This is a genomic window from Streptomyces sp. NPDC059398 (assembly GCF_042751845.1).
Lineage (GTDB): Bacteria > Actinomycetota > Actinomycetes > Streptomycetales > Streptomycetaceae > Streptomyces.
Genome location: NZ_JBHYWP010000005.1, coordinates 68061 through 123150 on the forward strand (window position 1 = coordinate 68061; position 55090 = coordinate 123150).

Sequence of the window (55090 nt, forward strand, 5' to 3'; positions counted from 1 at the left end):
GCCCTACATCGCGCCGGGGGGGGCCGGGCGGCTGGCGCGGCCTGTGGGACCGGGGTTGGGCCGGGGACCGGGGGGGCGGGGGGGGGGGGGGGGGGGGGGGGGGGGGGGGGCCGAGGCCCAGACCGGCGCCCATCCGGAAGAGGGCTCTGCGGTTGATCGGGGTGGAGCTCGGCACGGACATCTCCTTGAGAGAAGGGAGGGAAGGCCGGGGGGGTGGCGGGGCTGCTCAGCCGATGGGGGCTGGTCAGCCGACGGCGCTGGTCGGCAGACGGAGGCCGCTCAGCCCTTGATGGCGCCGGTGAGCACGCCCTTGGTGAAGTAGCGCTGGACGAACGGATAGACGAGCAGGATCGGTACGACGGCGACGACCAGGACGCCCATCTGCACGGCCTCCTGCGGGGCGACGCTCTCGCCCGCCGCGGCGCCGCTCAGACTCTGGCCCTGCAGGACGAAGGTGCGCAGCACCATCGGCAGCGGCCACTTGTCCGAGTCCTGGAGGTAGAGCAGCGAGTTGAAGAAGGCGTTCCAGTACGCGACGGCGTAGAAGAGGCCGACGACCGCGATGACCGCCTTGGAGAGCGGCAGGACGACCTGGAGCAGGATGCGGAAGTCCCCGGCGCCGTCGACCCGCGCGGCGTCGTACAGCTCCTCGGGCAGGTTCATGAAGAAGGCCCGCAGCACGACCAGGTTGAAGGCGCTCATCAGGGTCGGGATGACGAGGGCGGCGTAGGTGTTGTAGAGGCCCAGCTGGTTGACCAGCAGGAAGTTCGGGATGATGCCGGCGTTGAAGAGCATCGTGAACAGGGCCGTCATGAGGATGAAACGGGAGCCTGTGACATTGCGGCGGGAGAGCCCGTACGCCATGCCGATGGTGGCGAGCAGGCTGGCCGCGGTACCGAAGACCGTGATGCCCACGCTCACCAGGAGCGCCCGGGTGACCACACCGCCGGTGAAGATGGTGCGGTACGCGTCGAGCGTGGGGTGGTCGGGCCACAGGACGAGGCCGGTGGACTTGATGATGTCGGTCTGCGAGGCGAAGCTCGTGCCGATCACGCCGAGCAGCGGATAGGCCACGGCGAGCACGACGAGGACCAGGACGACAGCCTTGCCGGTGAGGCCGATGCGGGTCGGCCGCTCCATCCACGGCGGGCGGCCGTCCGACGGCCTGATCACGGGCGCCGCCGCGAGCGGCGCCGCGGTGACGGGGGCTTTCGCCGGTGACTTCTCAGCTGTCCGCACCGCGGTACACCCCTTCATGGCCGAGACGGTGGGCGAACTTGTTCGCGCCCAGGACGAGTACGGTTCCCACGACTGCCTTCACCAGGCCGACAGCCGCCGAGATGCCCCACTGGTTGTCCTTGATGCCGTGGTAGTAGACGTAGGTGTCGAGCACCTCACCGGAGCCGGGGCCGACCGCGTCGCGCTGGAGCAGGATCTGCTCGAAGCCGACGGAGAGGATCTGGCCGAGGTTCAGGATCAGCAGCAGGATGATCACCGGGGCGATACCGGGGAGCGTGACGTGCCAGAGCCGGCGCCAGCGGTTGGCCCCGTCGATGGCCGCCGCCTCGTACTGCTGCTTGTCGATGCCGAGGAGGGCGGCGAGGATGATGATCGTCCCCCAGCCCGCGTCCTTCCAGATGGACTGGAGGGCGATCAGCCAGGGGAAGGCGTTGGGGTCGCTCATCATGTCGTAGCGCGGCAGCCCCAGGTCCCCGAGCAGATCGGGCAGGAGCCCGGCGCCGCCCAGGACCTGCTGGAAGATCGAGACGATGATCACCCAGCCGATGAAGTGCGGCAGATAGACCACGCTCTGGATGAACCGGCGGAGCTTGTCGCTGACGATGCTGTTGAGCAGCAGGGCGAGCGCGATCGGCACGGGGAAGAAGAAGACCAGCTGGACGAAGGCGATCTCCACCGTGTTGCCGGTGGCCGACCAGAAGGCCGGGTCGGCGAAGGCGCTGGAGAAGTTGGCGAAGCCCGTCCACGCGCTGTGCATATAGCCGAGGTACGGCTGGTAGTCCTGGAAGGCGACCATGTACCCGAGCAGCGGAATGTAGTGGAACACCACGAAGTACAGCAGTCCGGGCAGGGTCAGCAGCAGCATCACCTTGTCGCGCTTGATCCGCTGCCACAGGGACAGCCGGTGCTGGGCGACGGCGGGTGGGGAGGGTGCTGGGGACTTCCTGCGCCGCTTGTCCAGCGGCATCGGATGTGCTGTTTCAGCCATGGTGCGGTCCTGTTCGGCTGGGGTGGCGCAGAGCGAGCCTTCTGCCGCCGCAACGTAGTAAGCGGTTAACCCCACCGTCAAGAGATCCGGGGAAACGTCTGTGTTACTCGATGTTTCTGTCATCGGAGTCGCCCGGAAAGGTCCCCAAATACTGGCTTAAACAGGGCAGATGGCCGCACGGATCGCTTGACGTTTGATGTCTGGGCTCCCTAGCGTGCCGCCCATCAATAGAACGCGTTTACTGTCCGGAGGCAGGGTGCGAACCACCGACGAGGCACCGGCCCAGACCGGTACGGACGAGCCGGACCCGCCCCCGCGGCGCCCTCGCACCGTGCTGGCCATGGACCCCGGACTGATCGACGACATCTTCCCGCCACGGGTGCGGACCCGTCTTGAGGAGTCGGCCGATCTCCATCCGCCCTATGTCATCAGGGAGTTCGGCTCCCCCGAAGCCACCGCCGCGCTGGCGGGCGCCGAGGTGCTGCTCACCGGCTGGGGCTGTCCGCCCATCGACGCCGGGCTGCTGGAGCGGGCGCCGAAGCTGCGGGCCGTCATCCACGCCGCCGGCACCGTCAAGACCTTCCTCGCCCCGGAGGCGTACGAACGGGGCGTCGCCGTGTCGTCGGCGGCCGACGCCAACGCCGTACCGGTGGCGGAGTTCACCCTGGCGGCGATCATCATGGGCGCCAAGCGTGCCTTCCCGTTCGCCCGGCTCTTCCGCTACCGCCGCACCCACCGCACCGCCGCCGATCTCAACAGACAGCACTGGATCGGCACCCACGGCCTGACCATCGGTGTCATCGGCGCCTCCCGGATCGGCCGCCGGGTGATCGAACTGCTCCGGGTGCTCGACGCGGACATCCTCCTTTACGACCCGTACGTCGGCCCGGCCGAGGCCGAGTTGCTGGGCGCCGTCTCGACCGATCTCGACACGCTGATGGCCACCAGTGACGTGGTGACCGTGCACGCGCCCGACACCCCGGCGACCCGGCATCTGCTCGACGCACGGCGGATCGGGCTGATGCGCCCCGGCACACTGCTGGTCAACACGGCGCGCGGGCGCCTGGTCGACACCGAGGCGCTCACCGGCCATCTGGTCAGCGGCCGGCTCGACGCCGTACTCGATGTGACCGACCCCGAACCGCTGCCGCCGGGGCACCCGCTGTGGGACCTGCCGAACGTGTTCATCACCCCGCACATGGCGGGCGCCCAGGGCAACGAGGTCGGCAGGCTCGGGGCGCTCGCCGTGGACGAACTCTGCCGTTACGCGGACGGGCTGCCGTTCAACCACCCGGTCCGCCTGGCCGACTTGGAGCGGATCGCATGAACGTCCCCGTCTCGCAGGCCATAAGCTCAGCGGCACAGGACGACAACCAGGGGGTGGGACGGATGCGCCGCCAGACCTCGGCAGCCGACAGCCGACGACGCGCGACCGTCACGGACGTGGCACGGCTGGCGGGGGTCTCGACCGCGACCGTCTCCCGCGTGCTCAACCGCAACTACCCGGTGGCCGCCGCGACCCGGGAGCGGGTCGAGGAGGCGATGCGCGAGCTGGGCTACGTCGTCAACGCGCACGCCCGCGCGCTGGCCGGGGTGTCGGGACGCACGGTCGGCATCATCGTCAACGAGCTGATCGACCCGTTCTACGCCTATATCGCCCGCGGTGTGGAGCGTGAGGCAAGCCTCGGCGGACGGCTCTGCCTGGTCTGCTGCACCCAGGGCGACCCGACCCGTGAGCTGGCCTTCATCGAGCTGATGCACGAGCGGCGCGCCGACGCCGTGGTCGTCGTCGGCGGCAGCGTCGCCAACCGGTCGCACTCCGCCGAACTGGGCCGCAGGGCCCGCGACCTGGAGTCCGGCGGATCGAAGCTGGTGCTCTGCGGGCGGCCCTCGCTCGGCCAGGACTCGCGCGGCGCGGCCGTCGAGTACGACAACGAGGGCGGCGCCTTCGCCATCACCGACCATCTGCTGACCCAGGGCCACACCCGGATCCTCTACCTCGGCGGCCCGCCGGACCTCTCGACCACCCTCGACCGGCTCGCCGGGCACCGCCGCGCGCTGGAGCTGCGCGGGGTGCCCCGGGATCCCGCACTGGAGCAGCTGGGCTCGTTCAGCCGCGCCTTCGGGCGCCGGAGGCTGGCCGAACTCCTGCGGGACGGGCCGGACTTCACGGCGGTCTTCGCGGCGAACGACAATGTCGCGGCCGGGGCGGCCCAGGCGCTGGAGGAGGCCGGGGTCCGGGTACCGCAGGACATGTCACTCGCCGGATACGACGACATCCCGGTGGCGCAGGAGCTGCGGCCGAGGCTGACGACGGTGCACATCCCGCTGGAGGAGATGGGGCGTCAGGCCGTACGGCTCGCGGTGTCCGGCGGCGACGAGGACGAGTGGCGGGAGCCGGCCACCGGGACCGTACGGCTCGGCACCCATCTGGTGGTACGCGATTCCGTGGCCCCGCCGTCCGCGCGCTCCCGCCGGGTGTGACCGCTTGCTTACGGCCTGTCCGCAGTTGGCCATAGTAAAAGACAGTAACTTCCCCGATCCTCTTGCGGGTTGATAGCAACCGCTTACATGCTGACGCGCAGTTCGTACGCCACTCCACCACCTCTGCCCCTGGGAGTCCGGATGCGCCCTGCTCACCTGCCCCTCACCGCCTCCGCGGTCAGCCGCCGTTCCGCGCTCGCCGCGCTGGCGGGCGCCGGAGCCGTCACCCTGCTCGGCGCCGGCAGCGCATCGGCGGACGGCGCCGGCCGCACCGGCGGACGTCACCCGGCGTCCTCCCTGCTGATCGAGGCGTTCCCGGACGCGGAGACCGAGCGGCTGCGGCTCGACCGGTCGCTGCGGGCCAGCGAGTTCATCCCCACCGGCCACTACGCGGCACCCGGCGCCCGGGTCACGGTCGAGATCCGTGCCGGGCACGGCAGACTGCCGGTCCTGCACATCGGGACGTTCGACGACTACAACACCAACCCGGATCTCAAGGCGCCCCGGGTCTTCCCGCTGCGGGCCGGGCGCAACACCGTCTCCGATGTCTACGGCGGCCCCCTCTATCTGAGCTTCGCCGGTCATGGCGAGCGGGCGGCGGTCACCTTCGTCTCCGGTACGGCACGGATGGCCGGTTTCGAGCTGGGGCGCACCACCGAGGCGGAGTTCCAGCGGCAGCTGGACAACATCACCGATGTGCCGTGGGTGGAGCTGACCACCGGGCACACCATCCTGACGCTGACCCGCGAGGGCGCACTGCTCTACCGCGGTGAGGACCACGCGGCGCTGCTGCGGCTCTTCGACACCATCATCGACTCGCACAACAGGATCAGCGGCCTGGTGGGCCCGAAGCCGCTCAACCGCCCCAAGGCCGGCCGCTACCACTTCAACGAGGTGAGCGTCGTCCCGAAGGGCGTCGGCGCCTACGCCTGGCACGGGTTCAACGGCTTCCCCCGCGCCTATATGGACCGCCTCTGCACCGTCGAGGGGCTGCGCACCCGGGGCTGGGGGCTCTACCACGAGCTGGGCCACCTCAACCAGCAGGCGGCCTACCAGGCGGGCGGCCTCACCGAGGTCACCGTGAACATCTACTCGCTGGCCGCCCAGCGCACTCTCGGCCAGCCGTCCAACCTGCTCACCAAGGACGCGACGACCGGGCTCAACTGGTTCCAGTCGGCGGCGCCCAAGGTCGGCACGCCCGGTATCGCGTACGAGACGACGTTCGGCCCGTACGAGCAGCTGGTCCCGCTGCGCCAGCTGGAGCTGGCCTTCGGCGACGACTTCTGGCCGAGGCTGCACCAGTTGGTCCGCACCGAGCACCAGCACGACGCGCCGGTCGAGGACTACGACCACGATCCGGCGGTGGAGGCCAGGCAGTACCGGGCGCTGTCCACCTATGCCAGCCGGGTCTCGGGGTACGACCTGACGGACTTCTTCGTACGGAAGTGGGCCTTCCCCGTCGATGCCACCGGGATCGCCGAGATCGCCGCACTGCGGCTGCCAAGCCCGCCCGTCGACCCCAGCTCGCTGAGCGACTGACGCCCGCCGACTCACGACTCCGGAACCGAAGGGAACCGCCATGGATCAGCCGGATCAGGATCAGCCGGATCGGCCCCGTTCCGCCCTCAGCAGGAGATCGCTCCTGGCCGCGGGGGCCGCGTCGGTCGTCGTCCCGGCCGTCACCGGGGCCGCGGGCGCCGGGACGGCGCGGGCCGCGGACCGCACCACCGTCGCGCCCACCGGGGCCGGCGCAGCCGCCGGCACCAGTACGGCCGACGCCTACGAAAGCGCGCTCACCCGCGCCGAACAGCTCATCACCGGGGGCGCGTTCGACGCGTCCGACCCCGACTTCGCGGCAGCGCTGGCCACGCTGGACGCGTCGGCGGCCGACTTCTGGAAGCGGCTGGACCGCGGCGCCGGACGCACCGCCCTCTGGCCGGACTATGTGCCGGTGACCGAGCCGGGGATGTTCAGCCAGAGCTACACCCGGCTGCGGACCCTCGCCACCGCCTGGGCCACCCCGGGCGCGGCGCTGAGCGGGAGCGACGAGGTGGCGGACGCGCTGGTGTCCGCCCTGCGCTTCCTGCACGACACGGCCTACAACCCGGACCGGAAGGAGACCGGCAACTGGTGGTTCTGGGAGATCGGGGCGCCGCGCGCCCTGCTCGACTGCTGTGTGCTCCTCAGGGCGCGGATCCCCGCTGCCGACCTGGCGGCCCATCTGGCGAGCGTGGAGAGGTTCGCGCCGGACCCGGACCGCCGCACCAACTCCCCCACCCTCGCCGAGACCGGCGCCAACCGGGCCGACAAGTGCGTCATCGTGGCGCTGCACGGGCTGCTCGCCCAGGACCCGGACAAGGTGGCGCTGGCCCGCGACGGGCTCTCCGACGTACGCGACAAGGGACTCAACAGCCTTTTCCAGAACGTCACTTCGGGCGACGGCTTCTACCCGGACGGCTCGTTCATCCAGCACGACACGGTCGCGTACACCGGCTCGTACGGCACAGTGCTGCTGGCCGGGGCCGCGTATATGAGCGCGCTGCTCGCCGGTTCCCCCTGGGCGGTCAGCGATCCGCAGATCTCCGTGATGTACGAGGCGGTCACCGGGACCTTCTCGCCGGTGATCTTCGACGGGCTGATGATGGACGCCGTGCGCGGCCGGGCCATCTCCCGGGAACGGGCCACCGACCACAACGACGGAGCGGCGGCCGTCTCGGCCATTCTGCTCCTCGCGAGCGCCGCGCCCGCATCCGTCGCGGACGGCTGGCGGGCGACGGTCAAGGGCTGGATCGAGCGCAACCGCACCGACCCGTACCTCGGTCTCGTCGGAATTCCGCAGGTCGCCCTCGCCAAGAAGCTGCTGGCCGACCGGAGCGTCGCCGCCGCGGACCGGGAGACGGGTCACCATGTCTTCGCCGACATGGACCGGGTGGTGCACCGGCGGCCCACCTGGTCCCTGGCGCTCTCGCTCTCCTCGAAGCGGATCGCCGCGTACGAGGCGGGCAACGGCGAGAATCTGCACGGCTGGTACACCGGTGACGGGATGGCGTACCTCTACACCGGGGACGACCTGGGGCAGTTCGGCGACGGCTTCTGGCCGACCGTCGACCCCTACCGGCTGCCCGGCACCACCGTGGACACCCGGCGGCGCGCGGACCTCACCGGCGCCGCGGGGACCGAGCCCTATCTGCCGGGGAACACCGTCGCGGGCGGCGCGGTGCTCGACGGGCGGTACGGCGCCACCGCCATGGAGCTGGCGGCGCAGGGCAGCACCCTGAAGGCCCGGAAGTCCTGGTTCCTGGTGGACAACGCGGTGATCGCGCTCGGATCCGGTATCACCGCGAGCGACGGCCGCACCATCGAGACCGTCGTGGAGAACCGGAATCTGCACACGTCCGGCGACCGGCGGCTGACCGTCGACGGCCGTCGCCAGCCGTCCCGCCAGGGCTGGGGCGGTACGTTCCACGGGGCGCGCTGGGCCCATCTGGACGGGGTGGGCGGCTATGTGTTCCCATCGCCGCACACCTCGCTGCACGCGCTGCGCGAGGAGCGCACCGGGCGGTGGAGCGATCTGGACACGGGGGCGGACACCGCCGGTTCGGACACCCCGGTCACCCGCCGGTACGCCACGCTCTGGCTCGACCACGGGGTCTCCCCCACCGATGCCTCGTACGCCTACATCCTGCTGCCCGGCGCGTCCCCGGCCGCCACCGCGGTCCAGGCGCTCTCCCGGCCGGTGCGGATCGTGGCCAACGACTCCGCCGTGCACCTGGTGGAGGTGGCCAGGACCGGACTGACCGCCGCCACCTTCTGGCAGCCGGGGTCCGCCGCCGGGCTCACATCGAGCGGCCCGGCGTCGGTGCTGCTGCGCCGGCACGGCGACGGTGTCTCGGTCGCGGTCGCGGACCCCGGCCACGAGCAGCGGACGCTGACGCTCGAACTGCCCTTCCGGGTACGGGAGGTGGTCCGGGCCGACAGCACGGTGAGCGTCACCACCGGGCGCCACCCGGTCCTGACGGTCGACGTGACAGGCTCACGCGGCCACACCCACACCGCCGAACTCCGCTGACACCCGCCCCGTCCGAGGGGCCGGCGGGCCCGCCGCGGCCCGCCGGCCCCCTTCCCACAGCCCAGGAGCACCACCCCGATGACCCCGCCCTTCCTCCAGCTGCCCCCGACCGACCGGCTCCTCTCCTCGCGCACCGGCTGGACCCGCGTCCACTGGGAGGCGCTCGCCGACCGGCTGCTCGACGCGCTCGTGCCCTACGCGACCCCCGGTTTCGCGCAGTACCGTCTTCCGGGGCGCGGCAGTTGGTCGGGGGTGGTGTCGGACGGCCTCGAAGGCTTCGCCCGCTCCTTCCTGCTGGCCGCCTTCCGGATCGCGGGGGCGGGCGAGGCGGCGGACCCCCGGCTGGTGGAGCGGTACGCGCAGGGCCTGGCCACCGGCACCGATCCGGACTCGCGGGAGGCGTGGCCGAGGCTGACCGAGTGCTCCCAGCAGATGGTGGAGGCCGCCTCGGTGGCGGTGGCGCTGCACGAGACCCGCCCCTGGATCTGGGAGAAGCTGGACCCCCGGGTGCAGGAGCGGGTGGTGGACTGGTTCTCCGGCTTTGTCTCCAACCGCACCTGGGACAACAACTGGCGGCTCTTCCAGGTGGTGTCCGAGCAGTTCCTCGCCTCGGTGGGCGCCCCGTACAGCCAGTCCGACATCGACGGGGGGCTCGACCGGATCGAGGACTGGTACGTCGGCGACGGCTGGTACACGGACGGCGACGGGCAGAACTTCGACTACTACATCGGCTGGGCGCTCCATCTCTACCCGCTGCTCTGGTCCCGGATCGCCGGTGAGGATGCGGAGACCGGCCGGACCAAGGTCTACCGGGAGCGGCTCGGCCAGTTCCTCGACGGCTACCAGCACTTCTTCGGTACCGACGGCGCGCCCGTGCACCAGGGCCGCTCCCTCACCTACCGGTACGCGGCGCTCGCCCCGGTCTGGATGGGCGCGCTCGCCGACTGCACGCCGCTCTCCCCCGGCCGGACCCGCCGTCTCGCGTCGGGCACCATGCGGCACTTCGCGGAGCGCGGGGTGCCCGACGAGCGCGGGCTGCTCACCCTGGGCTGGTACGACACCTTCCTGCCCGCCACCCAGCCGTACTCCGGGCCGGCCTCCCCGTACTGGGCGTCCAAGGGCTTCCTGGGGCTGCTGCTCCCGGCCGACCACCCCACCTGGACCGCGCGCGAACAGGCCCTGCCCATCGAGGAGTCGGACCAGTACACCGCGCTGCCCGCACCCGGCTGGCTGCTGCACGCGACCCGGCACGACGGCATCGTCCGGCTCGTCAACCACGGCAGCGACCACAACCCGCCGCAGGGAGAGGCCGAGGACGATCCGCACTACGCCACCTTCGGCTACTCCACAGCGACCGCGCCCGAGTCGGCGCCGCACGCCCGGGAGCGGGCCGTGGACAACCATCTCGCGGTGATCGGCCCGGACGGTGTGCCGTCGCGGCGGCGGCGGATCAACCGGCTGTCCTGCGCGGGGCGGACCGCCTCCTCCTGGTACGAGGACGCCGGGGTCCGGGTCGAGACCACCAGCGTGCTGTACGGCCCCTGGGAGATCCGGGTGCACCGGGTGGACGCCGCGCAGGGCGTGACCGTACGCGAGGGGGGTCATCCGGTGGCTGACGGGGAGCGCCCCTGGTCGGACACCGGGCCCGGCTGGGCGCTGACCCGTACCGCGGACGGTCTGACCAGTGCCATGGTGGGGCTGTACGGCTGGGACGGGGCGGAGGCGGCGGTCGCGCGCGATGTGCAGGCCAACGCCTACGGCCCGCACTCCGCCACCCCGTGTCTGAGCCGCGCCGGGCACACCGGCGGCCGGAGCGTGCACGTCAGCCTGGTCGCGCTCTCGCGGGACGCGGTGCACCCCGCGGCGCTCCAGGAGTCGATCGCGGTCACGGTCACCGACGGCGCGGTCGAACTGTCCTTCCCGGACGGCACGACCGTGATCGCCTGACCGCCCGGAGCCTGACCGACCGGCCCTTGAACCCCCGGGCCGGGCGGACCGTGCCGCAGCCGACCGGGCCGGGGCAGACCGGGCCGGGGCAGACCGGGCCGGGACCGGTCAGATCCCGCCGTCCTCCCGGTGGTGGATCTGCGCGACCAGTTCGGCCGCCGCCGCCTTGATGGTCTCCAGACCGGCGAGCCCCCACTGCCTCGGCACGGTGTCCACGACGCACACCGCGCCGAGTGCGGTCTCCGTACGGTCGATCAGGGGCGCGCCCAGATACGAGCGGATGCCGATCTCGTCCACCACCGGATTCCCGGCGAACCGCGGGTAGTCGCAGACGTCCTCCAGAACGAGCGCCTTGCGCCGGGCGACGACATGCGGGCAGTAGCCGTGGTCGCGGGCCATGACACGGTTGATCCCGCAGGCCGCGGCCACCGCACTCAGATCGCTGCCCGAGTGCGTACCGGCCGGGGTGTGCAGTCCTGCGAAGAACTGCCGGTTCTCGTCGATGAAGTTGACCAGCGCGTAGGGCGCCCCGGTGGCCTCGGCGAGCCGCCGGGCGAACGCGTCGAAGACCGGGTCGGGGTGCTGCCCCAGGCCGAGTCTGCGCAGCCGCCGGGCCCGGACGGGCGCTTCCCGGTCGACGGGGGTCAGCAGCAGCCGCCCTGTCGGGTCGTACGTCATGGGTGGACTCCCTGGGTGGTGACCGGATCCGGGGCCGGGCCCGGCGCGGGTCCGGCATCCGGTGCGGTGTCGAGCAGATGTCCTACGAGGGTGACCAGGGTGCGGATCCCGGAACTGGCGATACGGGCGTCGCACAGCACCACCGGGATCTCCGCCCGGAGGTCGAGGGCCGCCCGTACCTCGTCCGCCTCGTAGCGGTAGGCGCCGTCGAACTCGTTGACCGCGACGACGAATCCGATGCCCCGCTGCTCGAAGAAGTCGATCGCGCCGAAGCACTCGGCGAGACGGCGGGTGTCGGCGAGCACCACGGCGCCGAGTGCGCCGGCGGAGAGTTCGTCCCACATGAACCAGAAGCGTTCCTGCCCGGGGGTGCCGAAGAGGTAGAGCACGTGCTGCGGGTCGAGGGTGATCCTGCCGAAGTCCATGGCGACGGTGGTCGTGGACTTGGACTCGACGCCTTCCAGGCTGTCCGTGTGCTCGCCCGCTTGGGTGAGCATCTCCTCCGTACTCAGCGGTGAGATCTCGCTGACCGCTCCCACGAAGGTCGTCTTGCCGACCCCGAAACCGCCCGCGACCAGGATCTTCAGCGCGGTGGGGAAGGGATCAGAGCCGTCGTCGTAGGCCATCGAGCACTGCCTCCAGCAAGGAAAGGTCGGTGGGGTCTTCGTCGGGGCGTGGCGCGCGTGTGGTGACCGCCCCGCTGTCCATCAGGTCCGAGAGCAGCACTTTGGCGATGACGACGGGCAGCCGCAGATGGGCCGCGATCTCCGCCACCGATGTGGGCCGCTCGCTCAGCCCGAGCGTCTGGGCGTGTTCCGGACCGAGATGGGCCGGGAGCGGTATCCCGGTCGCCATCACCTGGGAGAGCAGGTCGAGTTGGGCGGTGGGGCGGGTGCGGCCGTTGCTCACGGCGTACGGGCGGATCAGCCGGCCGGCCGCCTCGTCCAGCCAGGGGCTGTCCTGCTGGAACGGCACGTTCAGCGCCCCGTGGCGCTCGATGCGCCGACCCGGCTGCGGGCCGGTGTCACCAGATAGGGCCGCACGCTCTTGACCAGCATGGCCATCTCGTAACCGAGCACCGCCGCGTCGGTCTCGCGCCCTGCGAGTACGGCGAGACAGGTGCCGGAGCCCGCGGTGGAGACGAACAGCAGGGTGGAGTCGAGCTCGACCACCACCTGCCGGACCTCGCCGTTGTCCCCGAAGCGCACCCCGGCGCTGCGGCCGAGCGAGTAGAGACCGGAGGCCAGGGCCGCCATGTGGTCGGCGCTGTCGGCGTCCAGGCCGTGCACGGACTTCACCAGTCCGTCGGCGGAGAGCAGGACGGCGTTGCGGGTGAATGGGACGCGCTGGACCAGGCCGCTGAGCAGCCAGTCGAGATCGGACACGTGCGCGGTCGGCGCTTCACTCGCCATGGTGCATCTCCTCCTTGGAGAGGTCGTGGGAGAAGTTGTGGGGAAGGGCGTGGGGTAAGTCGTGCGGGAGCGGGCGGGATTCAGGCCCGGCTCCGGAGACGGTCCCGGTCCCGGGCTCAGGTGCGCTCCCGGGCCCGGCCTCGGGCGCGGCCTCGGCGAGGCTGAAGCCGCGCTGGAAGGCCGCCATCAGACCCGGGTCGTGGACGGCGGGGTGCTCCTCGTCCGTGCGCGGGGCGGGCCCTTCCTTGAGCTGCGGGACCAGGTGCTGCTGGCTGCGGCGGCGGGGCAGATCGGGCCGGTCCGCGGGCGACAGCAGCGGTACGGACCCGGTGTCGTACCGCGCGCCGCCCTCGAACGCCCCGGTATCCGGCGCCGCACCGTAGTGGGCGCCCGGCAGAGCGGCGGCCGGATTGGGCCGCTCGGCCTCCGGTTCCCGTACGGGCAACGGCCGGAGGGGCTCCCGGGGGGCCGGCGGCACGGCCGCCGGGGAGGCCGGCGCGGAGGGCTGCTGGGGGAACTGCCGCAGCAGCGCATCCGTCGTCTGCGGTCCCGGTACGACTGGGCCCCCGAAGGCCCGGGCGGACTGCGGGTCCTGGGGCGCGAGCCCGGGAGTCGCGGCCCCGAGGCCGTTCTCGTCGGCGCCCAGCAGAGCGGCGGGCAGGACGAGCACGGCCTGGACCCCGCCGTAGATGTTGGCCTGGAGCCGGACCGAGACCCCGTGTCTGCGGGCCAGGGCCGCGACGACGTACAGACCGATCCGGCCGTCCTGGAGCAGATGCCCCACATTGATCTGGTCGGGCTGGGCGAGCAGGGCGTTCATCCGGTCCGTCTCGGTGACGGACATCCCGAGGCCCCGGTCCTCGACCTCGACGGCGAGCCCGGCGGTGACATGCTGGGCGCGCAGCAGCACCTGGGTGTGCGGGGCGGAGAACACCGTGGCGTTCTCGACCAGTTCGGCCAGCAGATGGATGACGTCGGCGACGGCGTGGCCGCGCAGTGTCCCGTCGACCGGCGGCACCAGTTTGACGCGCGGGTACTGCTCGACCTCGGCGATCGCGGAGCGCATCACCTCGGTGAGGGAGACCGGGTTGGACCACTGACGCCGGGAGATGGCGCCGCCGAGCACCGCGAGGTTCTCCGCGTGCCTGCGGATCCGGGTGGTCAGATGGTCGACCTGGAAGAGCCCCTTGAGCAGTTCGGGGTCCTCGACCTGGTTCTCCAGCTCGTCGAGCAGCTGGATCTCCCGGTGCACCAGCGACTGGAGGCGGCGGGCGAGATTGACGAAGACCTCGACCTTCTGTTCGTCCACCGTGGTCACGGCGGGCGGGGTGATGCGCGCGGCCCTGACCACGGAGTCGACGGCGGCCTCCTGGGCCCGGCTCAGCTCCAGGGCGAGCAGGTCGAAGGCATCGCCCCGGGGCGGCACGGCGTCGCCGCCCCGTCCGGCGGGCGGCGCCTCCCCTCTGCCCAGCCGGTCGACGACCGCCCGCAGGTCGGCCTGGCCGCGCGCGCTGGAGCGGCGCAGCGCGTTGCACCGGTCGAGCACCGTCCTGGTGACCCGGTCGGCGCCCAGTGCGGCGGCGGCCATGGCGGCCGCGGCGAGCGCGGCGCATGCGGCCAGCACACCGCGCAGCGCCACCGAGGGGTGCACCCCGGCGGAGTGGATCGTGTAGACGACGGCCGCGGTGCCGCTGAGCGCGGCGACGACGGTGGGAAGAATGGCGGTCCGCAGCAGCTGAGGCCGTATACGGGCCTCGGGCGCCGGTGGTACGGACCGGGAGCGGCGGGCGGACGGGGCCGGGGAAGGGCCCGGCCGTGGGGCCGGACGGTTGCCGGGCCGGCCGTGCCGACCGCCTTCCGGCCGGTCGCTCCGCGCTTCGGGTGCGCGAACTTGAGACATCTGCGTCCTCGGTACGTGGGATACCAGGGCTCACCGACAGGGGATGCAACTCGCCTGACGCGTCTCCCTGTTGATCAGCAGCCACTCACAGTAGTCGCCACGCCGTGGCGCTCGATGTCTTGTTGCCGAACTTGCGCGCCGATCGTCCCGCTCTGGTATGAGAGTTCGTACGCGCGGCCGAAATTATTGCGGCTGAGCGACGGCCGGGCCGGGCGCCGGGGCCGCGGGGCGACGGCAGGGACGGTGGCGGGGCTGCGGAGCGGCCGGGCATATGGTCCGGGCAGTATGGCGCGCATGACGAATATCCGTTCACGCATGACCACATGGCTGGGCCGCCGGTATCTGGCGAACATCCGCAAGAAGGGCTTCGACCTGTCGAGTGCGGCGCTGCTCCCGGAGTCGACCCTGATGCCACTGCGGCGTACCGGTCTTGATCCGGTGGCCGACCTCGGTGAACTGCGGGACAGGGAACCGGTCAGCAAGCTGTCCGTACCGTTCGGGATGAATGTGTGGCTGGTCAGCGGCTACGAGGAGACCAAGGCGGTCCTGGGCCGTACCAGGGGCTTCAGCAACGACTTCACCAACCTGATAGGCAGCTCCGCCGTCACCGAGAGCCAGCAGCACCCCGGCGGCCTCGGCTTCTCTGACCCGCCCGTCCACACCCGGCTGCGCAGGCTGCTCACACCGGAGTTCACCATGCGCAGGCTCGCCAGGCTCACCCCGCGCATCCACGAGATAGTCGGCGAGCGGCTGGACGAGATGGCGCGTACCCCGGGCCCGGTCGACCTCGTGCAGTCCTTCGCGCTGCCGATCCCCTCACTCGTCATCTGTGAACTCCTGGGCGTCCCCTACGAGGACCGGGAGGACTTCCAGCGTCTGGGCACCACCCGCTTCGACCTGTTCGCCGGCGCCGACGCCTCGTTCGGCGCGATATCCGAGTCGCTCTCCTACCTCCGGGACATCGTCAAGAAGCAGCGCGCGGAGCCCGGCGACGGCCTCCTCGGCATGCTGATCAAGCAGCACGGCGACGCCATCGACGACGAGGAGCTGACCGGGCTCGCCGACGGGGTGCTGACCGGCGGACTGGAGACCACCGCCAGCATGCTCGCGCTCGGCACCCTGGTCCTCCTCCGGGACCCGGACCACTTCGCGGCTCTCCGCGACGACGACGCGGCCGTGGGCCCGTACGTGGAGGAGCTGCTGCGCTATCTCACGGTGGTCCAGGTCGCCTTCCCGCGCTTCGCCCGCGAGGACATGGAGATCGCCGGTACGCACATATCCGCCGGCGATGTCGTGCTCTGCTCACTCAGCGGCGCCGGCCGGGACGCGTCCCTGGGCCCGCGCATGGACACCTTCGACCCGTCCCGGCCGTCCTCCTCGCATGTCGCCTTCGGCTACGGGATCCACCGCTGCATCGGCGCCGAACTGGCCCGGATGGAGCTGTGCGCGGCCTACCCGGCCCTGCTGCGGCGCTTCCCCGGCATGTCACTGGCCGTACCGGAGGAGGAACTCGCATTCCGCAAGTACTCAGCCGTGTTCGGCGTCGACTCGCTCCCCGTGCACCTCGACTGACGGGCCGTACGGCGCGCGGCCGGTGCGCACCGGGCTCCCGCCGCGCGCCCTGCGCACCGTGTACGCGACGAGTACGACGGCCAGACTGCCGAGGCTGGTGAGCAGCTGGGTGCGCTGGTCGGCGATGACGGCCATGGCCACCAGCACGGCGGCGAAGCCGGCCATCACCACCCAGGTGAGGTACGGGAAGAGCCACATCCGCAGGGTCAGCCGCTCGGGCTCCGTACGCTCAAGACGGCGCCGCATCCGCAGCTGGGAGGCGCCGATCATGAGGTACATGAAGATGGCGACGGCGCCCGAGGAGTTCACCAGGTAGCTGAAGACGGTGTCCGGGGACAGATAGGCCAGGAGCACCGAGATCCAGCCGACCACGGTGCCGGCCAGGATCGCACGGGTGGGGACCTGGCGTTTGCCGGTCGCCACCAGCCAGGTGGGGGCGTCCCCGTGGGTGGCGAGCGACCGCAGCATGCGCGAGGACACATAGACCGAGGAGTTGAGCACGCTCAGTACGGCCGTGAGGATCACGACGTCCATCACGACACCCGCCCCGGGCAGCCCGATGATCTTCCAGGCCGCGACATACGGGCTGGCCAGGACCTTGGCGCTGTCCCACGGTACGAGGGCGACCACCAGGACGATGGAACCGACGTAGAAGAGGATGATCCGCCAGATGATCCCGGTGGTGGCACGGGCCACCGAACGTTCGGGCTCCTTGCTCTCGGCGGCGGCGATGGTGACGATCTCGGCTCCGCCGAACGCGAAGATGACCACGACGATCGCGGAGAAGACCGCGGTGACGCCGTTCGGCGCGAAGCCGCCGTGCGCGGTCAGGTTGGAGAAGTCGAAGGACGAGCCGGGCCAGCCGCCGAAGACGTAGAGTCCGCCGACGATCAGGAAGGCCACGATCGCGGCCACCTTGACGGAGGAGAACCAGAACTCGAACTCGCCGAAGGACTTCACGGAGAGCAGGTTGGTCGCGGTCATCAGGACCATCAGGCCCATGGCCAGCGCCCAGAGCGGCAGCCCGATCCACTCGTGCAGGATCGCGGCGCCCGCGACGGCCTCCACGGCGACGATGATGACGTAGTAGTACCAGTACAGCCAGCCGATGGTGAAGCCCGCCCAGGGCCCGATGGCGGTCCGGGCGTAGTCGGCGAACGACCCCGACGAGGGCTTCGCCACGACCATCTCGCCGAGCATCCGCATGGTGCACAGCACGAGCGCGCCGGCCAGGCAGTACGACACGATCGCGGCGGGCCCCGCGGTCTTGATCACCGAGCCGCTGCCGACGAACAGTCCGGCGCCGATCGCTCCGCCGATCGCGATCATCGACATATGGCGGTTGCGCAGCGAGCGGCTGAGTTCCGGCTGCGGGCTCCGCGGTGCTGTCTGCTGCTCTGTGCGCGGTGCTGTGCGCGGTGCTGTGCGCGGTGCTGTGCGCGGTGCTGTGCGCGGTGCTGTGCGCGGTGCTGTGCGCGGTGCTGTGCGCGGTGCTGTCTGCGGTGCTGTCTGCGGTTTTCTCCGTGGTGCGGGGGAGGTCATGGCAACTCCAGTCATGGGCAACGTCGTTCGGGGGCGCGGGAATCCGCGCGGGGCGCCGGGGGGCCGGGTCAGGTCCAGTCGCCCTCGCGACCGCCGCCGATCACCCAGCTGAGCGCCCGGAAGCGCCGCAGCGCCGTCCTGGCGTCGGGGGTCTCCATCCGTACGGTCCTGGGCCCGGAGAGTGCGGCTCCGGACAGCGCGCTCGCCCGGTCCGCGAGGTGCGGGCTGTCCACGTCCACCTCCACCACGTGCGGCGCGGGCCGCCGGGCGGGGCGTGGCGGGGGCGCCGAGAGGGCTGCCGCCGCCGCACGGCGGATGTCGGCGGTGGTGACGGCCGGGGTGCGGCAGACGGCCGCGTGCCGGGAGATCGCCTTCTTCACGGTGACGGTCCGGCAGCCGGGTGCGTACCCGGTGGCCGCGCGGCAGGTCAGGTCGTCCCCGGTGACGAGGACGACGGGGACGCCTGCCTCGGCGGCCACCAGGGCGTTGAAGTGGCCTTCGCCGACCGGCTCTCCGTCGATGCGGACGCCGAGGATGCTGTGCGAGAGATAGGTGTGGGCAAGGACTCCCTGTTCGCCCGCGCCGGTGTGATAGCCGACGAAGGCCACCGCTTCGGCGCCGTCCTCCAGCCCCTCCATCATGCCGAGCGGCTTGTGCCGCCCGGTGATCAGGACCGCGCGCGGGTCGAGTTCCTCGATGAGTACGTTGTCCATGCCGCAGTGCGCGTCGTTGACGACGATCTCCTCCGCGCCCGCGTCGGCGAACCCGGCGACCGCGGCGTTGACATCCTGGGTGAGCAGCCTCCGGAAGCGCTCGTAGCGCGGTGTCCCCGCCGCCACGTCCGCCGGGGAGACGGTGCCCGTCGCTCCCTCCATGTCGGCGGATATCAGGACGCTCCTCACTCCGCCACCCCCTGCTCCGGTCCCCACTCGGAACCGCACAGCTCCACCAGGGCGTCCACCTGCGCGAGACCGCTCTCCTCCACGACCTGGCGCACGCTCTGCGCCTCGCGGACCGTCGCGAGGCGCACCTGTCCCGCGTCATCCGTCCGGTAGCCGAACACGGCCGGTCTGGGCAGGGAGTTGTACGAGAAGTGCGAGGAGAAGTAGTAAGCGCCGGTGTCGTACAGCGCCACCACGTCCCCGGGTTCGACCGCCGGGAGTTCCCGGGCGGTGGCGGTCAGGTCCCCGGCGAAGCAGCACGGTCCGGCGATGTCCACGGTCTGGAACGGCCCCTGCTTGGGGCGCCCCGCGGCGTCGAACACCCCGACACGCAGCGGCCAGGCGTCCGGCATGAAGACGGTACGGGTGGCCACCTGGGCTCCGGCGTGGGTGACCGCGATCCGTCTGCCGCCCGCCGACTTGGTGTACTCGACGAGCGAGCCGATGGTGCCGCTCTTCGCCAGCAGCGAGCGGCCGAACTCGGTGACCAGGGTGTAGCGGCCGTCGAGGAGTCCGGGGACCGCCTCGCGCAGTTGGTCGACGTACTCGGCGTAGGTGGGGCGGTCGTCCTCGCCGTCGAAGTTGACGGGCAGGCCGCCGCCGATGTCCAGGCCGGTGATCTGGGCGTGGCCCAGCCGGGCGTTGATCCGCTCCGCGAGGTCGTACGCGGTACGGATCCCCTCGGCGATGAGCGGCAACGGACAGCCCTGGGAGCCGACATGCGCGTGCAGGCGGTTGAGCCAGGGGCGCCGTACGAAGGCGTCGGCCACCGCGTCGACGGCCCCCGGGTCGCGCAGCGCGACGCCGAACTTGGAGGTCGCGGTCGCGGTGCTCATGGCCCCGATGGCCCCGGCGCCGACCTGGGGGTTCACCCGCAGCCCGATGGGTCCGGACGGCTCGCGGCCGGCCAGCAGACGGTCGACGCGCTCCAGCTCCTGGAAGTTGTCCAGGTTGATCGCGATGCCGTGGGCCAGCGCGAACTCCAGCTCCCCGACCGTCTTCGCGGGGCTGTCGAAGACCAGCCGGTCAGGGCTGAAACCGGCGGCCAGCGCCTGTTCCAGTTCGCCGGGCGATGCCACTTCGCACCCCATTCCGGCCTCGGCGAGCAGCCGCAGCACGGGCACAAGACCGCACGCCTTGGCCGCGAACGTGTGGTGGACCGTGGCCGGCCCGTCGAACGCCTCCTTCAGCGCGTCCACCGCTGCCAGTACCCCGTCGACGTCGAGGAGGCCGACCAGGGGCGAGCCGGGGCCGAGCAGCCCCTCGTCGACGGCGCGGGCAAGCGCCGCCTCACGGGCGCGCTCGCGCCGGGCCGCCGGGGAGGCGGGCTGGCGCTGCGGGGCCGGACCGGAATTCACTCGAAACACTCCTACGTGCTGGATCGGTCATACGTACTGAGCCGGACGTGCGTACGGAGTCGGGCGCGCGCCGGGCGGGCCGTGCGCCGCGCTCGTCGGACCACGGGCCGTCGTGCCCAGCTTCGGTGTACGGAGCCCGGCATGTCTTCGTCATCCAGGACCATGCCTGCCGGATTCACTTGTCCAGCTCCACAGGTAAACGATCATGCGATGGCCCGACCCGGTCCGCACCCTCACCCCGTACGGCGGCCGAGACGCAGCCCCACATCGGCCAGGAGCCGCACAGCCGGGTCTGCCAGGTCCACGCCGAACAGCTCCCTGGCCCGGCGCAGCCGGTAGCGCAGGGTGTTGGGGTGCACATTGAGGCGCCGGGCGGCCGTGGCCGTGTCGCCGAAGGCGTCGAGGTGGGATGCGACCGATTCGCCGTACCGCGAGCCGTGCGCCCGGTCGTGCTCCAGCATGGCGTGCACCGGCCCCGACAGCGCCTCCCACAGCGGCTCCACCCGGTCGAGGAGCCGCAGCACGGCCGCGTCGGACGCCACCTCCGGGTACGAGGCCACCGCCGACCCGGCCCCGGCTCCCGGCAGGCGCGCCGCCCGGTCCGCCAGCACCCGTACGACCAGCTCGGCGGCCTCACGCGAGGCGGGCAGCTCCGCCAGGTCCGCGACCACGGGCCCGGCACCGGCGAGGACCACACCGCGCGGTATCGAACGGGCCGCGGCCAGCAGGGTGCGCGCGGGATCGGTCTCCCCGTCCAGGGCCGGCACCAGGGCGTACAGCCGCTGCCCCGACCGCGCGGTCACACACCCGGGGCGGTAGGCGGCGGCCTGGAGCGCCAAGACGTCGAGCACCCGCTGCCCGACGTCGCCCGGCGCGGGCTCCCGGCCGTCGTACGCTTCCGCCACCAGCACGGCGTACGGCCGCCCCCGTACGATCCCGACGTCGTGCGCGGCCTGTGTGCTGCCCGCCAGGAGTGCGTGCACCGCACCCTCCCGGGCCGAGGCCGCCGCCCGGCCCCAGGTCCGGTGGTGCGCGAGGTGCGGGACCGCGGCGCGGCCCGCCGTCCGCAGCGCCGCCACGGCGTCATCGGCGAGCGGGCGCCCGTCGGCCGCGGCCCAGATCGAGCCGAGCACGTCGGAACCGTGCCGCACCGCGACGGCGAGCCGTTCGGCGTACCGGTCGTCGGCGGGGCGCCGCACCACGTCGTCGGTGTTCCAGAGGGTCTGGAAGAAGCCGCTCTTCCGCAGTTCGACCACCCGCCACCGGGGGACCTCCTGGCCGAGGATCGTGAGCCGGCGCATGGGGTCGGGCTCGTGGTCCATACGCGAGTACGCCAGGACCCGGGACTGCGGGTCCTCGATCGTGATCGCTCCCCCGACGAGGTCCGCCACGGTGTTGGCCAGCCCCGGCAGATCGCCCAGCCGCAGGCCGTCCACCCCGGCCGCGCCCGCGGACCGGTCCGGCGCGCTGTGCACCAGGGCCGTCCGCAACTGACCGAGGACCTCGGTCCAGCCAGGACCGGGAAGGCGGGTCAGCAACGCCGTACGCCCCAGCTCTGCCGCCTCCAGGAGAGCCGCGCCGGGCCCCCGGCGGCCACGCCGCATCACCACGGCCGCCGCACCCGCGCGGTCCGCGGCCCGCAGTACGTCGACCGCGTCGGGCGACGCGACCTCCACGCCGACCGCGAGCAGCACAAGCCCGGCGGCCACCCACACCTCTCCGTCCCGCTCCTCGCCCGGATCGTGCAGCACCACATCGGACACGGGCACACCGGTACCGCGCGGCGCCACGACAACATCGAGCGTCCCGGCCGCGATCAGCGCGAGCAGCTGCCCCAGCGTGGGGCCATGGCCATGGTCGGGGCGGTCCGTTACGGAGATGTGCATCTGCCCATGGTGTCCGGGTGTGAGTAGTCGGCGTACAGGAATCCCGGTGAGAACAATCATGGTTACGAGCTGAGCGCTGCGGTGTCCGGGCGGGGCCGGGGAACGTCGCCGGGTCTGGAGGGCGGCGAAGTCGGTGTGGGTCTGTTCGGTGGCTTCGGGGTACGCCTCCCGCTTGGCGTGTTCTGCGAGCGCCCGGTAGATGCTGGCGACAGAGGGTCTCTGTCCTTTGCGCTTGCCGGTGGGGACGATCAGGTCGATCTGGATCTGCTCGACGGACTCGCCGCCCGCGCGGCGCCGGAGCACGCTGTGGAGCATGCCGTCGGTGATGACCGGCGGCCGGCCGCCGTGCTTGCCCTTGCGGGCGGCAGTGTCGAGCCCTTCGAGCGTGGACTCGCGTATGTTCTCCCGCTCGGTCTCCGCCATCGCGGCGAAGAACGCGAACAGCAGCTTCCCCGGCCCGGTCGGGTCGTAGATGCCGGGCAGCGGACCGGCGAGCATCTCCAGGATGAGGCCGTGGGTGGTGAGGTGGTCGGCGAGCGCGGTCATGTCGAGCAGGAGCAGGGCGTCGTGGTCGGGTGTGCCGGGTTCGGCGGTGCAGACGCCGATGTGCTGGCCGGGAGTGCCTTCCACCTGCAGGGACTGGGAGGTGAGCGTGAGGGTGCCGACGCGGGGGTGGTGGAAGGTCTTCTGTACGGGCTTGCGGCCGGTGACCTCGTAGCGTTCCCACAACCGGGCGAAGTCGGGGCTCTTGAGGAGGAGCTCGCCGACAAGGTTGGTCAGGTCCGGGGCGTCGGGAGCGGTGCCCGCGACGGCGCGCAGGCGGGCGACGCAGGCGGTGATCTGGCGGTCCCAGTCCGGGAACAGGTCTCGCGCAGCCGGGTGGAGGAAGAGGTAGCGGGCGAGGTTGCGGTGTTTGACGGGCCAGTCGTCCAGGCCCGCGTACAGGGCGAGGCCGCCGGGGTTCCAGGCGAGCATGTCCATGCTGCGGCTGATGACATAGGCCGGGTTCGGTCGGAGCGACTCCAGGAGCAGCTTCAGGTGGGGCGGACGGCGCGGCTCGGGGCCGGTGGGGGTCCGGGGGCGTAGCGGGCGGCTCGTGCGGCGAGTTCGCGCAGGTGCTGGTGTTCCTGGTCGTCCATGTGCAGGGCGCGGGCGAGGGAGTCGAGAACGGCGGGGCTGGGGCGGGTCTCCTTGCCGCGTTCCAGGCGTACGTAGTAGTCGATGCTGATGCCGGCGAAGGTGGCCAGTTCCTCGCGGCGCAGGCCGGGGGTGCGGCGGATGCCGGCGCCGACGGTGAGGCCGACGTGTCCTGGACTGGTCTGGGTGCGGCGGGCGCGCAGGAAGCGGCCCAGCTCGGCGCCCTCGCTGTTTGCGCTCTGGGATGCCATGACTCCAGTTTCACCCGGCAGACAGCTGCGCCGCAGATGGGAGGGGGGACCTGCCATTACCCCCGAAGAGCCCGCCCTGCCACACCCGAGCAATCCGGGCGAAGGTGAATGAGGAAGACGCCGACCTCCTCGCTCCCACCCGGACTTCGACGGGCACGGCCTGCCGGGCCGGGCAAGAGTGAAAGAAGACCAGGCGACACCTTGATCGGAAGAGGGCGAGATGCGGTACATCAAACTGCGTGACCTGGAGGTTTCCCGGATCGGCCTGGGAGCGATGGGGATGTCCCATGGTTACACCGGCTCGGGCACGGACGACGCGGAGTCGATCAGGACGGTGCACCGTGCGCTGGAGCTGGGAGTCACCCTCATCGACACCGCCGAGATCTACGGCCCGTACACGAACGAGGAGCTGCTCGGGAAGGCGCTGAAGGGCCGCCGTGACCAGGTGGTGCTGGCCACCAAGTTCGGCCTGGTCTCGCACGCCGGCAACGGCGCGTGGAACCTGGACTCCAGCCCGGCCAATATCCGCACCGCCGTCGAGGGCTCCCTGAAGCGGCTGGGCACCGACCATATCGACCTGTACTACCAGCACCGCGTCGATCCGAACACGCCGATCGAGGAGACCGCCGGCGCCGTGGGCGAACTGATCGCCCAGGGCAAGGTCCGCGCCTTCGGGCTCTCCGAGGCCGGGCCAGACACCATCCGCCGGGCCCACGCCGTCCAGCCGGTCACAGCGGTCCAGTCCGAATACTCGCTCTTCACCCGGGGCATCGAGGAGCGCGTCCTGCCCGTCCTGCGGGAGCTGAACATCGGCCTGGTGCCGTTCTCCCCGCTGGGCCGCGGGATGCTGACGGGCACGGTGCGCTCCACCGACCAGTTCGACGAGAACGACTTCCGCCGTGACAACCCGCGCTTCACGGGCGAGAACTTCCGGCGCAATCTGGCGCTGGCCGACGAGGTCAAGGCGCTGGCCGACGAGGTCGGTGCCACGCCCGGGCAGGTGGCGCTGGCCTGGCTGCTCGCCCAGGGCGACGACATCGCCCCCATCCCCGGCACCAAGCGCGTGGCCCGGGTCGAGGAGAACGCCGCCGCCGACACGGTCACGCTGACGGCCGAGCAGCTGGAGCGGCTCTCCAGCCTGCCGCCCGCCGCCGGCGACACCCACACCGAGGCCCAGGCCCGGATGCTCGAACGCTGACCCCGGCCCCGCAACGATCCCCGTTTGGAGCAGTACCCCTGATGCGTGCAGCAGTGATGTACGGAGCCGGAGACGTCCGCGTCGAAGACCGGCCCGACCCCAAGATCGTTCAGCCCGCCGACGCTGTGGTGCGCGTCATCGCCTCCTGCGTGTGCGGCAGCGACCTGTGGCCCTACGCCTCGATGCCCGCTACCGGCATCGGCCGCCCCATGGGGCACGAGTTCCTCGGCGTCGTGGAGGAGACCGGTTCGGACGTGACCGGACTGCGGACGGGCGACTTGGTCGTCGCGCCCTTCACGTACAGCGACAACACCTGTGACTACTGCGCCAAGGGCCTGCACATCTCCTGCCGCAACGGCGGCCGGTACGGCTTCGACGGCGTGGACGGTGGTCAGGGCGAAGCCGTCCGCGTCCCGCACGCCGAGGGCACCCTGGTGAAGCTGCCGGTGGCCGCCGACTCCGCGCTGCTGCCTTCACTGCTTGCGCTGTCGGACGTCATGACCACCGGCCACCACGGCGCGGTCACCGCAGGTGTCGGCCGCGGCGACACCGTGCTGGTGGTCGGGGACGGCGCGGTCGGCCTGTGCGCGGTGATCGCCGCCAAGCGGCTGGGTGCCGAGCGGATCGTGCTCGCCGGCCGCCACGCGTCCCGTACCGGCCTGGGCCGCGAGTTCGGTGCCACCGATGTGGTCGCCGAGCGCGGCGATGAAGGCATCGCCCGTATCCGCGAGCTGACCGGCGGCGTGGACAAGGTGATCGAGGCCGTCGGCACCCGCCCCGCCCTGGACACCGCGCTCGGCGCGGTCCTGGACGGCGGCACCGTCAGCCGGCTCGGCGTCCCCCAGTACGAACAGGGCCCGATCGGCCCGGCCGGGTTCATGCGCAACATCACCCTGACCGGCGGCGCCAGCCCCGCCCGCGCCTACATCGAGCAGCTGCTGCCCGACGTCCTGGACGGCACCATCGCCCCCGGCCGCGTCTTCGACGAGACCTTCCCCCTCGACCAGGCTCCGGACGCCTACCGGGCCATGGCCGACCGCCAGGTCCTCAAGGCCCTCATCCGCCCCTGACCCCGCCCCCGCCCGCACAGCGAAGGAATCCCCTCATGCAGCACGTAACCCTGAACAACGGTGTCGAGATGCCGCTCCTGGGCTTCGGCGTCTACCAGATCCCCGCCGAGGACACCGAGCGCGCCGCCTCCGACGCGCTGGCCGCCGGCTACCGGCTGCTGGACACCGCAGCCGCCTACGGCAACGAAGAAGCCGTCGGCCGCGCCATCACCTCCAGCGGCATTCCCCGTGAGGAGCTGTTCGTCACCACCAAGCTGTGGGTCCAGGACGCCCCCGCCGAGGACAACACCCGCCGCGCGCTGGAGACGTCCCTGACCAAGCTGGGCCTCGACCACGTCGACCTGTACCTGATGCACCAGCCCTACGGCGACGTCTACGGCCAGTGGCGCGCCATGGAGGCCGCCCACCGCGAGGGCCTGACCCGGGCGATCGGCGTGGCCAACTTCTACCCCGACCGGCTCTTGGACCTGATCCTCAACAACGAGATCACCCCGCAGGTCAACCAGATCGAGACCCACCCCTTCTTCCAGCGCACCGCCGACCACGACCTCATGCGCGAGCACGGAGTGCAGCACCAGGCATGGGGCGGCTTCGCCGAAGGCAAGAACGACCTGTTCACCCACCCCGTCCTCACCGAGGTCGGCAAGGCGTACGACAAGTCCGCCGCCCAGGTCGTCCTGCGCTGGCTGATCCAGCGCAGCATCATCACCATCCCCAAGTCGGTACGCCCCGAGCGGATGGCCCAGAACCTCGACGTCTTCGACTTCCAGCTCACCGACGACCAGATGGCCCAGATCACCACCCTCGACACCGGCACGACCCTGTTCTTCGACCACCACGACCCCGAAATGGTCGCCTGGCTCGCCAAGCGCCGTCTGGACAGCTGAGCGGCCGCCCCCGCCGCAGCAAAGCGTGTGCCCCGCAGCGGGCCGACCGGGGCACACGCCCGGCCCGCCACACACTCCAACGGTTCACCGGGGGCCGTCCACCGTGATCACCCCACAGCACCACGGCGCCCTGCCGGGCCGGCGCACCGTTCTGCGCGGCGCGCTGCTGACCGCAACCGCCGCCTTGAGCGCGCCCCCCTTGGCGGGCTGCTCACCGCCCTCACCGCGGTCCGGCACCCCCACCGCCTCCCCGTCCGCCACGACCAACGGAAGCAACGTGAGACGAGTCCTGCTGGCCTACTTCTCCCGCCCGGGCGGGAACTACTCCTACGGCGGCCGTACCGACCTGAAGGTTGGCAACACCGAGGTGCTCGCCAGCAAGATCGCCGACCGCACCGCCTGCGACACCTACCGCATCCAGGCCGCCGACCCCTACCCCCACGACTACGACGCCACCGTGAAGCGCAACGTCCGCGAGCAGGACACCGACGCCCGCCCGGCCATCGAGGGCCGCCTGCCCTCCCTCGATGGCTACGACACCATCCTCCTGGCCAGCCCCATCTGGAACGTCCGAGCACCCATGATCATGACGACGTTCACCGAAGCCCTCGACTTCCGCGGCAAGACCATCCATCCGGTCACCACCTACGCCATGAGCGGACTGGGCACCACCGAACGCGACTACGCCGCCTCCTGCCCCGGCGTGACCCTCGCCGAGGGCCTCGCGGTACGTGGCGAAGAGGTCAAGGACGCCGACACGGAAGTCGAGGCATGGCTGCGACGCATCGGGCTGCCCACCCGGTGACGGTTCCTGCCGGGCACGTCACGGCTGCTCGCCGTCCTCATCACCGTCCTCGGACGCATCCGGGTCGCGAAAGGGACGCAGGCCCTGGCCGGGGCTGCTGGCCTTGATGTTGAACAGGTAGCGGCCCAGGAAGTTGATATGGCGGTCCTTGAGCGGGGACAGGCGGGCGACGTCCTCGTCCTTGATGTCGCGTCCCTCGGCACGGAGCCGAGCCACGGCGGCATCCAGGTAACGGGTGTTCCACAGGACGACGGCGTTGAGGACCAGCCCGAGGGCGGCGAGCTGGCCCTCCCGGTACGCCTGGCCGATCTGGCCCCGTCCGCCGTGGCAGGTCGCGGAAGCGCGGCGCGAAGCGGAAGCCGGGCATCTTGTACAGGCCGAAGGCCATGTCGGAGTAAGAGGCGTTGTCGGTCGCGACCGTCTCCGGCTTCACCCCGCGAGCTTGTCCACCGACAGGCGGGCGCGTCCGCCGCCCTCGGGGACGACGATCTCCACCTTCGCATCGGCGCCGGCCTCCTCCGGGCGGTCGGCCATCTGCCGCCACGTCGCGTCCAGCCCTCTCACGAGCCGGGCCAGGTGCTCCTCGGCGTCCTCGGTCAGGGGCACGCCCGCGAACACGTCCGAGCGCATCGCCTCCCCCACCGCGGACCGTCCAGCAGCCGGGCGCGCGGCTCCGCCCACCGGTTCGACGGGGCGGCGAACACATCACGCCGCTTCACGGACGAGGCGTCGGCGATGCCGAGCTGCCCGGCCAGGTACTCCACGGCCTCCCACGGCACCGCGATCGGGTCCTCTCCCAGAAACCGGCCGACGTAGCGGACCGTGCAGATCTGCACCGCCATGCCCAGCCGGTGCACGTCCGTACGGCGCAGCGCGATCAGATCGCGGTCGTCATCGTCGAGGAAGAAGAACCGCTCCAGCTCCGGGCGCGTGGGCACCTCGGTGAACGTTCCGTACGCCTCGGCCTGCTCATCAGACAGTTAAGTCAGTTGCTTGACCGGTGATCGGTGGCGGCGCTTAACTGGGTGACGTCGGAGTTCGCGTCTACGGAAGCCATGCAGTGAGCCAGGCCATGAGCCGTTCAGTAAGCCGTGCAGTAAGTGACACAGCCCCGCAGGCACCCACCGAGGGCCGCGGCACACCGGTGGGGTGGCGGCGGTGACGCCCGCCACGGCGCGGCACGCGCGGGTCGCCGCCACACGGGAGCTGCTGGTCTCGGCGGCGGAGCGGCTGTTCGCCGAGCATGGAGTGGTGGCTGTCTCCAACCGCCAGGTCAGCGAGGCCGCGGGCCAGGGCAACAACGCCGCTGTCGGCTACCACTTCGGCTCCAAGGCCGACCTGATCAGGGCGATCGTGCACAAGCACAACGACCAGATCGAGCAGGCACGCGCGGAGAAGGTCGAGCAGGCCACCGGCTCCACCGACGTGCGCGCCTGGGTGGCCTGCCTGGTGGACCCCTTCGTGCTCCATGTCGCCGGCCTCGGTGTGCCCTCCTGGTTCGGCCGCTTCTACGCACAGATCGGCACCGACCCCGTCTACCGGGAGATCATGACGGACGAGTCCCTCCATTCGCCCGCGCTGGTCCGGGCCGTCGACGGGCTCAACAGCTGCCTCCCCGGCCTGCCGCCCGAAGTACGTCTGGAACGCGGTGCGATGACCCGGCACCTCGTGGTGCTCGTCGTCGCCGAACGGGAACGCGCGCTCGCCGAGGGCAGCCCCACCCCGCGCGACGACTGGCAGCAGACCGCGACCGGTCTGAGCGACGCGATCGCGGGGATGTGGCTCGCGCCCGTCTCGCAGTGACCCGGCCGCGCCGGGCATCACGGGGCGGCTGCCGAAGCCGCACCGCCGCCGCCCCACGTCCGGGACCAGACCCGGCACGGTTCCCGAGATCCCCGAGGTCCCCGAGATCCCCCGAAAGAAAGTGCGTGGCCATGTCCTCTCCCCGCAGCACGCCCGACGCCGTACAGGACCTGCCGTTCGATCCGGACGCCCTGCGGGCTCGTTACCGGGCCGAGCGGGAACGCAGGATCCGCCCCGAGGGAAACGCCCAGTACCAGCGCCCCACCGGCCGGTTCGGATCCTTCGACGAAGACCCGTACGCCGAACCGCTGCCCTCCCGCGAGCCGCTCCGCGACCGGGTCGACGCCGTCGTCATCGGAGGCGGGTTCGGCGGCCTTCTCGCAGGCGCGCGGTTACGGCAGGCGGGCCTGGGCTCGATCCGGCTGATCGAGAAGGGCGGCGACTTCGGCGGCACCTGGTACTGGAACCGGTACCCCGGCATCCACTGCGACATCGAGTCGCACATCTACCTGCCCCTGCTGGAAGAGGTCGGCTACGTCCCGAAGTGGAAGTACGCGCCGGGCGAGGAGATCCGGCAGCACGCGCGGGCGATCGCCCGCACCTTCGACCTCTACCGGGACGCCTGCTTCCAGACACAGGCCACCGGACTGCGCTGGGACGAGAGCGCGTCCGAGTGGCTGGTGAGCACCGACCGGGACGACCGGATACGGGCGCGGTACGTGGTGACGGCGACCGGCACCCTGAGCCAGACCAAGCTCCCCGGCATCCCCGGCATCGACACCTTCCGGGGCCACATGTTCCACACCAGTCGCTGGGACTACGGCTACACCGGCGGAAGCGCGGACGGGAATCTGCACAAGCTCTCCGACAAACGCGTCGCCCTGATCGGCACCGGTGCGACCGCCGTCCAGTGCGTGCCCCATCTGGGCGCCGACGCCAAGGAGTTGCTTGTCTTCCAGCGCACGCCCTCATCGGTCGACGTGCGCGGCAACCGCCCCACCGACCCCGGCTGGGCCGCGTCCCTCGCCCCCGGCTGGCAGCGGCGGCGCAGGGACAACTTCCTGACCCTCGTCACGGGCGGCCGGGCGGACGAGGACCTCATAGACGACGGCTGGACCAGCAGCGCCCGCCTCCAGCAGAAGATGATCCCGACCGACAGCTACGCGGATCTGCCGCCCGAGGAACGCGAACGCACCGAGGAGCTGGCGGACTTCCAGAAGATGACCGAGATCCGCGAGCGGATCGACACCGTCGTCACGGACCCGGAGGTCGCCGAGCTGCTCAAGCCCTGGTACCGCTACATGTGCAAACGGCCCACCTTCAGCGACAGCTACCTCCAGACCTTCAACAGGCCCCACGTCACCCTGGTCGACACCGCCGACAGCCACGGCGTGGAGAAGATCACCGAGAACGGTCTCGTGGTCAACGGCACCCTCTACGAGGCCGACTGCATTATCTTCAGCACCGGCTTCGAGGTCGGCGTCTCGGGTATCACCTCGGGACGTCTTCCCGTACACGGCCGCGACGGTGTCCCCCTCACCGAGGCATGGCGGCAGGGCCCCCGGACGCTCCACGGCTTCTACAGCCACGGGTTCCCCAACCTCTTCCAGCTGGGCCCGCTGCAGAACGCCAGCGCCGTCAACTACGTCCACATCCTGGACGAGCAGACCATCCACGTCGCCGAAGTCGTCGCCGAAGCACACAGGCGCGGGGCCCGGTACGTCGAACCCACGGCGGAGGCCGAGGAAGCCTGGGTCACGACGATCCGGGAGAAGGCCGTCGACCTGTACGCCTTCCATGCCGAGTGCACCCCCGGCTATTACAACAACGAGGGCATGCCCAGGCAGCGCCGCGAGTCGTTCGCCGACGGACCGATCGCCTTCCACTCGCTGCTCCGGGAGTGGCGCGCGAACGGCGGCATGGACGAGGTTCTGGTCGGCACTGAACAGCACGGGCCCCGCTGACCGTTCACCGGTCGGCGGGGCCCGCCGGTCAGGCGCCCAGCGCGTCGTCCCGCAGAGCGGAGACGAACGACGACCAGCCGTGCGCGGCGAAGGCGAGCACGGGGCCGTCCGGGTTCTTGCTGTCGCGTACGGGAACGACGGCGGCGAAGTCGTCGGAGACCTCGACGCACGCCCCACCGTCCTGATTGCTGTAGCTGCTCTTACGCCACGCCACCGTGCTCAGGTCCATGTTCCGCATGAGACTCTCAGCTCCTCAATTCACCGTCCCGCAGAGCGGAAACGAACGATGACCAGCGGTCCGCGGCGAAGGTGACCACGGGCCCGGCGGGGTACTTGCTGTCGCGTACGGGGATTACGGCGGCGAAGTCGTCGGAGACCTCCAGGCACGCGCCACCGTCCGAGTTGCTGTAGGAGCTTTTACGCCAGTTCGTAACGCTCAGGTCGAGGGATCGCACGGTACTTCCTCCAACATACGCAGGATGAACTTCCGTGACTCGGTCGGGGACAAGGCCAAGTCACGTACCGCATCGTAAGCACGTTGCAGCCGCTCAACCGGCCCGTCATCCTCGATGAGTTCGCCCCGGTAGGCGTTTTCCGTATAGGCCACGGTACGCCCACCAGGCAGACGCAGAAACCAGACATCGGTGCTGTCCAGCCCATAGGGCCCCACCCGGAATGGCAGCACCTGCACAGTCACATCGTCGCGCTCGCTCATCTCCAGCAGGTATTCCAACTGCTTCCGCCACTGGCCGAGATCGCGCAAGGGCGTCCGCAGGACAGCCTCCGAAAGAATCGTCCGGAACGGAGGCGCATCCGCGCCTTCCAGCAACTCCCGCCGCCCCATCCGAGCTTCCACTTGCTGTGTCAGCTCCGGCTCCCGGAGCCCACCGGCAGCCAGCACTTCTCGCGCGTAACCCGGCGTCTGCAACAACCCCGGCAACACGCTCACCGCAAAATGCCACAGGCTGGTCGCATCCGACTCCAGAGCCATGTACTGCCGGTACCGCTCGCGAAACTGCGTCCGGTCCTTCATCGCCAGTTCCCACAGCACCAGCAACAGCCCCTGCGTGCCGAAGAAATGGTCCAGGGCCTGGATCACCTCAGGCCCGCCCAGCGTCTCGCCCTTCTCCATCTTGCCGAAGAGCGAGTAGTCCCAGCCGAGCCGTTCACCGACCTGCCGCAGGCTCAGGCCCCGCTCGGCGCGCAGTTTCCGTAACTCCTCCGCGAACCGCTGACGCGGTTCCTGGCTGCGGCTGGTGACAAGGCGTCGTTGCGGCATGGCGCTCCTTCCAGGGCGCTCCGGCCCGCCCGGAATTCGCCCCCGTACCGGTACACATACACGCGCACCCGCCCGTCCCGCGCATTCACTGTGGAACGTGTGGAACGTAGCGGACCGCGAGAGAACGAGAACGCGCCATCGGGGCAGTCCGGCCCGCCGGGCGCCATTCTCGTAACACCCCCACTACGCACCGTAATTCACGGCTGGTGGGCCCGGCAGCGAAATCACCAACAATCCGCGAGGAGATCCACCATGTCGACGCCTCCCCCGCTCCCCCGCCGTACCCCGCCCGCCCCCGCCACCGGCAGCCCGAAGGTGCAGGAGGCGCTCGACGCACGCGACACCCTCGCCGAGGCGCTGACCAGCGCCGGTATCCAGCTCCCCGCCATGGACGTACGCACCCCGTGGTTCGAGGCCGGCGGGGAACACGACGAGGCCCCGGCCAGTACCCGCTACGCGCTCGTCTACCTCGGGGTGTGCTCCGCGCCGGTCGCGCTCGCGCTGGCCGCCGTCATCGCGAAGGGCGCGGGCCGGTGAGCGCCACCGGGGAACCGGGGCAGGAAGCCTCACTCCCCCGCCCGGGGACGGCCGTGCGCGACATCGCGAGCCACCGCGTCGGCATCGTCATGGGCCAGGAGGGGCCCTGGCTCCAGCTCCGGCCGCTGGGCGGCGGACGCGAGTGGGACGCCGATCCGGCCCGCGTACGGCCGGTCGGCCCGGCCGAACTGCTCCAGGCCCGGGTCGCCGAGGCCAATGCCCGCAGCCGGTCCCCCCTCGGCGCCGTACCGGAGCCGCCACCGAACGGCCGGACCGATGCCGGTGCCGGGTAGCCTCCCCGGAGGGCGCGGCGGTGGTCCGGGCGCGCGCCCAGTGCGAGATCGGATGGGCGATGGCCAGTGCGGGAACGATGACGATGGCCCAGCTCCGCGCCTTCCTCGCGGCGGCGCGCACCGGTTCCTTCACCGCGGCCGGGGCCGAGCTGAATCTCGCGCAGGCGTCGGTCTCGGAGCTGATCCGGCGCCTGGAACAGGAGTACCGGCTGGTCCTCTTCGCCCGGGGCGCCCGCAGGCTGACCCTGACCGGCGCGGGGCGTGCGCTGCTGCCGGCGGCCGAGCGCGCGGTGGCCGGATTCGACGCCGCTGACGGGACGCTGCGCGCCTACGGCGGGCTCACCGGCGGGACCGCGAGCTTCGGCGTGCTGCGCAACGCCGAGTACTACCGGCTCACGCATCTCGCCCGGACCTTCCACGAGCGGCACCCGGACGTACGGGTCCGGCTGGTCGGGCAGAACTCGGTGGAGGTGGCGGCGGCGGTCGCCCGGGGCGATCTGGAGGCGGGCATCGTGGTGCTGCCGGTGGACGTCACCGGTCTTGACGTCCGTCCGCTGCTGCGGGACGAGGTCGTCATGGTGACCTCGGACCCCTCCCGGTACGGCGCGGCGGTGACCGCGGCCGGTCTCGCGGCGGCGCCGCTGGTGCTCTACGACGCGCACTTCGGCTGGGACGAGCCGACGCGGCGCCAGATCCGGGACTGGGTGACCGCCGAGGGGCATGAGCTCAGGCCGGTCGTCGAGGTGGAGTCCGTGACGTCCGCGCTGCGTCTGGTGAGCGGCGGGACGGGCGACACCTTCGTGGCGCGGGCGGTCACCCGCAGCGACGACTTCCCGGCCGGTCTGCGGATCGTCCCGTTCGCGGAGCCGTTCTACGACGTCGTCGCCTCGGTCAGCCGCGATGCGCGCACCCTCTCGCCCGCCAGTCTCGAACTGCTGCTGCTGGCCGAGGAGATGATCCGTTCGGTGAAGGACGCCTGACGGCAGGGCCGTCCTCGGGGGCGCGCCGGGAGGTACAGGGTTGTCCGATGGCCCGGACAGGTTCGCACCGGGTACCCGGCGGGCCAGGCCGCTCCTAACGTTGCGTTGACCAGCCGATCAGGGGGTTCAGCCGGGCGGGACAACTGCCCGTGCGCGCCCCCACGGCGACCCCGCGCGACGGAGACGAGCACACACATGGCAGAGGAGACCGCGCTGCACGGCGCCTGGCGGGCCCGTGCGACGAAGGCGCTGGCGGGCGGGGTGAGCAGCAATGTCCGGATGCTCAACCCGCATGTCATCGCCGACCGCGCCGAGGGGGCGCGGATGTGGGACGTGGACGGCCGGGAGTACATCGACTACGTCCTGGGGCAGGGCCCCAACTTCCTGGGGAACGCGCCCCGGCAGATCCTGGAGAAGGTGGAGGCGGCCCAGCGCCGGGGCGTCATCTACGCGGCGACGCACCGCACCGAGATCGAGGCCGCCGAGAAGGTCATCGAGGTGCTCGGCTGGCCGGACCGGGTGCGGTTCGGCAGTTCGAGCAGCGAGATGGTCCAGGCGGCCCTGCGGATGGCCCGGCACGCGACCGGCCGCAGCCGCGTGCTGCGCTTCCACGGGCAGTACCACGGCTGGTTCGACAACATCCATATCCGCTCCGATGGGGACACCGCCCTCCCGGCCGGCGGGGGCCAGCTCCCGCAGGCGCTGGACGAGGTCGTCACGGTCCAGTGGAACGACCGGTCCGCGTTCGACGAGGCACTCGCCGCGTACGGGGACGAGCTGGCCGCCGTGATCATGGAACCGGTCATGCTCAACTCCGGTGCCATCGAGCCGGGCCCTGGCTATCTCCGGGCGGTGCGCGATGCCTGCACCGCCAACGGGACCGTCCTGGTCTTCGACGAGACCATCACCGGTTTCCGGCTGGCCGTCGGCGGGGCGGCGGAGCGGTACGGCGTGTACCCGGACCTCGCCGTGTACGGCAAGGCGATGGCGGGCGGCTGGCCGTGCGCGGCGGTCGTCGGCCGGGGCGAGCTGTTCGAAGGGATCGCGACGGGCGCCGTGGTGCACGCCGGTACCTTCAACGGCAACGTACCCGCGACGGCGGCGACCCTGGCCTGTCTGGAACACATCGCCGACGGCGAGGTGCACCGGCGGACCGAGCGGGTCGGCGGGCAGCTGATGTCGTCCCTGGCCGCGCTCTCCGCCGAACACGGCCTGGGGCTTGTGCTCCAGGGCCCGCCGATGGCCTTCCACGCGCGGTTCGCCGACCCGCCCACACCCGCGACCCGCTACCAGGACGTACAGAACGCGGACAGCGCCCGCTATCTGCGGTTCAGCCGGGCCCTTGTCGGCCACGGCGTCTGGGTCGCCTCACGCGGCATCTGGTACGTGTCGGCCGCGCACACCGAGCAGGACGTGGCCCTGACGGTCGACCGGGTCGCCGGCGCCGTACATGCGCTCCACTGACGGCCCGGCGCACCGCCTCACCCACCCCCGTGTACGAGCCGGAGCTCCGGCCTGTGCACCTGCCTGAGAGAAGGAGACCACGCATGGCCCTCACCACCGACGAGAAGCGTGACCCCGAGAAGGCGCTGCCCTACGAGGGCGAACGCCCCGACAGCATGCTGGACGACGTGATCGTCCCGGGCGCCCTGGACCTCGACGGCGACGAACGCCTCTGGGTCCCGCAGTCCGACGACGTGTCGTTCCGCCCGCTGCTGCTGTCGGTGAGCCAGAACTACTTCGTCAATCTGCTCCGGGTCCGCAGGTCCGGCATCCTCTCCCGCCACCGCCACCAGGGCCCCGTGCACGCGACCGTACTGCGGGGCCGCTGGCACTACCTGGAGTACGACTGGTGGGCGGAGCAGGGGAGTTACGTCTTCGAGCCGCCGGGCGACATCCACACCCTGGAAGTCCCGGAGGGTGTCAGCGAGATGGTGACGCTCTTCCATGTGACCGGCGGTTATGTCTACTGCGACACCCAGGGCAACCCGGTCGGCGTCGAGGACACCTTCACCAAACTGGCCCAGGCGCGCGAGCACTACGAGAGGAACGGCCTCGGCAAGGACTTCGTGGAACGCTTCGTCCGCTGACGCCCACAGCGCTCACAGCACCGGGGCGTGGGTGGCCCGGGGTACGAACTCGGTGGGCAGGACGAGCCGTTCACCCGAGGGGTCCGCCTCACCGTTGATCCTGCGCACCAGCAGACGCGCGGCCTGGCACGAGAGTTCACGCAGATCGTGCCGGACCGTGGTCAGCCGGAAGACCTCCCAGTCCGCCATCGGCAGATCGTCGAAGCCGATCACGGTGAGGTCGTCCGGCACCCTGAGCCCGGCCGCGATGGCCGCGTTCAGCACACCGATGGCGACCACGTCGTTACCGCAGAAGACCGCCGTGGGCGCCTCACCCGCGTCGAGGAGGCGGGGCAGCGCCCGGTAGCCGGTGTCGTACTCGAAGGCCCCGCGCACCACGCGGCTCTCCGGCAGCCCGATCCCGGCGTCCGCCAGGGCCAGCCGGAAGCCGAGTTCACGCTCGCGCCCGGTCGTCGTATTGGCCGAACCGAAGATGCCCGCGACCCTGCGGTGCCCCAGCCCGGTGAGCACGTCGGCCACCAGGCGGCCACCGCCCTCGTTGTCGACGACCGACGCGTAGTCGCCCCGGGCGCCCGTGTCACGGTTGAGGAAGACGTACGGCATGCCCCGGCGGTCCAGCTGGGCCGGCAGCCGGGACTCGGTGGTGGCGGTCGCGAGCACCACACCGTCCAGGGACTGGTCGAGGAGGTTCTCCTCGGCCACCGCCTCGTCGGAGCGCTCCGTGATCAGCATCATCCGGTAGCCCAGGCGCTGCAGTTCGTCGTGGAGCGGGGCGATGACATGCGGGTAGAAGGGGTTGGTCAGATCGGTCACGATCACCCCGACCCGGCGGGTGGAGCGGGTCGACAGGGTCCGGCCCGCCTCGCTCGGCACGTAGTTCAGTGCCTGCGCGGCGCGTCTGACCTTCTCCCGCGTGGCGGCCGACACCCGGTGGTCGTCCCGCAGGGCCCGGGACACGGTGGGCTGCGAGACACCGGCCAGTCTCGCCACGTCGTGACTCGTGATCGCCATCGGCCCTCTTCCCTCGCACCGTCACGCCGGTCCGGCGCCCTATTCAGTATACGTATGTAACCCGTAGCGGTGTCACGCACACGACTCCTTCCCCGGTCCACGGGACCGAGGGACGCCGGTCCGACCGGCGCCCCTCGGTCACTTCCGTGCAGATACCGGGTCAGCGCCGCGCGGGTAGGCGGTCAGCACTGTGCGGGTGCTGACCTGGTCACTGCGCCCCGGAGCAGACACCCTGGACGGTCACCCAGATATTGCTGTCGGGGGTGGTACCACTGGCCACCACCCCGCCGGAGTAACAGCCGGGCGGAAGCCTGTAGTCCGCGTTCGCCCGGGCACCGTCCAGCGAACTGCTGACCCCGGTGACATAGACGTAGTAGGTGGACGAGTCCGCCAGCACCACTTTCCGCGCCGGCGCGGCAGCGGCGGCCGACGCCGGGACGGCCAGCGCCACCCCGGCGAGCAGGGCCGCCGCGACCGCGGCGAGTCTGGTCGTCGCGAGCTTTCCGTTCAAGGGGTCCTCCCCATCAATAGCCCTACGGCGCACGGTAGTTACGCCGCACGCAAAGGAATTTAAAGGGCGGCTCCTGACCCTGCAACAGCCGTTGCGTCCTGTGCAACACCTGGCGCGCACCGCCGCCCGGGAGAGGTGAGCGCCCCAGCCCATCCAGGGCGAGTTGCGCCCGCCCGGCGCCCCCACCGCGCAAGAACGAGACGCCCCCTGACCCTTGACAGCGCCCGGCCCAGGGTCTGTCATGGGAATGCATACGTATTCCAAGAGCGATTTTTCCGCGAGCCGTGTTCCTGGAACACGTGTTCGAGAGAGGGGTCAGTCATGCCCGATGTCGTCGTATCCACCGCGGAGCTCGGCCGCCGGACGGTCCGCCGCAGCGACTTCGTCTCCTGCAACCAGGCGTTCATCGACTGCCGTACGCCGGGCTCCGACCGGAAGGAGAACTACGCGATGATCGGCCCCGGCGTCTCGCAGGCCTCCGGCCAGCACGTCAATCTGCGTCTCCCGCACGGGTTCAACATCGGCGCGGCGGCCATGCCGCACGGCATCACCAACAACCTCCATCTGCACTACACGGCCGAGGTGTTCGTCTGCACGGCGGGCGAGTACCTGCTGCGCTGGGGCGCCGAAGGCACCGAGGGCGAGCTGCTGCTCAAGGCGGGCGACATCGCCTCCGTCCCCACCTGGATCTTCCGCGGCTTCACCAACACCGGCCCGGACGACGGCTGGATGTTCACCGTGCTCGGCATGGACGACACCGGGGGCATCATCTGGGGCCCCTCCGTGCTGCGCGAGGCGGAAGGCCACGGTCTCCACCTCAGCGCCGACAACGAACTGATCGACACGGTCGCCGGGGACGAAATCCCGGCCGGTGCCGAGCTGACCCGCCCCATGGCCCAGGAGTACATCGACCAGCTGCGGCGGTACAGCCCCGAGGAGATGAAGCGCCGCGTCGCGGCCGGGGACGAACTGGTCTGGTCCGAGCACCCCTTCCTGGACAGCACCCTGCCGGGCGGAGGCGTCCGGCTGAGCTGCGTCATCGGGTACGGCATGACCGAGGACCCGCACCAGGAACCCCGGATCTTCAACCCGCACGGCCACAACGCCGCCTGGCTGCGCGCCGAACCCGGCCGTGGCGTATCGCTGCACCGGCAGAGCGAGACCCAGACGCTGATCGTCAAGGACGGCGAGTGGGAGGTCACGCTGAACCGCACCGACCCGGTGACGGTGCGCCTGGGGCCGCGCGACATCCTCTCCGTACCGCAGGACGCCTGGCGCACCCTGCGCAACGTGGGTGAGACCGAAGGCGATCTGCTGGTGGTCAACTCCGGCGACGGCCGGGTCCGTCTGGAGTGGGACGACGAGGTCGTCAAGAGCGCGGCCGATGCCGGGATCGGCATCGACCACAACGGCTACATCGCCCCGTACGCGCTGCTGCCGCGCTCCGCGCGCCCCTGGTGACCGCCACCGTGCCCGGGAACCGTACGCACGGACCGCTGCCGCTGGTACTGGTCCCCGGCATGCTGTGCGACGGGAGTCTCTGGTCCGGTGTGGCGCTGCCCCAAGACCGCGAGGTCCGTCAAGTGGCCCTGGCGGAACCGGACATCGGGGCGCTGGCCGAGCGGGTGCTGTCCACGGTCTCCGGACCCTTCGTCCTCGCCGGGCTCAGCCTCGGGGCCATCGTCGGCTTCGAGGTGCTGCGCCGGGCGCCGGAGCGGGTCGCGGGCTTCTGCGCCATGTCGGCCAACGCGGCTGCGCCGCGCCCCGACCAGTACAGCTCCTGGCGGGCGATGGACGAGCTGATCGGCGCGGGCCGGTTCGCCGATGTGGTGGAACGGACCCTGCCCGGCATGTTCGACGTGCCCTGCCCGCCGCCCGGGTCCGCGCGGCGCTACCGGGACATGGCGTACGCGGTCGGCCCGGACGCCGCCCGCGCCCAGCTCGCCGCGCAGGCCACCCGTACCGACGCGTTCGACGCGCTGCGCACCGCACGCTGTCCCGCCGTCGTGCTGTACGGCACCCGGGACGCGCTGTGCCCGCCGGACTTCCACCGCGCGATCGCCGGCGCCCTGCCCGGTGCCCGGCTGCACGAACTGGCCGGGGCGGGTCATCTGGTGCCGTGGCAAAGGCCGCACGCGGTCTCGGCCGCCCTGCGGGAACTGCTCACGGCCGCCGACCGGGCTCAGCGGCCGGCCGTCCGTACGCCCACAGCTCGCCACTCCCGCCACTCCCGCCACTTTCCCGCATCCGCCGTCACACCCGCACCCTCACCCGCATCTGCCGTCACACCCGCCCCCTCACCCTCATCAGAAGAGAGCCGGTCCATGCCCCATTTCCTCAAGTCCCCCGTGCCCGCAGGCGAGGTCCGCGCGGCCCACGCGGACGTGGCCGACCGTGTCGGCGCCATCCTCGAAGACATCCGGGCGCGGGGGGACGAAGCGGTCCGCCAGTACTCCGAGAAGTTCGACAACTGGAGCCCCGGGTCGTTCCGTCTCGGCCCGGACGAGATCAGCCGGATCGTCGCCGGAGTGCCGGAGACCGTGCTCGACGACATCCGGTTCGTCCAGCGCCAGGTGCGTACCTTCGCGCAGGCGCAGCGTGACTCGATGCGGGACATCGAGATCGAGACGCTGCCCGGTGTGCGCCTGGGCCACCGGCACGTACCGGTGGCCGGGGCCGGCGCGTACGTCCCCGGTGGCCGCTACCCGCTGACCGCCTCGGCGCACATGACCATCGTGACCGCGAAGGTCGCCGGGGTGGAGCGGGTCGCCGCCTGCACTCCGCCGATCCGCGGTGAGATCCCCGCGGCCACGGTCGCGGCGATGCACCTCGCCGGCGCGGACGAGATCCATCTCCTCGGCGGCGTCCAGGCCGTCGCCGCGCTCGCCATCGGCACCGAGACCATCGGCCGGGTGCCGCTGATCGCCGGGCCCGGCAACGCCTATGTCGCCGAGGCCAAGCGCCAGTTGTTCGGCGAGGTCGGCATCGATCTGTTCGCGGGGCCGACCGAGATCCTGGTGATCGCCGACGAGCACGCCGACCCGTTCGTGGTCGCCGTCGACCTGCTCTCGCAGGCCGAGCACGGCCCGGACTCGCCCGCCGTACTGGTCACCACGTCGGAGGAGCTGGGGCACACGGTGCGCCGCCACATCGACCGGCTGCTGCCCTCCATGCCGACCAAGGACTACGCCGAGCCCGCCTGGCGGGACCACGGCGAGATCGTCGTGGCGGGCTCCCTGGACGAGGCCTACGAGATCGCGGACAGCTACGCGTCCGAACACGTCGAGGTCCTCACCGCGGAACCGCGCCTGGCCCTCGACCGGATGCGCGACTACGGGGCGCTCTTCCTCGGCGAGGGTACCTGCGTCAGTTACGGCGACAAGGTCATCGGCACCAACCATGTGCTGCCCACCCGGGGCGCCGCCCGCTACACCGGCGGCCTGTGGGTCGGCAAGTACCTCAAGACGGTGACCTATCAGGAGGTGACGGACACCTCCTCGTCGGCGCGGCTCGGCGAGGTGTGCGGGCGGGCCGCACGCGTCGAGCTGTTCGAGGGACACGCCCGGTCCGGAGACGTACGGGCGGCCAAGTACGGCAACGGCACGCTGCCGTGGAACGAGAGCGGCGCATGAGCGCCACGACCGCTGCCCCGCTGGCCGGGCGCACCGCACTGGTCAGCGGCGGCGGCAGCGGCCTCGGCAGCGCCATCACCCGGGCGCTGCTCTCCGAAGGCGCCCGCGTGGTGATCACCGGTCGCGACGAGCGCAGGCTCAAGGAGACGGCGTCGGCGCTCGGACCGGGCGTGGTCCACCGGGTCTGTGACGTCTCCGAGCCTTCCGCCGTCGAGGAGCTTGCCGGGAGCCTGGCCGGTGAGGAGATCTCGGTGCTCGTCAACAACGCGGGGATCGCGGGACCGGTGGCCCCGCTGGCCGACATCTCGGCGGAGGAGTGGGACGAGGTCTTCGCCGTCAATGTCCGGGGTGTCTTCCTGATGTGCCGCGCCTTCCTGCCCGCCATGGCCGCACGGGGCACGGGGGACATCATCAACATCGCCTCCGTGTCCGGGAAGCGCCCGCTGCTGCGGCGTACGCCGTACTGCGCGTCCAAGATGGCCGTCATCGGTCTGACCACGACACTGGCGGGCGAGGCCGGGCCCTCGGGGGTCACGGTGAACTCCCTCTCCCCCGGGCCGGTCGCGGGCCCTCGGATGGAGCGGAACTTCCGCCTGGAGGCCGAACGGACCGGCAGCAGCCGCGCGGAGGCGGAGGACGCCTTCGTCTCACGTGCGGCGCTGGGCCGGATGGTCACAGCGGATGAGGTCGGCGCCGCCGTGACCGCCATGCTCCGGATGTCCGGGCTGTGCGGGGCGGACATCGACCTGTCGGCGGGGATGGTGGCGCGATGACGGCGGCGGACACGGGCCGGCGCCGGTCCCTCAAACAGCGGCTGGCCTCAGGGGAACGCCTCTACGGCGCCCTGCTGCGGCTCCCGTCGGAGACCCTGGTGGAGATGGCGGGTGTCGCGGGCCTGGACTACGTGGTCATCGACTGCGAGCACGGCCCCGCCGACATGACGTCGCTCCAGAACCACCTGACAGCGGCTGCCGCACAGGGCATCGACGTACTCGTACGGGTCGGCACGTCCGAGCCCGCACTCGCGCTGCGCTGTCTGGACCTGGGAGCCGCCGGGATCATCCATCCGCACATCGACAGCGCGCAGGACGCACGGCGTGCGGTGGCGGCGGACCGCTACCCGCCGCTGGGCCGGAGAGGGTTCGCGACGTACAGCAGGGCGGGCCGCTTCGGTACGGTCACGGCGGCCGAGCATCTGGCCGCCGCAGATGACACCCTCGTCGTGGCGATGATCGAGACCGAACGGGCCTGTGCCGCCGCCGGGGAGATCGTCGCCACCGAAGGCGTGGACGCGGTGCTGGTCGGCCCGGCCGATCTGACGGTGGACTGCGCGTTCCCCGGTCAGGACGTCATCGACGGACTCATCGCCACGGCGCACCGGGCGGCCCGCGAGGCGGGGCGAGCGGTCATGACGATCGTCCCGGGGCCCGAAGGCGCACGCGCCGCGGAGCACGCGGGGGCCCAACTGGTGCTCCACAACATGGCACATGTCCTGATGGACACCTTCCGCACCCTCGCGCCGCCGCACCCCGCGGAGGGCGGCACCGGCTGCTGACAGCGGCCTGCGGACCCGTCGGGCGCCTCCGCCGCGGACCCGTCAGGCCCCTCCGGCGGCGTACCGAGCCCTCCGGGGTGTCCGAGCCCCTCTGAGCCCTCCGGAGGGGCCGGGCAGGCGGTCCGGGGACCGGTCCGCTGATCCGTCATGCCCCGGCTCGCGGACCCTCACGCAGCGGTTCGCGGCCCCTCGCGCACCGGCCCACGCCCCCCTGACGCACCGGTTCACGGACCGGGGCGAGCGGGTCCGTCCCACCTCTTGACGCCCCCCGCACCGCTCCCTAATGTTCGGCGGAAGTTCATACGTATGCATCACTGCACGTCCCGCAGCACGTACGCAGTATCGGCGCAGTACCGGCTCGAACGGAGAAGCCATGTCCGCTGTAGTGCCGCCCCCAACCGCCCCCGGCACCAAGGGAGTCGACCGGGAGAGGCGGAGTGCGATTCACCGGGCCATCGGCGCGGGCAGCATCGGGAACTTCGTGGAGCAGTTCGACTACGGCCTCTACGGCTATATGGCGCCGGTGCTCGCACCGACGTTCTTCCCCGACAGCAGCCCGGCCGCCGCGGTGCTGAGCACCTACGCGATCATCGGAATCGCCTGTCTGTTCCGCCCGCTCGGCGGCACCCTGGTCGGCCGCTGGGGAGACCGGGCGGGCCGCAAGAAGACACTGCTGTGGACGATCGTGCTCATGGGCGTGGCCACCGCCCTGATCGGCGCACTGCCGACCTATCAGCAGATCGGTATCCTCGCCCCGCTGCTCCTCCTGCTGCTGCGGGTGGTCCAGGGCATGGTCTCCGGTGGCGAGTACGTCGGGGCGGTGGCCTTCGTCGTGGAGTGGGCGGAGCCCGAACGGCGCGCCTACTACGCCTCGTACGCCTCGAACAGCTGCTTCGCCGGCATCCTCGCCGGGGCCGGTACGGCGGCTCTGACCAGCTGGCTCTTCGACGGTCCGGCCCTGGACTCCTGGGGCTGGCGGATCCCGTTCCTGCTCACGCTCCCGCTGAGCGCGGTCGGGATCTGGCTGCGCAGGCGGATCGACGAGACCCCCGAGTTCATCCGGGCGACGGAGAACGGCACCCAGGCCGTCGAGGCGCCGATCCGCAACGCGCTGCGCACCCAGTGGCGGCCGATCCTGGTCTACTGCGGCGTCTCGGTGATGCTGGCGATCCTCTCCTACAGCTGGGTCACCTTCTATCCCCAGTACCTGACCGGCACCCTGGGGCTGCCCCGCTGGATGGCACTGGCCTCGAACGCGATCTCGGTCGCGGTCCTCATCCCGCTGCTGCCGCTGGCCGGGATGCTCTCCGACCGGATCGGCCGCAAGCCGATGCTGATCACGGGAGCGGTCGCCTGCCTCGTCATGGTCCCGCTGGCCTACCGGGTCGGCGAGGTGGGCACGTTCCCCACCGCCATCGTGAGCCAACTGATCTACATCGTCCCGGAGTTCTTCCTCACCGGCATCGTCACCGTCTGCACGGCGGAACTCTTCGCCACGCGCTCCCGCTTCAGCGCGAGCGCCATCGCGTACAACAGCTCGTTCTCGGTCTTCATGGGCATCACACCGTTCGTCGCCGAACTGCTGGTGAGCAGCTTCGACACGATCTACGCGGTGTGGGTCTACCTCGCGGCGGCCGCGGTGGTGGCCCTGGTCGTGGTCAGCGCCTTCATGACGGAGACGTACCGCAGCCAGCTCGGGGCGGACAAGTTCGCCCGGTGACGCCCGCCGGCCCACCTCAAGATCTCATGCATACGCATACGCATACGCATTGACGCGCCATCAAGAGAAGGAGAATCCCATGCCGTTGGACCCCGTCGCCTACCACCCCTACACCGACCCGGACGACTTCATCCGTGAGGTGACCGACCGCATCTGGGTCGGCCGCGACATCTCGTACATCGTCGACAACTACGAACCGGACTCGATCGTCCACACAGGGCTGGGCACCGTCGTCGGCCGCGACGGAGTCATCGAGGGCAGCACGATGAGGATGGGCAGCACACCGCAGCACATCGGCCAGGCAGAGGACGTGGTGTGGGAGGCACGCGGCAACGACGCCTTCCTCAGCTCGCATCTGGTCTTCTCGGCCGACGAGCACCTCGTGGACGGCCGGAACATCCGCATCCGCAAGCGGACGGTCGCCAACTGCCTCTATCGCCGGGGCCGCATGGTCGAGGAGTGGGTGGTACGCGACGAACTCGCGACCTGCCTCCAGCGCGGCATCGACCCGGACGAGGCCGCACGCGCACTCCGGTTCCAGGGCTACAGCGGCTCCATGACGGACGAGCCGCCGAAGGATGTACTCCTCGCGGGCGTCAGTGGCCCGCGCCCGGACGACTTCCGGCCCGAGTGCGAGATGGTCCTGGAGTTCATCGACGAGGTCTGGACGCAGCGGCGGCTCCAGAAGGTCGACGACTTCATGGTGCGGGACCTCTTCCTGCACACGGTCGGCGACCGCACGGTCATCCGCCCCGAGCGGTACCAGAGCGACCTGCTGGCCATGGTCGGCGCCTTCCCCGACGCCCGCTTCTCGGTGCGGGACGTACAGACCAACTACGCCGAGCGGTACGCGGGTCTGCGCGTCGCGGTCCTGTGGACCATGCACGGGAGCTACCGCGGCACACCGGTCTTCGGCCGGCCGACCGACCAGCCCGTCACGCTGCTCGGAGCCTCCCAGTTCCTGATCCAGGGGGGTCGGATCGTACGCGAGATGCGGGTGTACGACGAGATCGCGCTGCGGGCCCAGATCAACAGCACCCGCGGGGACGGCCCGCAGATGGAGGCCAACATCTACTGAGCGGGCGGGAGCGTGACGGGGCAGCACGTACTTTCCAATCTGGAAAGTACGTGACACGATGGCAAGCCTCAGCCCGATCGTGTGCCCCAGGGAGGTCCGGTGTGACCATGCCGCCGCAGGAGAACGAGTACGTACGCCCCACGGCCGACGAGGGCATACGCCCCTCAGCCGCAGAACCGGCGGAGCACGCCGCGGGCGCCCTGCGGGACGTGGCGACGGCGCAGGAGCGGGCCCGGCTGCGGGCCGGGCTCTCCCCCGCGTGGTACGGACCGGCCGCGGCCGCGGCCGTGATCGTGGCGGGTGCGGTGCGGGCCTGGAGCGACGACAAGGGCGGTGCGGCCACGCTGCTGGCGCTCGCGGTGTCGCTCGTGGCGCTGGGCGTCGTCGTCGCACTCGCGCGGGCGGCGCGCAGGGGGGCCGGGGTGCTGATCGACCGGTCCTGGCCGGCCCGGCTGTGGCGGAGCCGGGTCGCGCTGCCGGCCGTCTTCCTGGCGGGCATTCTGGCCGGATGGCTGTGCCGGATCTTCGGCACGGACCTGGGCACCGCGCAGCTCACGGCGTTCGTCGTGGGCGGACTCGGCGTCTGGCTGACCTGCCTGGCCCGCAACGCGGTGATCAGGCGGACCCTGGCGGAGCTGGGGTGACCGGGGCGCCACCGGGACAGGGTGGGCCGACGCTGGACGAGACGATCCAGCATCCGACCCGGCTGGCCGTCGCCGCCTTCCTCTCCGCGTGTGACGAGGCCGAGTTCGCCGCCGTACGCGACGGCTGCCGGGTCTCCGACTCGGTCCTCAGCAAGACCGCGTCCGCTCTGGAGACGGCCGGTTACCTGGACATCCGCAAGGGCCACGTGGGCAAGCGCCCCAGAACCTGGCTCTCCCTCTCCCCCGAGGGCCGGCAGGCGCTGGACGACCATCTGACCGCACTCCAGAACATCGTGGCAGCGGCCCGGCAGACCGGCGCCCGGGAGCAGACCGGACACAGCACCGGCCAGAACACCGTTCACAGCAGCTGAGGCCAGGCCCCCTCCCGGGAGGGGGCTGAGGCGCGACCGGACTCGGCGTCAGAATCCCGCCAGCACCTTCGGGGCGCTCCGGCGAGATTGGAGCCATGACCACGTACATGCCTCTTCCCATTCCCGCCGACGCGCTCCGGGAGCTCCGCGTCTCCGACGACTCCGGGCGGCCCCCGCACCCGTACATCGCCCGCGAGGACGGTGACCCCATCGACTGTGTGGGCAGCCCGCTGCGCTGCTGTCTGCGGGCGATCGAGCCCGGTGAGCGGGTCGCTCTCGTCTCGTACGCACCGCTGCGCCGCTGGGCGGCCGCGAACGGCGCGGACCCCGGCGCGTACGACGAGGCGGGACCGGTCTTCATCCACGCCGGGGAGTGCGAGGGCCCGCGCACCACCGGCGGTTACCCCTTCGCGCGGCCGGGCGCACTGCGCACCCTGCGGCGCTATGACGCCGACGGGCACATCGTGGGCGGCCGTCTCTTCGAGATCCCGGAGGAGGCGGACGCCGGGTTCGACTCGGCCCTCGATGAGGCGTTCGCCGCCCCGGAAGTGGCGTTGGTGCACGTACGCGCCCTGGAGTACGGCTGCTTCCAGTTCGCGGTGCCACGGCCGTAGGCGGGTGTCCGTAAGACGGGGTCCGATGACCGTAGGCCCGTACGGCGACCGTACGCGGTACCGATGGCCGTAAGACCCCGTACCGGCGGCCTGAACCGGGCGCCCGATCCCCCGGGCGCCCCTCACCTCAGGAGTGCTGCTCCTCCGCGAGACCGACACCGCTCCGGCCGCCCGCCGGGGTGGCGGCCGGAGCCGTGGAGACCCGCCACGGACGGGCGACCGGCGGGGACACCGCCCGCCACCACGGGTCGGACGGGAGCTTGCCCGACGGCTCGAAGGGCTCACCGGCCCGGGGCAGCGCCACCGCCTGCCCGGCCTCCCCCGCGGCGTCCCTGGTCCACTCGCCGGGCTCGGCCCACGGGTGGGGGGCGAGGTTGAAGGTGCCCCAGTGGATGGGCAGCAGCGCACCGCCGGGCTTCCCGCCCTGGAGGTCCAGATGCGCCTGTACGCCCTCGGCCGGTGTCATGTGGATGTCGGGCCAGTACTCCGAGTACGCCCCGATCTGGATCATCGTGGCGTCGAAGGGGCCGTGCTCGGAGCCGATCTCGGCGAAGCCGGGGAAGTATCCGGTGTCGCCGCTGTGGTAGATCCGGTGCTCGGGCCCGGCGACGGCCCAGGACGCCCAGAGGGTGTGCTGCTGATTGCGCAGCCCGCGCCCGCAGAAGTGCCTGGCCGGGGTGGCGGTGAGCCGGATGCCGGCCACCTCGGCGGTCTCGTTCCAGTCCAGCTCGCGCAGCCGGGATGCGGGCACACCCCAGCGCTCCAGATGGGCACCCACGCCGAGCGGCACCGCGAAGACCGTACCCGTCCCCACCAGGGCCTTGATGGTGGGGAGGTCCAGATGGTCGTAGTGGTCGTGGGAGATCACCACGACATCGACGGACCCGAGAGCGGCGAGCGGCAGCGGCGCGGGGTGCAGCCGCTTCGGCCCTGCGAACGAGAACGGTGAGCAGCGCTGCCCCCAGACGGGGTCGAACAGCACCCGCGCGCCGTCGATCTCGGCCAGCACGCTGGAGTGCCCCATCCAGGTGAGCCGCAGCCCCGAGGCCGGCGGCTTCGCGAGGTCGGCGACGGTGGTGGCATGGACGGGAACGGTGCCCTCGGGATATCTGCGGGCCCGCTCCTCCTTGCGGAAGTAGACCTTCGCGAACTCGGCCATGGAGCCGGTCGGCCGGGTCCTGGCCCCCACCGGGTTCTGGAAGACGCCGTCGGCGAAGTTCGGCGAGCGGCGGATACGTGCCATCCGCTCTCCGGCCGGGTCCGCGCCGAAGCCCTCGGGCCGCAGCGCGCGGAGCCGGGGCGGCAGAGAACGGGAAGCGGGCACGGGGACCTCCAGGTGTGCGGTGTCGATCCATTATGTGCGGCGGGCACGACGGTGGAGGAACGGCCCCGTGAACGGTCCGCGCCGCCACCGGGTCACGGATCTGTCCCGCCGGATCCGTGCCGGGGCGTACGCGCTGTCGTCAGAGCGGCAGCAGGTCGGGGCGCTTGGCGGCGACATGGTCGCCCGATGACTCACCGCGGAGCCTGCGGCCTATCCACGGCACCAGATGCTCCCGGGCCCACTGGATGTTGTCGCGCCGCACCTCGGCCGATCCGCGTGGCGGCTCCGGGGGCCACGGCTGGTCCGGGTCCGCGGGGACGTCGAGGCCCAGCACCTGCGCGGCGCGCAGCGCGACACGGGTATGGCCCTCGGGCGAGAGGTGCAGCCGGTCGGCGTCCCAGGCGCGCCGGTCCTGGATGGTCTTGAGGGACCAGAGGTCGAGCACCGGGGCGCCGTGCCGTGCGGCGATGACCCGTACATGCTCGTTGTACGTAGCGATCTTGCCGCGCAGATGGCGCAGGACCGGAACACCCCGGGTGTCGAACCCGGTGGTCACCATGACGGTGCCGACCGAGGAGGTCAGATCGGCGAGTGCCCGCTCGAAGCGCTCGGCCGCGTCGTCCGGGTCGGAGCCCGGCCGGATGATGTCGTTGCCGCCGGCCGAGAAGCTGACCAGGTCGGGGGCGAGTTCCTTGGCCCGCGGGACCTGCTCGTCGACGATCTGGTCGAGGAGGCGTCCGCGTACCGCCAGGTTCGCGTAACGGAAGGTGTGTTCGGGGACGCGGTCGTCCAGGAGTACGGCGAGCCGGTCGGCCCAGCCCACGAAGTTCCCGTCGGGTCCGGGGTCCCCGACTCCCTCGGTGAAGCTGTCGCCGATCGCCGCGTACGACCCGATGATGTCTCTGTTCTTGATTGCCGAATCGTCTGCCACAACGGCCCATCCTGCACCTCACGATGTGACCTACGCGACCGTATTAAGGGGGTGACGGGCCGTGAGAAAAGCCACCTGGCCAGTTTGCCTAAAGACGGAATAAGGGGCGCCGTCCCGCCTCTCCCGGACACGATGCCTGCATCACGCACCGATGTCGTATCGTCGGAATTCCATCGTCAGAAGTCCGGGCCGTGACGACCCGGCCGGACCGTCAGGTCCACCACCGCGCCGGCGGCGGCCAGCCGCGCACCGGCAGGACACCGAGGAGCCCCGTGACGCAGCAACTTCCGCAGGTCCCGTCGGCAGAACCGGAGCTGGCCGGGGTCCGCAACTTCCGTGACGTGGGCGGGCTGCCGACCGCTGACGGCCGGCGGGTGCGCCGGGGCAGGCTGTTCCGCAGCGGCCACCTCGCGCACGCCACCGCCGACGACGCCGCCTTTCTGTCCTCGCTCGGGCTGCACACGATCTTCGACTTCCGCAACGCGGCCGATGTGGCCCTGGACGGCCGGGACGTGGAGCTGGCGGGCGTCCGCCATGTCAACATCCCGCTGACGGACCCGGCGGACGGCTCCGAGTTCTGGCGGATGGTCCGCGACGGCGACCTGGCCCAGCTGCGGAAGATCCTCTCCGACGACCGGGCCGCGGGCCGGATGGCCGAGTCGTACCGGACGATCATCACGACCAGGACGGCCGAGCACAGCCGGGTGCTCCACGCGCTCGCCGATGACAGCGTGCCGGCCCTGATGCACTGCGCCGCGGGCAAGGACCGGGCGGGTCTCTCGATAGCGGTGACGCTGCTCGCGGCGGGCGTGGAGCGCGACGCCGTCGAGGCGGACTACCTGAAGTCGAACGATCCCCGGCGGCGCTATCTGGTCAAGCGCAGCGACGAGTCGGCCAACCCGCACCACGACGAGGTGATGCAGCTGCTGAGCCCGCTCTTCGAGGCCCGCGCAGCCTATCTGGAGACGGCCTTCAGGGCCATCGACGAGACCTGGGGCAGCACCGACCGCTATCTCGCCGAGGGACTGGGAGTCAGCCAGGAGACCCGCGAGAAGCTGTGCGCCCGACTGCTCGAAGAAGCCTCCTGAGCCACCGGCGCGGGCTCTGCTACTGCTGACCGCCGAGCGTGAACAGCAGATAGACGAAACCGGCGAAGAGGTGGCCTGCCACCAGATAGGCGATCAGCCGGATGACGAGTCCTCTGGGGAACCGCTTCTCCTCGTGGGCGTCTGCGGGGGTGCCTGCGGGGGTGTCATCGCGCATGGCGGACCTCTCTCGTCGTCTCGTCGCCCTGTCGGACCGGGCTCAGTGCAGATCAGGCTTCAGTGCAGATCAAGCTTCAGTGCAGGTCAGGGCTCTGCAGCAGGGTGTGCATGAAGAGCAGCTCGGTCCCGCCCCGGGTCGCGGCCGCGATCCGGTGCGGGGTGAGCGAGTCGAAGTGGGCGCTGTCCCCGGGGTCGAGGTCGTGCGCCGCCTCGCCCAGGGTCAGCCGCAGCCTCCCGCTGAGGACGTACAGCCACTCCTCGCCGGGATGGACCCGTACGAGATCGCCCTGGGCCCCGTACGGCACCTGCACTCGCAGGGCCTGCATCGCCCGGCCCGGTGAACCGGCCGGGTGGTACGTCCAGCCGTCGGCCTCGACGGAGCCGCGGCGGCCGCCCCTGATGACGGGGTCCCGCTCCGGCGGCACCTCACCCAGCAGCTCGGAGACCGACGTACCGTAGATACGGGCCAGCGAGAGCAGCATGGGCAGCGAAGGCTGCCGGGCACCGGTCTCCAGGCGGGAGAGGTGCGCCGGGGAGAGACCCGCCCGGCGGGCCGCGGCCTCCAGGGTGAGCCGCCCGCGCCGGCGCAGTTCGCGCAGACGCGGAGCGACGTCGGGCAGATCCTCCTCGGGGGTGCTCATACGTCCATTGGGACAGCGAAATGCCTCAGAGGCAATTTTCTTGCCTCTGAGGCAAAAAGCGGTCGGGTCAGGCTCTCAGCGGTTGGCGACCGCCTGTTTCACCAGGGTCCGCCCGAAGTCCCACATGAGCCCGCCGCCGCCGTGCGCGTCGTCCATCACCGCGGTGAACGCCTCGACGAACCGGTCCACATCGGCCTCCCCGATGACCAGTGGCGGGATCAGTTTGATCACTTCCAGATGGTCCCCGGAGACCTGTGTGAGGATGCGGTGCTTCTGGAGCAGCGGTACGACGACCATCTGCGCGAAGAGCCCCTTGCGGGCCGCCTGGAGCATGGTCCACCGGCTGCGGAGCTTCAACGACGAGGGACGCCCGAACTCGATGCCGATCATCAGCCCACGCCCGCGTACCTCGTGCAGCAGCTCGTACCGCGGGATGAGCGCGGCCAGCCGGGACTTGAGCAGTTCACCGGTGGCGCGGGCGTGGGCGACGGTCTCCTCGTCCTCCATCACCGAGAGCACGGCGAGCCCGGCGGCCATCGCCTGGGCGTTGGCGCCGAAGCTGGCCGAGTGGACCAGCACCCGGTCCATGGAGGAGTAGACCTTCTTGAAGATCCAGTCCTTGCCCAGCGTCGCGCTGACCGGGACGTACCCGCCCGAGAGCGACTTGGCCACACAGACCAGATCGGGTTCTACGCCCTCCTCGTGCTGGTAGGCGTAGAAGTCGCCGGTCCGCCCGAGCCCCGTCTGCACCTCGTCGGCGATCAGCAGCGCCTTGTGCCGGTGCAGCAGCTCCTGGGCGGCGCGCAGGAAGCCGGGCGGAGTCTCCAGGACCCCCTTGCCCTGGATCGGCTCGACGACGAAGCCCGCCACGTCGCCACGCTTCAACTCGCGTTCCAGCGCGGCCAGATCGCCCATAGTGATTGCCGTGTCGGGCAGCAGCGGTGCGAATCCGTCCCGGAAGCCGTCCTCGCCGTTGACCGAGAGCGAACCGGTCGTCAGCCCGTGGAAGGCGTGCGAGCAGTACAGGATCCTGGGCTTCCCGGTGGCGTACCTGGCGAACTTCAGCGCCGTCTCGACCGCCTCCGTACCGCTGTTGCCGAAGAACACCCGGTCCAGATGGGGCGAGTGGGCCAGCAGCTTCTCGGCGAGCAGGCCGGGCAGCGGCTGACAGTCGAAGCGGGTCAGGTCGGCGAGTGAGGCGTCCAGGACATCGTGCAGCGCCTTACGGACGACCGGGTGGTGCCGGCCGAGTCCCATGACGCCGAAGCCCGCGAGCATGTCGAGGTAGTCGTTGCCGTCCGCGTCCCAGAAGTGGGCGCCATCGGCCCGCTCGTAGACGTTGTCGAAGCCGATGGTGTGCAGCATCCTCGGCAGCTGGTGGTTGAGGTGGCGGGTGTGCAGCTCGTAGCGCTCGGCACCACGCTCGGCGAGCAGGGCCGTCAGATCGAACGCCTTCGGTTCGAGGCCCTTGGGTGCGCCTTCCGTCATTCCGTCTTCTCCTTGGCTTTCAGGGCGGCGCTGATCCGTCCTGCGATCTCGATGGGCGTGAGCCCGATGTCGGCCAGCACCTCGGCGCGTTTGGCGTGCGGGAGGAACTGCTCGGGGATCCCGAAGGTCCGCAGCGGTACGTCGACCCCGCCGTCGCGCAGCGCCTGGCCGACCGCCGAACCCACCCCGCCGCTGCGGCTGTTGTCCTCGGCGACCGCGACCAGCCGGTGCCCGGCGGCGAGTCCGGGGAGTGCCCGGTCCACCGGTTTGACCCAGCGCGGGTCGACGACCGTGCAGCCGATGCCGCGGCCTTCGAGGAGTTCGGCGGCGCGGAGACAGACCGGGGCGAGCACCCCGACGGCGACGAGCAGCACTTCGGGCCGGGCGGCCCGGTGCAGTACGTCCATACCGCCGACCCGGCCGACCGCCGGGAGCGGCTCGCCCACCGACTCCTTGGGGAAGCGCAGTACGGTCGGCGCGTCGTCCACGTCGACCGCCTCCCGGAGCTGGGCGCGGAGCTGGTCGGCGTCGCGGGGCGCGGCTATCCGCAGCCCCGGTACGGCCTGGAGGACGGACATGTCCCACATGCCGTTGTGCGAGGGACCGTCGACGCCGGTGACCCCGGCCCTGTCGAGGACGAACGTCACCCCGCAGCGGTGCAGGGCCACATCCATCAGCAGCTGGTCGACGGCCCGGTTGAGGAAGGTCGCGTACACGGCGACCACCGGGTGCAGACCTCCGGTGGCGAGTCCCGCCGCGGAGACCGTCGCGTGCTGTTCGGCGATCCCGACGTCCCAGACCCGGTCGGGGAACCGCTCGGCGAACTCGGTGAGGCCGACCGGGTGCAGCATCGCCGCCGTGATCGCGACGACATCGGGCCGCTCGGCGCCGATGGCGGCGATCTCGGCGCCGAACACCGAGGTCCAGGAGGGGCCGCCGGGCGGGGCGAGCGGCGCGCAGGTCAGCGGGTCCATCACGCTGACCGTGTGGAAGCGGTCCGCCTCGTCCTCCAGGGCGGGCCGGTAGCCGCGTCCCTTCTCGGTGAGGCAGTGCACGAGCACCGGACCGTGGAAGCGTTTGGCCCGGTTCAGCGCCGACTGCACGGCGGCGATGTCGTGGCCGTCGACGGGGCCGATGTACTTGAGCCCCAGGTCCTCGAACATGCCCTGCGGTGCGAAGGCGTCCTTGAACCCCTTCTTCGCGCCGTGCAGCGATCCGTACAGCGGCTCTCCCACCACGGGCGTCGACCGGAGTACCTCCTTGCCCCAGGCGAGCGCGCGCTCATAGCCGTCGGTCGTGCGGAGGGTGGCGAAGTGGTTGGCCAGGCCGCCGGTCGTCGGGCCGTACGAGCGCCCGTTGTCGTTCACGACGATGATCAGGGGGCGGTCCGCGGCGGCCGCGATGTTGTTCAGCGCCTCCCAGGCCATCCCGCCGGTGAGCGCTCCGTCGCCGGTCACCGCGACGACATGGCCGGGCCTGCCGAGCACCTCGTTGGCCTTGGCGAGGCCGTCGGCCCAGCCGAGGACCGTCGAGGCGTGCGAGTTCTCGATGACGTCGTGCTCGGACTCCTCGCGGGCGGGGTAGCCGGAGAGGCCGCCCTTGCTGCGCAGTTTGGAGAAGTCCTGCCGGCCCGTCAGCAGTTTGTGCACATAGCTCTGGTGGCCGGTGTCCCAGAGGATGCGGTCGGCGGGCGAGTCGAAGACGCGGTGCAGTGCGATGGCGAGTTCTACCACCCCCAGGTTCGGCCCCAGGTGTCCCCCGGTCCTGGCCACTGCCTGGATCAGGAACTCCCTTATTTCTACGGCCAGTTCACCGAGTTCCGCCTCGGCGAGCGCCTTCAGGTCGTGCGGTCCCCGGATATTCTCCAAGATCGACACGCTCGGGCCCCCTCTCGGATTTCGTTCAGGTCACACACGCGGTACCGGCCGGTGGCAGAGGCCGCCGCCCGGACCACCGCGGGCACCAGGACCGGCGCGTGAGCGCCGAAGGCCGCCC

Annotated in this window: 51 protein-coding genes and 3 pseudogenes; 28 read left to right on the forward strand and 26 right to left on the reverse strand. The window is 71.3% G+C overall.

Annotated features, from left to right (window positions below; all coding sequences use genetic code 11):
- Positions 1-279: 279 nt before the first annotated feature.
- Together ACFXBC_RS03620 and ACFXBC_RS03625 are read right to left on the reverse strand one after the other, a co-directional pair.
- On the reverse strand, positions 280-1140 hold the full coding sequence (locus ACFXBC_RS03620; protein ID WP_385018341.1) for a carbohydrate ABC transporter permease: 861 nt from the start codon (positions 1138-1140) through the stop codon (positions 280-282).
- An 85-nt stretch (positions 1141-1225) separates the two neighbouring features.
- The gene (locus ACFXBC_RS03625) at positions 1226-2227 is read right to left on the reverse strand and encodes an ABC transporter permease (protein WP_385018239.1); all 1002 of its coding nucleotides are present in this window, start codon (positions 2225-2227) and stop codon (positions 1226-1228) included.
- A 340-nt stretch (positions 2228-2567) separates the two neighbouring features.
- On the opposite strand from ACFXBC_RS03625, the gene ACFXBC_RS03630 reads away from it, so the two are divergent.
- From ACFXBC_RS03630 to ACFXBC_RS03650, 5 genes are all read left to right on the forward strand, one after another.
- Positions 2568-3554, forward strand: coding sequence for a hydroxyacid dehydrogenase (locus ACFXBC_RS03630; RefSeq protein ID WP_385018343.1), 987 nt, complete (start codon positions 2568-2570; stop codon positions 3552-3554).
- Between the two features lie 62 nt (positions 3555-3616).
- Positions 3617-4711, forward strand: a complete 1095-nt coding sequence (locus ACFXBC_RS03635) for a LacI family DNA-binding transcriptional regulator (RefSeq protein ID WP_385018345.1) — start codon at positions 3617-3619, stop codon at positions 4709-4711.
- 141 nt (positions 4712-4852) lie between these two features.
- Entirely contained in the window at positions 4853-6250 is a 1398-nt protein-coding gene (locus ACFXBC_RS03640) for a M60 family metallopeptidase (RefSeq protein WP_385018242.1), read from the forward strand.
- A 40-nt stretch (positions 6251-6290) separates the two neighbouring features.
- Entirely contained in the window at positions 6291-8780 is a 2490-nt protein-coding gene (locus ACFXBC_RS03645) for a polysaccharide lyase 8 family protein (RefSeq protein WP_385018244.1), read from the forward strand.
- A 78-nt stretch (positions 8781-8858) separates the two neighbouring features.
- Positions 8859-10727 carry a DUF2264 domain-containing protein gene (locus tag ACFXBC_RS03650; RefSeq protein WP_385018246.1) on the forward strand — a complete coding sequence of 623 codons (1869 nt, stop codon included), beginning with the start codon at positions 8859-8861 and terminating at the stop codon, positions 10725-10727.
- A gap of 108 nt (positions 10728-10835) precedes the next feature.
- Here ACFXBC_RS03650 and ACFXBC_RS03655 read toward each other — a convergent pair whose 3' ends face one another.
- From ACFXBC_RS03655 to ACFXBC_RS03675, 5 genes are read right to left on the reverse strand one after another with little or no spacing between them, the layout of a single operon-like run.
- On the reverse strand, positions 10836-11405 hold the full coding sequence (locus tag ACFXBC_RS03655; protein ID WP_385018248.1) for a GAF domain-containing protein: 570 nt from the start codon (positions 11403-11405) through the stop codon (positions 10836-10838).
- The gene (locus ACFXBC_RS03660) at positions 11402-12031 is read right to left on the reverse strand and encodes an ATP/GTP-binding protein (protein ID WP_385018250.1); all 630 of its coding nucleotides are present in this window, start codon (positions 12029-12031) and stop codon (positions 11402-11404) included. The genes ACFXBC_RS03655 and ACFXBC_RS03660 overlap by 4 nt, the downstream gene beginning before the upstream one ends.
- Positions 12009-12380: a DUF742 domain-containing protein gene (locus ACFXBC_RS03665; RefSeq protein ID WP_385018252.1), complete on the reverse strand. Its 372-nt coding sequence runs from the start codon at positions 12378-12380 to the stop codon at positions 12009-12011. The genes ACFXBC_RS03660 and ACFXBC_RS03665 overlap by 23 nt, the downstream gene beginning before the upstream one ends.
- 2 nt (positions 12381-12382) lie before the next feature.
- Positions 12383-12817 (reverse strand): roadblock/LC7 domain-containing protein, encoded by a 435-nt coding sequence (locus tag ACFXBC_RS03670; protein WP_385018254.1) that lies wholly within the window; start codon positions 12815-12817, stop codon positions 12383-12385.
- Complete coding sequence (locus tag ACFXBC_RS03675; RefSeq protein ID WP_385018256.1) at positions 12807-14717, reverse strand: sensor histidine kinase; 1911 nt, start codon at positions 14715-14717, stop codon at positions 12807-12809. The genes ACFXBC_RS03670 and ACFXBC_RS03675 overlap by 11 nt, the downstream gene beginning before the upstream one ends.
- A 315-nt stretch (positions 14718-15032) precedes the next feature.
- Here ACFXBC_RS03675 and ACFXBC_RS03680 point away from each other — a divergent pair, with 315 nt between their 5' ends.
- Positions 15033-16289, forward strand: a complete 1257-nt coding sequence (locus ACFXBC_RS03680) for a cytochrome P450 (protein WP_385018258.1) — start codon at positions 15033-15035, stop codon at positions 16287-16289.
- Here ACFXBC_RS03680 and ACFXBC_RS03685 read toward each other — a convergent pair.
- Positions 16245-17618 (reverse strand): amino acid permease, encoded by a 1374-nt coding sequence (locus tag ACFXBC_RS03685; protein WP_385018260.1) that lies wholly within the window; start codon positions 17616-17618, stop codon positions 16245-16247. The genes ACFXBC_RS03680 and ACFXBC_RS03685 overlap by 45 nt on opposite strands.
- Positions 17619-17748: 130 nt before the next feature.
- Between ACFXBC_RS03685 and ACFXBC_RS03690 the strand changes: the two genes are divergently transcribed.
- The gene (locus ACFXBC_RS03690) at positions 17749-17943 is read left to right on the forward strand and encodes a hypothetical protein (protein ID WP_385018262.1); all 195 of its coding nucleotides are present in this window, start codon (positions 17749-17751) and stop codon (positions 17941-17943) included.
- Here the strand turns inward: ACFXBC_RS03690 and ACFXBC_RS03695 are convergent.
- From ACFXBC_RS03695 to ACFXBC_RS03710, 4 genes and pseudogenes are all read right to left on the reverse strand, one after another.
- The gene (locus ACFXBC_RS03695; RefSeq protein WP_385018264.1) at positions 17900-18733 is read right to left on the reverse strand and encodes a M55 family metallopeptidase; all 834 of its coding nucleotides are present in this window, start codon (positions 18731-18733) and stop codon (positions 17900-17902) included. The genes ACFXBC_RS03690 and ACFXBC_RS03695 overlap by 44 nt on opposite strands.
- Positions 18730-20139 carry a diaminopimelate decarboxylase gene (locus ACFXBC_RS03700; RefSeq protein ID WP_385018266.1) on the reverse strand — a complete coding sequence of 470 codons (1410 nt, stop codon included), beginning with the start codon at positions 20137-20139 and terminating at the stop codon, positions 18730-18732. The genes ACFXBC_RS03695 and ACFXBC_RS03700 overlap by 4 nt, the downstream gene beginning before the upstream one ends.
- 224 nt (positions 20140-20363) lie before the next feature.
- Positions 20364-22562, reverse strand: coding sequence for a helix-turn-helix domain-containing protein (locus ACFXBC_RS03705; protein ID WP_385018347.1), 2199 nt, complete (start codon positions 22560-22562; stop codon positions 20364-20366).
- Positions 22554-23404, reverse strand: a pseudogene (locus tag ACFXBC_RS03710) (helix-turn-helix transcriptional regulator); the annotation flags it as partial. The pseudogene ACFXBC_RS03710 and the gene ACFXBC_RS03705, both read right to left, overlap by 9 nt.
- Positions 23405-23624: 220 nt before the next feature.
- On the opposite strand from ACFXBC_RS03710, the gene ACFXBC_RS03715 reads away from it, so the two are divergent.
- The 4 genes from ACFXBC_RS03715 (at position 23625) to ACFXBC_RS03730 (ending at position 27364) form a co-directional block, all read left to right on the forward strand.
- Complete coding sequence (locus ACFXBC_RS03715) at positions 23625-24602, forward strand: aldo/keto reductase (protein WP_385018268.1); 978 nt, start codon at positions 23625-23627, stop codon at positions 24600-24602.
- Between the two features lie 41 nt (positions 24603-24643).
- Entirely contained in the window at positions 24644-25672 is a 1029-nt protein-coding gene (locus ACFXBC_RS03720) for a zinc-binding dehydrogenase (protein WP_385018271.1), read from the forward strand.
- A 35-nt stretch (positions 25673-25707) separates the two neighbouring features.
- Complete coding sequence (locus ACFXBC_RS03725; RefSeq protein ID WP_385018273.1) at positions 25708-26559, forward strand: aldo/keto reductase; 852 nt, start codon at positions 25708-25710, stop codon at positions 26557-26559.
- Between the two features lie 277 nt (positions 26560-26836).
- Entirely contained in the window at positions 26837-27364 is a 528-nt protein-coding gene (locus tag ACFXBC_RS03730; RefSeq protein WP_385018275.1) for a flavodoxin, read from the forward strand.
- 18 nt (positions 27365-27382) lie between these two features.
- Here the strand turns inward: ACFXBC_RS03730 and ACFXBC_RS03735 are convergent.
- From ACFXBC_RS03735 to ACFXBC_RS03745, 3 genes and pseudogenes are all read right to left on the reverse strand, one after another.
- A pseudogene (locus ACFXBC_RS03735) lies at positions 27383-27721 on the reverse strand (Tn3 family transposase); the annotation flags it as partial.
- A gap of 72 nt (positions 27722-27793) precedes the next feature.
- Positions 27794-27994, reverse strand: a complete 201-nt coding sequence (locus ACFXBC_RS03740; RefSeq protein ID WP_385018277.1) for a hypothetical protein — start codon at positions 27992-27994, stop codon at positions 27794-27796.
- An 80-nt stretch (positions 27995-28074) separates the two neighbouring features.
- A pseudogene (locus ACFXBC_RS03745) lies at positions 28075-28344 on the reverse strand (DUF4158 domain-containing protein); the annotation flags it as partial.
- A gap of 178 nt (positions 28345-28522) precedes the next feature.
- Between ACFXBC_RS03745 and ACFXBC_RS03750 the strand changes: the two are divergent.
- Together ACFXBC_RS03750 and ACFXBC_RS03755 are read left to right on the forward strand one after the other, a co-directional pair.
- Positions 28523-29167 carry a TetR/AcrR family transcriptional regulator gene (locus ACFXBC_RS03750; protein WP_385018279.1) on the forward strand — a complete coding sequence of 215 codons (645 nt, stop codon included), beginning with the start codon at positions 28523-28525 and terminating at the stop codon, positions 29165-29167.
- Positions 29168-29298: 131 nt separating this feature from the next.
- The gene (locus ACFXBC_RS03755) at positions 29299-31131 is read left to right on the forward strand and encodes a flavin-containing monooxygenase (RefSeq protein ID WP_385018281.1); all 1833 of its coding nucleotides are present in this window, start codon (positions 29299-29301) and stop codon (positions 31129-31131) included.
- 28 nt (positions 31132-31159) lie between these two features.
- Here the strand turns inward: ACFXBC_RS03755 and ACFXBC_RS03760 are convergent, their stop codons facing one another.
- The 3 genes from ACFXBC_RS03760 to ACFXBC_RS03770 are packed head-to-tail and all read right to left on the reverse strand — an operon-like array spanning position 31160 to position 32410.
- A complete protein-coding gene (locus tag ACFXBC_RS03760; RefSeq protein ID WP_385018283.1) occupies positions 31160-31369 on the reverse strand; it encodes a DUF397 domain-containing protein in 210 nt (69 codons plus the stop codon).
- Positions 31370-31376: 7 nt separating this feature from the next.
- Positions 31377-31586: a DUF397 domain-containing protein gene (locus ACFXBC_RS03765; protein ID WP_385018285.1), complete on the reverse strand. Its 210-nt coding sequence runs from the start codon at positions 31584-31586 to the stop codon at positions 31377-31379.
- The gene (locus ACFXBC_RS03770; protein ID WP_385018287.1) at positions 31568-32410 is read right to left on the reverse strand and encodes a helix-turn-helix domain-containing protein; all 843 of its coding nucleotides are present in this window, start codon (positions 32408-32410) and stop codon (positions 31568-31570) included. Before ACFXBC_RS03770 ends, ACFXBC_RS03765 begins: the two co-directional genes overlap by 19 nt.
- A gap of 252 nt (positions 32411-32662) precedes the next feature.
- On the opposite strand from ACFXBC_RS03770, the gene ACFXBC_RS03775 reads away from it, so the two are divergent.
- From ACFXBC_RS03775 to ACFXBC_RS03795, 5 genes are all read left to right on the forward strand, one after another.
- Entirely contained in the window at positions 32663-32947 is a 285-nt protein-coding gene (locus ACFXBC_RS03775) for a hypothetical protein (RefSeq protein WP_385018289.1), read from the forward strand.
- Positions 32944-33240, forward strand: coding sequence for a hypothetical protein (locus tag ACFXBC_RS03780; protein ID WP_385018291.1), 297 nt, complete (start codon positions 32944-32946; stop codon positions 33238-33240). Before ACFXBC_RS03775 ends, ACFXBC_RS03780 begins: the two co-directional genes overlap by 4 nt.
- A 59-nt stretch (positions 33241-33299) precedes the next feature.
- Positions 33300-34220 (forward strand): LysR substrate-binding domain-containing protein, encoded by a 921-nt coding sequence (locus tag ACFXBC_RS03785; protein ID WP_385018293.1) that lies wholly within the window; start codon positions 33300-33302, stop codon positions 34218-34220.
- Positions 34221-34415: 195 nt separating this feature from the next.
- Complete coding sequence (locus ACFXBC_RS03790) at positions 34416-35684, forward strand: aspartate aminotransferase family protein (RefSeq protein WP_385018295.1); 1269 nt, start codon at positions 34416-34418, stop codon at positions 35682-35684.
- Between the two features lie 83 nt (positions 35685-35767).
- The gene (locus ACFXBC_RS03795; RefSeq protein WP_385018297.1) at positions 35768-36310 is read left to right on the forward strand and encodes a 2,4'-dihydroxyacetophenone dioxygenase family protein; all 543 of its coding nucleotides are present in this window, start codon (positions 35768-35770) and stop codon (positions 36308-36310) included.
- A gap of 12 nt (positions 36311-36322) precedes the next feature.
- Here ACFXBC_RS03795 and ACFXBC_RS03800 read toward each other — a convergent pair whose 3' ends face one another.
- On the reverse strand, positions 36323-37321 hold the full coding sequence (locus ACFXBC_RS03800; RefSeq protein WP_385018299.1) for a LacI family DNA-binding transcriptional regulator: 999 nt from the start codon (positions 37319-37321) through the stop codon (positions 36323-36325).
- Positions 37322-37529: 208 nt separating this feature from the next.
- Positions 37530-37832 carry a hypothetical protein gene (locus ACFXBC_RS03805; RefSeq protein ID WP_385018301.1) on the reverse strand — a complete coding sequence of 101 codons (303 nt, stop codon included), beginning with the start codon at positions 37830-37832 and terminating at the stop codon, positions 37530-37532.
- 321 nt (positions 37833-38153) lie between these two features.
- On the opposite strand from ACFXBC_RS03805, the gene ACFXBC_RS03810 reads away from it, so the two are divergent.
- The 9 genes from ACFXBC_RS03810 to ACFXBC_RS03850 all read left to right on the forward strand — a co-directional run bounded on the left by ACFXBC_RS03810 (position 38154) and on the right by ACFXBC_RS03850 (position 47446).
- Positions 38154-39293 (forward strand): cupin domain-containing protein, encoded by a 1140-nt coding sequence (locus tag ACFXBC_RS03810; RefSeq protein WP_385018303.1) that lies wholly within the window; start codon positions 38154-38156, stop codon positions 39291-39293.
- An 8-nt stretch (positions 39294-39301) separates the two neighbouring features.
- Positions 39302-41464 (forward strand): histidinol dehydrogenase, encoded by a 2163-nt coding sequence (gene hisD, locus ACFXBC_RS03815; RefSeq protein ID WP_385018305.1) that lies wholly within the window; start codon positions 39302-39304, stop codon positions 41462-41464.
- A complete protein-coding gene (locus ACFXBC_RS03820) occupies positions 41461-42237 on the forward strand; it encodes an SDR family NAD(P)-dependent oxidoreductase (protein WP_385018307.1) in 777 nt (258 codons plus the stop codon). The genes hisD and ACFXBC_RS03820 overlap by 4 nt, the downstream gene beginning before the upstream one ends.
- On the forward strand, positions 42234-43019 hold the full coding sequence (locus ACFXBC_RS03825; RefSeq protein ID WP_385018310.1) for an HpcH/HpaI aldolase/citrate lyase family protein: 786 nt from the start codon (positions 42234-42236) through the stop codon (positions 43017-43019). Before ACFXBC_RS03820 ends, ACFXBC_RS03825 begins: the two co-directional genes overlap by 4 nt.
- Positions 43020-43392: 373 nt before the next feature.
- Entirely contained in the window at positions 43393-44739 is a 1347-nt protein-coding gene (locus ACFXBC_RS03830) for an MFS transporter (protein ID WP_385018312.1), read from the forward strand.
- Positions 44740-44818: 79 nt separating this feature from the next.
- Positions 44819-45817 (forward strand): ester cyclase, encoded by a 999-nt coding sequence (locus ACFXBC_RS03835; protein ID WP_385018314.1) that lies wholly within the window; start codon positions 44819-44821, stop codon positions 45815-45817.
- Between the two features lie 107 nt (positions 45818-45924).
- A complete protein-coding gene (locus tag ACFXBC_RS03840) occupies positions 45925-46461 on the forward strand; it encodes a hypothetical protein (RefSeq protein ID WP_385018349.1) in 537 nt (178 codons plus the stop codon).
- The gene (locus ACFXBC_RS03845) at positions 46458-46832 is read left to right on the forward strand and encodes a winged helix-turn-helix domain-containing protein (protein WP_385018316.1); all 375 of its coding nucleotides are present in this window, start codon (positions 46458-46460) and stop codon (positions 46830-46832) included. Before ACFXBC_RS03840 ends, ACFXBC_RS03845 begins: the two co-directional genes overlap by 4 nt.
- 95 nt (positions 46833-46927) lie before the next feature.
- Positions 46928-47446, forward strand: a complete 519-nt coding sequence (locus ACFXBC_RS03850) for a DUF1203 domain-containing protein (RefSeq protein ID WP_385018318.1) — start codon at positions 46928-46930, stop codon at positions 47444-47446.
- A 127-nt stretch (positions 47447-47573) separates the two neighbouring features.
- Here the strand turns inward: ACFXBC_RS03850 and ACFXBC_RS03855 are convergent, their stop codons facing one another.
- Positions 47574-48770 (reverse strand): MBL fold metallo-hydrolase, encoded by a 1197-nt coding sequence (locus ACFXBC_RS03855; protein WP_385018320.1) that lies wholly within the window; start codon positions 48768-48770, stop codon positions 47574-47576.
- 139 nt (positions 48771-48909) lie between these two features.
- Positions 48910-49701: an SGNH/GDSL hydrolase family protein gene (locus ACFXBC_RS03860; RefSeq protein WP_385018322.1), complete on the reverse strand. Its 792-nt coding sequence runs from the start codon at positions 49699-49701 to the stop codon at positions 48910-48912.
- 272 nt (positions 49702-49973) lie between these two features.
- On the opposite strand from ACFXBC_RS03860, the gene ACFXBC_RS03865 reads away from it, so the two are divergent.
- Positions 49974-50789 (forward strand): tyrosine-protein phosphatase, encoded by an 816-nt coding sequence (locus ACFXBC_RS03865; RefSeq protein ID WP_385018324.1) that lies wholly within the window; start codon positions 49974-49976, stop codon positions 50787-50789.
- 19 nt (positions 50790-50808) lie between these two features.
- On the opposite strand, the gene ACFXBC_RS03870 is transcribed toward ACFXBC_RS03865, so the two are convergent.
- The 4 genes from ACFXBC_RS03870 to dxs all read right to left on the reverse strand — a co-directional run bounded on the left by ACFXBC_RS03870 (position 50809) and on the right by dxs (position 54972).
- A complete protein-coding gene (locus tag ACFXBC_RS03870) occupies positions 50809-50964 on the reverse strand; it encodes a DUF6126 family protein (RefSeq protein ID WP_385018326.1) in 156 nt (51 codons plus the stop codon).
- A 76-nt stretch (positions 50965-51040) separates the two neighbouring features.
- Complete coding sequence (locus ACFXBC_RS03875; RefSeq protein ID WP_385018328.1) at positions 51041-51607, reverse strand: helix-turn-helix domain-containing protein; 567 nt, start codon at positions 51605-51607, stop codon at positions 51041-51043.
- A 75-nt stretch (positions 51608-51682) separates the two neighbouring features.
- A complete protein-coding gene (locus tag ACFXBC_RS03880) occupies positions 51683-53095 on the reverse strand; it encodes an aspartate aminotransferase family protein (RefSeq protein ID WP_385018330.1) in 1413 nt (470 codons plus the stop codon).
- Positions 53092-54972: a 1-deoxy-D-xylulose-5-phosphate synthase gene (gene dxs, locus ACFXBC_RS03885; RefSeq protein ID WP_385018332.1), complete on the reverse strand. Its 1881-nt coding sequence runs from the start codon at positions 54970-54972 to the stop codon at positions 53092-53094. Before dxs ends, ACFXBC_RS03880 begins: the two co-directional genes overlap by 4 nt.
- Between the last annotated feature and the right edge of the window lie 118 nt (positions 54973-55090).

Coding starts and splice junctions, on each gene's coding strand:
- ACFXBC_RS03670 (WP_385018254.1), bottom strand. CDS start 12,817: ATGGCGAGTGAAGCGCCGACCGCGCACGTGTCCGATCTCGACTGGCTG.
- ACFXBC_RS03830 (WP_385018312.1), top strand. CDS start 43,393: ATGTCCGCTGTAGTGCCGCCCCCAACCGCCCCCGGCACCAAGGGAGTC.
- ACFXBC_RS03810 (WP_385018303.1), top strand. CDS start 38,154: ATGCCCGATGTCGTCGTATCCACCGCGGAGCTCGGCCGCCGGACGGTC.
- ACFXBC_RS03875 (WP_385018328.1), bottom strand. CDS start 51,607: ATGAGCACCCCCGAGGAGGATCTGCCCGACGTCGCTCCGCGTCTGCGC.
- ACFXBC_RS03760 (WP_385018283.1), bottom strand. CDS start 31,369: ATGCGGAACATGGACCTGAGCACGGTGGCGTGGCGTAAGAGCAGCTAC.
- ACFXBC_RS03705 (WP_385018347.1), bottom strand. CDS start 22,562: ATGACCGCGCTCGCCGACCACCTCACCACCCACGGCCTCATCCTGGAG.
- ACFXBC_RS03630 (WP_385018343.1), top strand. CDS start 2,568: ATGGACCCCGGACTGATCGACGACATCTTCCCGCCACGGGTGCGGACC.
- ACFXBC_RS03650 (WP_385018246.1), top strand. CDS start 8,859: ATGACCCCGCCCTTCCTCCAGCTGCCCCCGACCGACCGGCTCCTCTCC.
- ACFXBC_RS03840 (WP_385018349.1), top strand. CDS start 45,925: ATGCCGCCGCAGGAGAACGAGTACGTACGCCCCACGGCCGACGAGGGC.
- ACFXBC_RS03645 (WP_385018244.1), top strand. CDS start 6,291: ATGGATCAGCCGGATCAGGATCAGCCGGATCGGCCCCGTTCCGCCCTC.
- ACFXBC_RS03785 (WP_385018293.1), top strand. CDS start 33,300: ATGGCCAGTGCGGGAACGATGACGATGGCCCAGCTCCGCGCCTTCCTC.
- ACFXBC_RS03820 (WP_385018307.1), top strand. CDS start 41,461: ATGAGCGCCACGACCGCTGCCCCGCTGGCCGGGCGCACCGCACTGGTC.
- ACFXBC_RS03740 (WP_385018277.1), bottom strand. CDS start 27,994: ATGCGCTCGGACGTGTTCGCGGGCGTGCCCCTGACCGAGGACGCCGAG.
- ACFXBC_RS03655 (WP_385018248.1), bottom strand. CDS start 11,405: ATGACGTACGACCCGACAGGGCGGCTGCTGCTGACCCCCGTCGACCGG.
- ACFXBC_RS03770 (WP_385018287.1), bottom strand. CDS start 32,410: ATGCCGCAACGACGCCTTGTCACCAGCCGCAGCCAGGAACCGCGTCAG.
- ACFXBC_RS03640 (WP_385018242.1), top strand. CDS start 4,853: ATGCGCCCTGCTCACCTGCCCCTCACCGCCTCCGCGGTCAGCCGCCGT.
- ACFXBC_RS03685 (WP_385018260.1), bottom strand. CDS start 17,618: ATGATCGCGATCGGCGGAGCGATCGGCGCCGGACTGTTCGTCGGCAGC.
- ACFXBC_RS03850 (WP_385018318.1), top strand. CDS start 46,928: ATGACCACGTACATGCCTCTTCCCATTCCCGCCGACGCGCTCCGGGAG.
- ACFXBC_RS03870 (WP_385018326.1), bottom strand. CDS start 50,964: ATGCGCGATGACACCCCCGCAGGCACCCCCGCAGACGCCCACGAGGAG.
- ACFXBC_RS03825 (WP_385018310.1), top strand. CDS start 42,234: ATGACGGCGGCGGACACGGGCCGGCGCCGGTCCCTCAAACAGCGGCTG.
- ACFXBC_RS03775 (WP_385018289.1), top strand. CDS start 32,663: ATGTCGACGCCTCCCCCGCTCCCCCGCCGTACCCCGCCCGCCCCCGCC.
- ACFXBC_RS03790 (WP_385018295.1), top strand. CDS start 34,416: ATGGCAGAGGAGACCGCGCTGCACGGCGCCTGGCGGGCCCGTGCGACG.
- ACFXBC_RS03625 (WP_385018239.1), bottom strand. CDS start 2,227: ATGGCTGAAACAGCACATCCGATGCCGCTGGACAAGCGGCGCAGGAAG.
- ACFXBC_RS03620 (WP_385018341.1), bottom strand. CDS start 1,140: ATGGAGCGGCCGACCCGCATCGGCCTCACCGGCAAGGCTGTCGTCCTG.
- ACFXBC_RS03660 (WP_385018250.1), bottom strand. CDS start 12,031: ATGGCCTACGACGACGGCTCTGATCCCTTCCCCACCGCGCTGAAGATC.
- ACFXBC_RS03725 (WP_385018273.1), top strand. CDS start 25,708: ATGCAGCACGTAACCCTGAACAACGGTGTCGAGATGCCGCTCCTGGGC.
- ACFXBC_RS03795 (WP_385018297.1), top strand. CDS start 35,768: ATGGCCCTCACCACCGACGAGAAGCGTGACCCCGAGAAGGCGCTGCCC.
- ACFXBC_RS03835 (WP_385018314.1), top strand. CDS start 44,819: ATGCCGTTGGACCCCGTCGCCTACCACCCCTACACCGACCCGGACGAC.
- ACFXBC_RS03720 (WP_385018271.1), top strand. CDS start 24,644: ATGCGTGCAGCAGTGATGTACGGAGCCGGAGACGTCCGCGTCGAAGAC.
- ACFXBC_RS03800 (WP_385018299.1), bottom strand. CDS start 37,321: ATGGCGATCACGAGTCACGACGTGGCGAGACTGGCCGGTGTCTCGCAG.
- ACFXBC_RS03880 (WP_385018330.1), bottom strand. CDS start 53,095: ATGACGGAAGGCGCACCCAAGGGCCTCGAACCGAAGGCGTTCGATCTG.
- ACFXBC_RS03755 (WP_385018281.1), top strand. CDS start 29,299: ATGTCCTCTCCCCGCAGCACGCCCGACGCCGTACAGGACCTGCCGTTC.
- ACFXBC_RS03715 (WP_385018268.1), top strand. CDS start 23,625: ATGCGGTACATCAAACTGCGTGACCTGGAGGTTTCCCGGATCGGCCTG.
- ACFXBC_RS03675 (WP_385018256.1), bottom strand. CDS start 14,717: ATGTCTCAAGTTCGCGCACCCGAAGCGCGGAGCGACCGGCCGGAAGGC.
- ACFXBC_RS03680 (WP_385018258.1), top strand. CDS start 15,033: ATGACCACATGGCTGGGCCGCCGGTATCTGGCGAACATCCGCAAGAAG.
- ACFXBC_RS03635 (WP_385018345.1), top strand. CDS start 3,617: ATGCGCCGCCAGACCTCGGCAGCCGACAGCCGACGACGCGCGACCGTC.